Annotated in this window: 51 protein-coding genes, 1 tRNA gene and 1 riboswitch (1 of these 53 running past the window's edge); of the genes, 37 read left to right on the top strand and 15 right to left on the bottom strand. The window is 71.6% G+C overall.

The window, feature by feature from the left end:
• Together rlmB and NCI01_RS07350 are read left to right on the top strand one after the other, a co-directional pair.
• Window positions 1-753: the 3' portion of a 23S rRNA (guanosine(2251)-2'-O)-methyltransferase RlmB gene (rlmB, locus tag NCI01_RS07355; RefSeq protein WP_254180836.1), read on the top strand. The gene continues 204 nt to the left of window position 1, outside the view; 753 of the gene's 957 nt are visible here — the last part of the coding sequence; its start codon lies beyond the left edge, outside the window; the stop codon is at window positions 751-753.
• A gap of 2 nt (window positions 754-755) precedes the next feature.
• Window positions 756-2,309 (top strand): metallophosphoesterase, encoded by a 1,554-nt coding sequence (locus tag NCI01_RS07350; protein ID WP_254180835.1) that lies wholly within the window; start codon window positions 756-758, stop codon window positions 2,307-2,309.
• Here the strand turns inward: NCI01_RS07350 and NCI01_RS07345 are convergent.
• Both NCI01_RS07345 and NCI01_RS07340 read right to left on the bottom strand, forming a co-directional pair.
• Window positions 2,293-3,501, bottom strand: coding sequence for a DUF4032 domain-containing protein (locus NCI01_RS07345; RefSeq protein ID WP_254180834.1), 1,209 nt, complete (start codon window positions 3,499-3,501; stop codon window positions 2,293-2,295). The genes NCI01_RS07350 and NCI01_RS07345 overlap by 17 nt on opposite strands.
• Before the next feature lie 50 nt (window positions 3,502-3,551).
• Complete coding sequence (locus tag NCI01_RS07340) at window positions 3,552-5,378, bottom strand: alpha-amylase family glycosyl hydrolase (RefSeq protein WP_254180833.1); 1,827 nt, start codon at window positions 5,376-5,378, stop codon at window positions 3,552-3,554.
• Window positions 5,379-5,427: 49 nt separating this feature from the next.
• Between NCI01_RS07340 and NCI01_RS07335 the strand changes: the two genes are divergently transcribed.
• A tRNA-Thr gene (locus tag NCI01_RS07335) sits at window positions 5,428-5,499 on the top strand.
• Between the two features lie 409 nt (window positions 5,500-5,908).
• On the opposite strand, the gene pdxY is transcribed toward NCI01_RS07335, so the two are convergent.
• The 6 genes from pdxY to NCI01_RS07305 form a co-directional block, all read right to left on the bottom strand.
• Window positions 5,909-6,772 carry a pyridoxal kinase PdxY gene (gene pdxY / locus NCI01_RS07330; protein WP_254180832.1) on the bottom strand — a complete coding sequence of 288 codons (864 nt, stop codon included), beginning with the start codon at window positions 6,770-6,772 and terminating at the stop codon, window positions 5,909-5,911.
• Between the two features lie 24 nt (window positions 6,773-6,796).
• Window positions 6,797-7,570 (bottom strand): dioxygenase family protein, encoded by a 774-nt coding sequence (locus tag NCI01_RS07325; RefSeq protein WP_254180831.1) that lies wholly within the window; start codon window positions 7,568-7,570, stop codon window positions 6,797-6,799.
• A gap of 64 nt (window positions 7,571-7,634) precedes the next feature.
• Window positions 7,635-8,345: a uracil-DNA glycosylase gene (locus NCI01_RS07320; RefSeq protein WP_254180830.1), complete on the bottom strand. Its 711-nt coding sequence runs from the start codon at window positions 8,343-8,345 to the stop codon at window positions 7,635-7,637.
• Window positions 8,342-9,778, bottom strand: a complete 1,437-nt coding sequence (locus NCI01_RS07315) for a pyridoxal phosphate-dependent decarboxylase family protein (protein WP_254180829.1) — start codon at window positions 9,776-9,778, stop codon at window positions 8,342-8,344. The genes NCI01_RS07320 and NCI01_RS07315 overlap by 4 nt, the downstream gene beginning before the upstream one ends.
• Complete coding sequence (locus NCI01_RS07310) at window positions 9,775-11,124, bottom strand: MFS transporter (protein ID WP_254180828.1); 1,350 nt, start codon at window positions 11,122-11,124, stop codon at window positions 9,775-9,777. The genes NCI01_RS07315 and NCI01_RS07310 overlap by 4 nt, the downstream gene beginning before the upstream one ends.
• Window positions 11,121-12,410 (bottom strand): alpha/beta fold hydrolase, encoded by a 1,290-nt coding sequence (locus tag NCI01_RS07305; protein WP_254180827.1) that lies wholly within the window; start codon window positions 12,408-12,410, stop codon window positions 11,121-11,123. Before NCI01_RS07305 ends, NCI01_RS07310 begins: the two co-directional genes overlap by 4 nt.
• A 112-nt stretch (window positions 12,411-12,522) precedes the next feature.
• Between NCI01_RS07305 and NCI01_RS07300 the strand changes: the two genes are divergently transcribed.
• The 4 genes from NCI01_RS07300 (at window position 12,523) to NCI01_RS07285 (ending at window position 16,169) form a co-directional block, all read left to right on the top strand.
• Window positions 12,523-13,161 (top strand): fasciclin domain-containing protein, encoded by a 639-nt coding sequence (locus tag NCI01_RS07300; protein ID WP_254180826.1) that lies wholly within the window; start codon window positions 12,523-12,525, stop codon window positions 13,159-13,161.
• Window positions 13,162-13,251: 90 nt separating this feature from the next.
• Window positions 13,252-13,842 (top strand): RNA polymerase sigma factor, encoded by a 591-nt coding sequence (locus NCI01_RS07295; RefSeq protein ID WP_254180825.1) that lies wholly within the window; start codon window positions 13,252-13,254, stop codon window positions 13,840-13,842.
• Window positions 13,829-14,545, top strand: coding sequence for an anti-sigma factor (locus tag NCI01_RS07290; protein ID WP_254180824.1), 717 nt, complete (start codon window positions 13,829-13,831; stop codon window positions 14,543-14,545). The genes NCI01_RS07295 and NCI01_RS07290 overlap by 14 nt, the downstream gene beginning before the upstream one ends.
• Window positions 14,546-14,606: 61 nt before the next feature.
• Entirely contained in the window at window positions 14,607-16,169 is a 1,563-nt protein-coding gene (locus NCI01_RS07285) for an FMN-binding glutamate synthase family protein (protein ID WP_254180823.1), read from the top strand.
• A gap of 33 nt (window positions 16,170-16,202) precedes the next feature.
• Here NCI01_RS07285 and NCI01_RS07280 read toward each other — a convergent pair whose 3' ends face one another.
• Window positions 16,203-17,645: an alpha,alpha-trehalose-phosphate synthase (UDP-forming) gene (locus NCI01_RS07280; RefSeq protein ID WP_254180822.1), complete on the bottom strand. Its 1,443-nt coding sequence runs from the start codon at window positions 17,643-17,645 to the stop codon at window positions 16,203-16,205.
• Between the two features lie 209 nt (window positions 17,646-17,854).
• Between NCI01_RS07280 and napA the strand changes: the two genes are divergently transcribed.
• The 5 genes from napA (at window position 17,855) to NCI01_RS07255 (ending at window position 21,449) form a co-directional block, all read left to right on the top strand.
• The gene (gene napA / locus NCI01_RS07275) at window positions 17,855-18,148 is read left to right on the top strand and encodes a nucleoid-associated protein NapA (RefSeq protein WP_254180821.1); all 294 of its coding nucleotides are present in this window, start codon (window positions 17,855-17,857) and stop codon (window positions 18,146-18,148) included.
• A gap of 47 nt (window positions 18,149-18,195) precedes the next feature.
• A complete protein-coding gene (locus NCI01_RS07270; RefSeq protein ID WP_254180820.1) occupies window positions 18,196-18,732 on the top strand; it encodes a LytR C-terminal domain-containing protein in 537 nt (178 codons plus the stop codon).
• Window positions 18,733-18,800: 68 nt separating this feature from the next.
• Window positions 18,801-19,631, top strand: coding sequence for a trehalose-phosphatase (gene otsB / locus NCI01_RS07265; RefSeq protein WP_254180819.1), 831 nt, complete (start codon window positions 18,801-18,803; stop codon window positions 19,629-19,631).
• Between the two features lie 90 nt (window positions 19,632-19,721).
• A riboswitch (SAM riboswitch) is annotated at window positions 19,722-19,860 on the top strand.
• A gap of 10 nt (window positions 19,861-19,870) precedes the next feature.
• On the top strand, window positions 19,871-21,157 hold the full coding sequence (gene thrC / locus NCI01_RS07260) for a threonine synthase (RefSeq protein ID WP_254180818.1): 1,287 nt from the start codon (window positions 19,871-19,873) through the stop codon (window positions 21,155-21,157).
• A gap of 16 nt (window positions 21,158-21,173) precedes the next feature.
• Complete coding sequence (locus NCI01_RS07255) at window positions 21,174-21,449, top strand: MoaD/ThiS family protein (RefSeq protein ID WP_254180817.1); 276 nt, start codon at window positions 21,174-21,176, stop codon at window positions 21,447-21,449.
• A gap of 21 nt (window positions 21,450-21,470) precedes the next feature.
• Here NCI01_RS07255 and NCI01_RS07250 read toward each other — a convergent pair whose 3' ends face one another.
• Together NCI01_RS07250 and NCI01_RS07245 are read right to left on the bottom strand one after the other, a co-directional pair.
• A complete protein-coding gene (locus NCI01_RS07250; RefSeq protein WP_254180816.1) occupies window positions 21,471-21,968 on the bottom strand; it encodes a GDYXXLXY domain-containing protein in 498 nt (165 codons plus the stop codon).
• On the bottom strand, window positions 21,965-23,200 hold the full coding sequence (locus NCI01_RS07245) for a DUF2157 domain-containing protein (RefSeq protein ID WP_254180815.1): 1,236 nt from the start codon (window positions 23,198-23,200) through the stop codon (window positions 21,965-21,967). The genes NCI01_RS07250 and NCI01_RS07245 overlap by 4 nt, the downstream gene beginning before the upstream one ends.
• Before the next feature lie 124 nt (window positions 23,201-23,324).
• Between NCI01_RS07245 and NCI01_RS07240 the strand changes: the two genes are divergently transcribed.
• The 8 genes from NCI01_RS07240 to NCI01_RS07205 all read left to right on the top strand — a co-directional run bounded on the left by NCI01_RS07240 (window position 23,325) and on the right by NCI01_RS07205 (window position 31,395).
• Window positions 23,325-24,164: an SGNH/GDSL hydrolase family protein gene (locus tag NCI01_RS07240; RefSeq protein ID WP_254180814.1), complete on the top strand. Its 840-nt coding sequence runs from the start codon at window positions 23,325-23,327 to the stop codon at window positions 24,162-24,164.
• 9 nt (window positions 24,165-24,173) lie between these two features.
• Window positions 24,174-25,043, top strand: a complete 870-nt coding sequence (locus NCI01_RS07235; RefSeq protein ID WP_254180813.1) for a hypothetical protein — start codon at window positions 24,174-24,176, stop codon at window positions 25,041-25,043.
• Window positions 25,040-25,951, top strand: a complete 912-nt coding sequence (locus NCI01_RS07230) for an ATP-grasp domain-containing protein (RefSeq protein ID WP_254180812.1) — start codon at window positions 25,040-25,042, stop codon at window positions 25,949-25,951. Before NCI01_RS07235 ends, NCI01_RS07230 begins: the two co-directional genes overlap by 4 nt.
• Before the next feature lie 151 nt (window positions 25,952-26,102).
• On the top strand, window positions 26,103-26,522 hold the full coding sequence (locus NCI01_RS07225) for a TadE/TadG family type IV pilus assembly protein (protein WP_254180811.1): 420 nt from the start codon (window positions 26,103-26,105) through the stop codon (window positions 26,520-26,522).
• Window positions 26,519-27,988: a TadE/TadG family type IV pilus assembly protein gene (locus NCI01_RS07220; RefSeq protein WP_254180810.1), complete on the top strand. Its 1,470-nt coding sequence runs from the start codon at window positions 26,519-26,521 to the stop codon at window positions 27,986-27,988. Before NCI01_RS07225 ends, NCI01_RS07220 begins: the two co-directional genes overlap by 4 nt.
• 252 nt (window positions 27,989-28,240) lie before the next feature.
• Entirely contained in the window at window positions 28,241-29,869 is a 1,629-nt protein-coding gene (gene groL, locus NCI01_RS07215; protein ID WP_254180809.1) for a chaperonin GroEL, read from the top strand.
• 178 nt (window positions 29,870-30,047) lie between these two features.
• Complete coding sequence (locus tag NCI01_RS07210; RefSeq protein WP_254180808.1) at window positions 30,048-30,800, top strand: hypothetical protein; 753 nt, start codon at window positions 30,048-30,050, stop codon at window positions 30,798-30,800.
• A gap of 85 nt (window positions 30,801-30,885) precedes the next feature.
• A complete protein-coding gene (locus tag NCI01_RS07205; RefSeq protein ID WP_254180807.1) occupies window positions 30,886-31,395 on the top strand; it encodes a hypothetical protein in 510 nt (169 codons plus the stop codon).
• A 13-nt stretch (window positions 31,396-31,408) separates the two neighbouring features.
• Here the strand turns inward: NCI01_RS07205 and NCI01_RS07200 are convergent, their stop codons facing one another.
• On the bottom strand, window positions 31,409-32,806 hold the full coding sequence (locus NCI01_RS07200) for an MFS transporter (protein WP_254180806.1): 1,398 nt from the start codon (window positions 32,804-32,806) through the stop codon (window positions 31,409-31,411).
• Entirely contained in the window at window positions 32,803-34,161 is a 1,359-nt protein-coding gene (locus tag NCI01_RS07195; protein ID WP_254180805.1) for an MFS transporter, read from the bottom strand. The genes NCI01_RS07200 and NCI01_RS07195 overlap by 4 nt, the downstream gene beginning before the upstream one ends.
• Window positions 34,162-34,374: 213 nt before the next feature.
• On the opposite strand from NCI01_RS07195, the gene NCI01_RS07190 reads away from it, so the two are divergent.
• Genes NCI01_RS07190 through NCI01_RS07170 form a run of 5 tightly spaced genes read left to right on the top strand, consistent with a single transcriptional unit; the run spans window position 34,375 to window position 41,555 of the window.
• Window positions 34,375-38,073 carry a nitrate reductase subunit alpha gene (locus NCI01_RS07190; RefSeq protein ID WP_254180804.1) on the top strand — a complete coding sequence of 1,233 codons (3,699 nt, stop codon included), beginning with the start codon at window positions 34,375-34,377 and terminating at the stop codon, window positions 38,071-38,073.
• A gap of 21 nt (window positions 38,074-38,094) precedes the next feature.
• Window positions 38,095-39,750 (top strand): nitrate reductase subunit beta, encoded by a 1,656-nt coding sequence (gene narH / locus NCI01_RS07185; protein WP_254180803.1) that lies wholly within the window; start codon window positions 38,095-38,097, stop codon window positions 39,748-39,750.
• A complete protein-coding gene (gene narJ / locus NCI01_RS07180) occupies window positions 39,750-40,454 on the top strand; it encodes a nitrate reductase molybdenum cofactor assembly chaperone (RefSeq protein WP_254181228.1) in 705 nt (234 codons plus the stop codon). The genes narH and narJ overlap by 1 nt, the downstream gene beginning before the upstream one ends.
• Entirely contained in the window at window positions 40,451-41,182 is a 732-nt protein-coding gene (gene narI, locus NCI01_RS07175; RefSeq protein WP_254180802.1) for a respiratory nitrate reductase subunit gamma, read from the top strand. Before narJ ends, narI begins: the two co-directional genes overlap by 4 nt.
• Before the next feature lie 28 nt (window positions 41,183-41,210).
• Window positions 41,211-41,555, top strand: coding sequence for a cupin domain-containing protein (locus tag NCI01_RS07170; RefSeq protein WP_254180801.1), 345 nt, complete (start codon window positions 41,211-41,213; stop codon window positions 41,553-41,555).
• A 14-nt stretch (window positions 41,556-41,569) separates the two neighbouring features.
• Here the strand turns inward: NCI01_RS07170 and NCI01_RS07165 are convergent, their stop codons facing one another.
• Window positions 41,570-42,208 (bottom strand): vitamin K epoxide reductase family protein, encoded by a 639-nt coding sequence (locus NCI01_RS07165; protein WP_254180800.1) that lies wholly within the window; start codon window positions 42,206-42,208, stop codon window positions 41,570-41,572.
• 169 nt (window positions 42,209-42,377) lie between these two features.
• On the opposite strand from NCI01_RS07165, the gene NCI01_RS07160 reads away from it, so the two are divergent.
• From NCI01_RS07160 to NCI01_RS07140, 5 genes are all read left to right on the top strand, one after another.
• Window positions 42,378-42,923, top strand: coding sequence for a nucleotidyltransferase family protein (locus NCI01_RS07160; RefSeq protein WP_254180799.1), 546 nt, complete (start codon window positions 42,378-42,380; stop codon window positions 42,921-42,923).
• Between the two features lie 63 nt (window positions 42,924-42,986).
• Window positions 42,987-43,862: an AAA family ATPase gene (locus NCI01_RS07155; protein ID WP_254180798.1), complete on the top strand. Its 876-nt coding sequence runs from the start codon at window positions 42,987-42,989 to the stop codon at window positions 43,860-43,862.
• Window positions 43,859-44,998, top strand: coding sequence for a vWA domain-containing protein (locus NCI01_RS07150; protein WP_254180797.1), 1,140 nt, complete (start codon window positions 43,859-43,861; stop codon window positions 44,996-44,998). The genes NCI01_RS07155 and NCI01_RS07150 overlap by 4 nt, the downstream gene beginning before the upstream one ends.
• Complete coding sequence (locus NCI01_RS07145; protein WP_254180796.1) at window positions 44,991-46,124, top strand: XdhC family protein; 1,134 nt, start codon at window positions 44,991-44,993, stop codon at window positions 46,122-46,124. Before NCI01_RS07150 ends, NCI01_RS07145 begins: the two co-directional genes overlap by 8 nt.
• A gap of 26 nt (window positions 46,125-46,150) precedes the next feature.
• On the top strand, window positions 46,151-46,873 hold the full coding sequence (locus tag NCI01_RS07140) for a PIG-L deacetylase family protein (protein ID WP_254180795.1): 723 nt from the start codon (window positions 46,151-46,153) through the stop codon (window positions 46,871-46,873).
• Between the two features lie 245 nt (window positions 46,874-47,118).
• Here NCI01_RS07140 and NCI01_RS07135 read toward each other — a convergent pair whose 3' ends face one another.
• Window positions 47,119-48,573 carry an HNH endonuclease signature motif containing protein gene (locus tag NCI01_RS07135; protein WP_254180794.1) on the bottom strand — a complete coding sequence of 485 codons (1,455 nt, stop codon included), beginning with the start codon at window positions 48,571-48,573 and terminating at the stop codon, window positions 47,119-47,121.
• Window positions 48,574-49,040: 467 nt separating this feature from the next.
• Between NCI01_RS07135 and NCI01_RS07130 the strand changes: the two genes are divergently transcribed.
• From NCI01_RS07130 to NCI01_RS07100, 7 genes are all read left to right on the top strand, one after another.
• The gene (locus tag NCI01_RS07130; RefSeq protein ID WP_254180793.1) at window positions 49,041-49,952 is read left to right on the top strand and encodes an exonuclease/endonuclease/phosphatase family protein; all 912 of its coding nucleotides are present in this window, start codon (window positions 49,041-49,043) and stop codon (window positions 49,950-49,952) included.
• A gap of 141 nt (window positions 49,953-50,093) precedes the next feature.
• Window positions 50,094-51,311, top strand: a complete 1,218-nt coding sequence (locus NCI01_RS07125; protein ID WP_254180792.1) for a sigma-54-dependent transcriptional regulator family protein — start codon at window positions 50,094-50,096, stop codon at window positions 51,309-51,311.
• A 113-nt stretch (window positions 51,312-51,424) separates the two neighbouring features.
• The gene (locus NCI01_RS07120) at window positions 51,425-52,489 is read left to right on the top strand and encodes a ScyD/ScyE family protein (protein WP_254180791.1); all 1,065 of its coding nucleotides are present in this window, start codon (window positions 51,425-51,427) and stop codon (window positions 52,487-52,489) included.
• Between the two features lie 118 nt (window positions 52,490-52,607).
• A complete protein-coding gene (locus tag NCI01_RS07115; protein ID WP_254180790.1) occupies window positions 52,608-53,093 on the top strand; it encodes a (2Fe-2S)-binding protein in 486 nt (161 codons plus the stop codon).
• Entirely contained in the window at window positions 53,090-55,564 is a 2,475-nt protein-coding gene (locus tag NCI01_RS07110; protein ID WP_254180789.1) for a xanthine dehydrogenase family protein molybdopterin-binding subunit, read from the top strand. Before NCI01_RS07115 ends, NCI01_RS07110 begins: the two co-directional genes overlap by 4 nt.
• Complete coding sequence (locus NCI01_RS07105) at window positions 55,561-56,406, top strand: FAD binding domain-containing protein (RefSeq protein ID WP_254180788.1); 846 nt, start codon at window positions 55,561-55,563, stop codon at window positions 56,404-56,406. Before NCI01_RS07110 ends, NCI01_RS07105 begins: the two co-directional genes overlap by 4 nt.
• A gap of 2 nt (window positions 56,407-56,408) precedes the next feature.
• Window positions 56,409-57,110, top strand: coding sequence for an SRPBCC family protein (locus tag NCI01_RS07100; protein ID WP_254180787.1), 702 nt, complete (start codon window positions 56,409-56,411; stop codon window positions 57,108-57,110).
• The last annotated feature ends 120 nt before the right edge of the window (window positions 57,111-57,230 follow it).

Raw genomic sequence — 57,230 nt, 5'->3', positions numbered from 1 at the left:
TCCGACGCCGAGTGGGCCGCCGGGCGCAACTCGGTCGTCGAGCTGCTGCAGGCCGGCGTGCCGGTCGCGGGCATCTACGTCGCCGAGGGCGCGGAGCGCGACGGCCGGATGCGCGAGGCGTTCAAGCTCGCCGCCGAGCAGGGCCTGACCCTGCTCGAAGTGACCCGCAACGAGATGGACCGGATGACCGGGGGCGCCGTCCACCAGGGCCTCGCGGCGCGGCTGCCGGCCTACGAGTACGCCCACGCCGACGACCTGCTCGAGCGTGCTGCCGAGGCGAAGGAGCCGGCGCTGGTCGTCGCCCTCGACTCGGTCACCGACCCGCGCAACCTGGGTGCGGTCGTGCGCTCGGCGGCCGGCTTCGGGGCGCACGGCGTGCTGATCCCGGAGCGACGGGCGGCCGGCATGACCGCCTCGGCGTGGAAGACCAGCGCAGGCGCTGCCGCGCGCCTCCCCATCGCCCAGACGGTCAACCTCACCCGCCAGCTCAAGGCCTACCAGGACGCGGGCTGCATGGTCGTGGGCCTCGCGGCCGACGGCGACATCTCGCTCCCCGAGCTCGTCGCGCCCGGCGGCCTGGCCGAGGGCCCGCTGGTGGTGGTCGTCGGGTCCGAGGGCAAGGGGCTGAGCCGTCTGGTCGCGGAGACGTGCGACCAGGTCGTGTCGATCCCGATGGCCGGACAGCTCGAGTCGCTCAACGCCGGGGTGGCCGCCTCGGTCGCCCTCTACGCGATCTCGCAGGCACGCCTGTAGCCATGGGCTCCACCCCACGCCGGCTCCTCGTCGGCGCGGTGCTCCTCGCAGGCAGCACCGCGCTCGGGCTGGTCGTCGCGGTGTCGCTGTTCCTCAACAGCAGCCGGACCGTGGTCCTCGTCGGCCACGACACCGTCGTACGTCCCACGCTGGCGCGCGACGCCGTCGTCGAGACCGGGCCGCTGCTGCCCGACCTGCGCTTCCGCGACGTCGGTCCGCTCGGGGTGAGGCTGACGCTGGGCAAGACCGAGGTCGGGTCGATCGAGGAGCTGGTCGAGCGCTACGCGCTGATCGCCGGTGACCCGACCGCGCCGATCGACAAGGTGCAGGGCGTCGTCCTGGACATGGCCGTGTCGGCCGTCCTGCGCGGCCTCGGGGTCGGGCTGCTGCCGGTCGCGGTCTTCCTGCTCCTGGGGCGCCACCGCCGCGGCGAGCTCTTCCGGGGGCTCGGCACGAGGCAGGGACTGCTCGCCCTCGCCCTGCTGCTGACGCTCCCGCTCCTGGTGTGGCAGCCGTGGGAGCGCGACGAGGCGACGCAGAAGGGCCAGGGCAGCTGGCAGACGCTGGAGGAGCTGGTCGGGCCCGGTGTCGCGCTCCCGGAGGAGGCGCGCGACATCGAGGTGCGCACCGGCCTGGTCACGACGCAGAGCAAGCGGCTGGTGCTCAGCGCTGTGGACACCTACGACAAGAGCAAGGAGTTCTACTCCACCGCGGCGGAGGAGGCGGCCGACCTCCCCGAGCGGGGCCTGCGCACGCCCGAGGAGGGCGAGACCGTGGCCCTGCTGGTCAGCGACCGGCACGACAACATCGGCATGGACCGCGTGGCACGGGCCATCGGTGACGCCGCCGGGGCGAGCGTGGTGCTCGACGCGGGCGACGACACCTCGACCGGCCAGCCGTGGGAGGCCTTCAGCCTCGACTCTGTGCACGCGGCCTTCGAGGACTGGGATCGCTTCGGCGTCGCGGGCAACCACGACCACGGCACCTTCGTCAGCACCTACCTCGCCGACCTCGGGTGGACCATGCTCGACGGGGAGGTGGTCGACGCCCCGTGGGGTGGCACCCTCCTCGGGGTCGACGACCCCCGCAGCAGCGGGCTCGGCAACTGGCGCGACGAGACGGGCCTGAGCTTCAACGAGGTGGGGGACCGGCTCGCCGATGCCGCCTGCGAGGCGGCCGACGACGGCGAGCGGGTCAGCACGATGCTGGTCCACGACGCCAACCTCGGCGACGAGGCGCTCGCCCGGGGCTGCGTCGACCTCGTGGTCGGTGGCCACACCCACGTCCAGAGCGGCCCGGACCCCGTCGAGGGGGAGGACGGCACGGGAGCCGCGGACGGCTCGCTCGGCTACTCGTGGACCACCGGCACGACGGGCGGGGCGGCGTACGCCATCGCGCTCGGCAGCAAGCCGCGCCGCGACGCGGAGGTCAGCCTGATCACCTACGCCGACGGACGGCCGGTCGGTCTCCAGTGGGTGCGGCTGCGCACCAACGGCTCGTGGCAGGTCGGCGAGTGGGAGCCGGTCACCCCTGCCCCGGTCACACCTGACCAGTGATGGCCTCGTCGGGCTTGGCCGTGAGGAAGCGGTCGATGTAGTCGCTGGCGGTCGCGTGGATGTCGACCTCGTGACCGGCCTGCTCGGAGAGGTACCAGCGGTGCTCGAGGATCTCGTGGAAGACCTCGGCCGGCTCGAGCTTGCCGGTGGCGTCGGGCGGGATCATCGCCATGATCGGCTCGAAGATCTCGTGCATCCAGCGGCTGGCGACGACGTGGCGGTCCTCGCGGCCGAGGTCGTAGTGGGCGGTGAAGGACGCGATGTCGTTGAGGATCCTGCGCGCCTGGTTGTCCTCGACCGTCATGCCGGTCAGGTCGCGCAGCTCGCGGGTGTGGTGCCCGAGGTCCACCACCTTGGGCTGGATGCGGATGGTGTCGCCGCCGAGGTCGGTGACGATGTCGAGCTCGTCGACGTCGAAGCCGAGGTCGTTGAGCCGCTCGACGCGACGCTCGATGCGCCACATCTCGTCGGCGCCGAACTCCTCGAGGTCGGTCAGCTCGCGCCACAGCGCCTCGTAGCGCGAGCGGAGGTGGTCGATGATCTCGAAGCCGTCGATGGGGCGCTGCACCGCGCCGCTCGCGCTGAGGTCCATCAGCTCGGCGAAGATGTTCTCGCAGCCCACGGTGATGTCGTAGTCGCGCAGCCGGTCGCCGACCGCCTCGTGCAGCTCGCCGGTCTCGGCGTCCACGAGGTAGGCGGCGAGCGCGCCGGCGTCGCGGCGGAAGAGCACGTTGGACAGCGACACGTCGCCCCAGTAGAAGCCTCCGAGGTGCAGCCGGACCAGCAGCACGACGATGGCGTCGATGAGCGTCGGCACGTGCTCGGCGTCCATCCCGCGGCTGAAGAGGCTGCGGTAGGGCAGCGAGAACTTCAGGTGGTGGGTGATCAGGGCCGCGGGCAGGTCCTCACCGTCGCGGTCCTCTCGGCCGGTGACGACGCCCTGCGGCACGACCGACGGCATGCCCATGCGCTGCAGGTCGCGCAGCATCCGGTACTCCCGGAAGGCGATGTCGTCGTTGGTCTCCTTGACGGCGTAGACGCTGCTGCCGAGCCGCACGATCCGGACGACGTGGCGCGAGAGGCCGCGGGGCAGCGGGATGACGACGTCGTCCGGCCACTCCTCCAGCGGCAGGTGCCAGGGCAGGCGCAGGATCGCCGGGTCGGGCCGGCTGGCGACGATCCGCATGGCCATGCGATGACACTAGCGGCCCACGAGGCCGTGACGGGCGCGTCGAGACCCGCTCAGTCCGGAAGACTCCACACGTCGATGCGGGGACCGGTCGCGGACGGTACCTCGATGCCATCGGGTCCCGCGGCCAGGTCGGCCCCGCCGGGCTCCGAGCCGAAGACGTGTCGACCCGGCTCCAGCGGTAGCGAGAAGCCCGGGGCCGCCGCTCTGCGCGCCACCACGAGGACGGTCTGCTCGGGGTGCTCGCGCAGGTAGGCGATCGTGTCCGCGTCGACGTGGGCCCAGCGCAGCCCGCCCCGGCGGAGCGCCGGGTGCTCGCGTCGCAGCCGGGCCAGGTCGGCGTACGTCGTCAGCGTCTGCTCGTCCCACTCCTCGCGGCGGTGCCAGGGCATGGGGCGGCGGGCGTCCTCGCCGTTGACGCCCTCGAGCCCGATCTCGTCGCCGGCGAAGACCATCGGGACGCCCGGCATCGTGAACTGCAGGCCGGCCGCGACCCGGTGGACCGAGGCGTCGCCGCCGACGACGGTGCGGATGCGGGCGGAGTCGTGGGAGCCGAGGATGTTCCAGCTCGACGCGGTGGCCCGCCAGCCGAGCGCGCCCTGCCAGGCCCGGAACGTGTCGACCACGGCCGCGCCCTCGCGCCGGGGGACCGGCACCGGGCGGCCGAAGGGGCGCGCGGGCGATGCCGGGTCGCGCAGCCACGACCACACCGGCCACGAGAAGCCCGAGTAGTTCATCGTGCCGTGCCACCCGTCGCCGTCGACGTCGCCGCTGGCGTCGTGGTTGTGCTCGCCGATCACCCACGGGTCCTCGTGGAGGGCGGCCGCGGTGGCGCGCACCGTGCGGGCGACCTCGTGGGCGACGTCGATCGCGCCGAGGCGACCGGTCATGTTGGCCACGTCGATGCGCCAGCCGTCGACGTCGTACGGAGGTTGGAGCCAGCGGCCGACGACGGAGTCGGGCCCGTCGACCATCGCGTGGCGCACGTCGAGGTTGGCGTGGTTGATCTTGGGCAGCGTGCCGTGGCCCATCCAGTTGGCGTAGGTGCCGTCGTCGTCGAAGTAGTAGAAGGAGCGGTGCGGGTCACGGGGGTCGTCGACCGCCGAGAGGAACCACTCGTGGGTGTCGCCGGTGTGGTTGGTCGTGAGGTCGCCCAGGATCCGCCAGCCGCGCTCGTGGACCGCGGCGCTCAGCCGGGCGTAGGCCTCGCTGCCGCCGAGCAGCGGGTCGACCTCGGTGAAGGTCGTCGCGTTGTAGCGGTGGTTGCTCTCGCCGGGGAAGACGGGCGTCGTGTAGAGGATGTCGGCGCCGACCGCGGCGACGTGGTCGAGGCGCTCGACGACGCCGTCGAGGTCACCGCCGTAGAGCTGCATCGGCGTGCGCGGGTCGCTGCCCTCGAAGACCACCTCGTCGTCCCACTCGGCCGGCAGCGCCCAGTCGGGCACCTCGCGCCCGTCGGCGGCCGCGGAGCGTGCGAAGCGGTCGGGGAAGACCTGGTAGACGACGCCGTCCCGTCCCCAGTCGGGCGCGGGCGGGTGGGCGGCGATCCGGAAGTCGGTGGAGTCGGGGAGGTCGTGCCCGACCGGCCCGGCGCCGGTGAGCCACTCCTGCTCCACGCCTCGCACGAGGAGGAAGCGGTAGTGCGTCACCGGGTTGTGCACCGGCAGCTCGCCCTCCCACCAGACGACGTCGCCGGCGGTGGTGGCGCTCATCGGGTGGAAGACCGGCTCGGCGTCGTACGTCGTGCGCAGCCAGACGGCCTCGACCGGGTCGGCGGCGCTCGTGCGCACCCGGACCGTCACGCTGGTGCCGAGCTCGGGCGCCTCGTCGGAGACGTAGAACGGGGACCCGTCGTGGTGGGGGTCGTGGAGGAGGCTCACGGGCCACATCCTTCCTCACCTAGGATGGCCGCCGCGCCCTCGGGCGTACGCCGCGTTAGCTCAGGGGTAGAGCACCAATCTTGTAAATTGGGTTGCGAGAGTTCGAATCTCTCACGCGGCTCCGATGCATCCAACGGCGGCGCCGGCCTGATGAGTGGCGGCAGATCGCACTCGGGGTGGCCGTTCGCTTGCGATGTGCCGCCACCGAGGGACGGCGCCGGTCGGTGGTGGCGGCAGATCACGCGCGCGTAGGTCTGGCATCTGCGATGTGCCGCCACCGAGGGACGGCGCCGGTCGGTGGTGGCGGCAGATCACGCGCGCGTAGGTCTGGCATCTGCGATGTGCCGCCACCGAGGGACGGCGCCGGCCGATGAGTGGCGGCAGAGCGCACTCGGGGTGGCCGTTCGCCTGCGATGTGCCGCCACCGAAGGACGTCACCGGTCGGTGGTGGCGGCAGATCACGCGCACGCAGGTCTGGCATCTGCCATGTGCCGCCACGCTCGCGCCCCCGCGAGGGCGGCTGTCCGGGGTCAGCGGACCTGGGTCACCTCGAACTCGCAGGCGGGCGAGGCGATGGCGTCCTGGGCGGCGACCAGGCGCAGCTCGCGCTCGCCGGAGTCGAGGGTCTCCTTGAGCACGGCGAAGACCGAGGACGCGGTGCGGGCGAGGGCGTCGGCGGGGGAGCCGGTCGTCCGGAGGTGGGCGGTGAACAGCGCGGCGGTGATGTCGCCGGACCCGTTGGCCTTCATCGGCAGGCGGGGCGTCGTCACCAGCCAGGCGCCGTCGGCGGTGACGGCGAGCATCTCGATGACGCCGTCGTCGGCGCCCTCGCGGTCGACCGACGTGACGAGCACGGTCGACGGGCCGAGCCCGCGCACCTCCTCGACGGCGGACAGGATGTCGTCGAGCGAGGACGGGCCGCTGAGGACGTCGCGGTCGGTGATGAAGCCGAGCTCGAACTGGTTGGGGGTCAGCACGTCGGCGACCGGGATCACCGTCGAGCGGTACTTCGGGGGGATCGCCGGGTTGACGAAGCAGCCCGAGGTGGCGTTGCCCATCACCGGGTCGCAGGTGTAGGTCGCGTCGGGGTTGGCGGCCTTGACCTGCGCGACCGCGTCGACGATGACGTCCGCGATCTCGGGGGAGCCCTGGTAGCCGGACAGCACCGCGTCGCAGGTCTCGAAGGCCCCGCGCTCGCCGATGCCGGTGATCACCTCGGCGACGTCCTGGGCCGCGATCAGCGGCCCGCGCCACGCGCCGTAGCCGGTGTGGTTGGAGAAGTTCACCGTCAGCACCGGCCACACCTCGTGGCCGAGGCGTTGGAGCGGGAAGACGGCCGCGGAGTTGCCGACGTGGCCGTAGGCGACGTGGGACTGGATCGAGAGGACGCGCACGGCTTCGAGACTAGCCGTGGACGCTCAGGCGACCTGGAGGGACCTCTTCGAGAGCCCCATCCAGTAGCCGTCGATGACCTGGGTGCCGGGCTCGTCGGCGGCCGTCGCCGCGCCCAGCGTCACGAACAGCGGCGTGTAGTGCTCGACGGTCGGGTGGGCGTAGGGCATGCCGGGCGCCTCGGACCGGTAGGCCGACAAGGCGTCCACGTCGCCGCGGGCGAGGGCGTCGGCCGCCCAGAGGTCGAAGTCGACCGACCAGCCGGGAGCAGTGGCCTCGATGCGGAACTCCTCGAGGAACGGCAGGCCGTGGGTGAGGAAGCCGGAGCCGATGATCAGCACGCCCTCCTCGCGCAGCGGACGCAGCCGCTCGCCGAGCTTCATCAGGCGGTGCGGGTCGTCGGTCGGGAGCGACATCTGGAGCACCGGGACGTCGGCCTCGGGATACATGATCTTCAGCGGCACCCAGGCCCCGTGGTCGAGGCCGCGCGAGGTGTGCTGGTGCACCGGCTCGGTGCTCGGCATCATCTGCGCGACGCGCTGCGCCAGCGCGGTGGCGTCCGGCGTCTCGTAGGTCATCCGGTAGTACTTCGGCGCGAACCCGCCGAAGTCGTAGACCAGCGGGGCGCCGCTGGCCGACAGGCTCACCGGCGCCGACTCCCAGTGCGCCGACACGATCAGGATCGCCTTCGGTCGCGGCAGGTCATTCGCCCAGGCGGCGAGCTGGCCGGACCAGATCGGGTCGTCGAGCAGCGGCGGCGCGCCGTGGCCGATGTACAGGGCGGGCATGGGACTGGTCATGACATCCTCAATAGTTTGGAATTCAACTATATTCCAGCGGTTCCCGGCCGACAAGCACGCGCGCCTACCCGGGCCGGCCGGTGTCGTACGCCGGCAGGGACCAGTCGACGGGCCGGGCGCCCTGGTCCTCGAGCAGCCGGTTGACCGTGCTGAAGGGCCGGGAGCCGAAGAACCCGCGCCGGGCGCTCAGCGGCGAGGGGTGCGCCGACTCCACGCACGGCACCTGGCCGAGCAGCGGCTTGAGCTTCTGGGCGTGCCGGCCCCACAGGATCGCGGCAGCCGGACCGCCGCGCTCGGCGAGCGCCACGATCGCCCGCTCGGTGACCGCCTCCCAGCCCTTGCCCTGGTGGCTGTTGGAGTCGCCGGGTCGCACCGTCAGGGTCCGGTTGAGCAGCATCACGCCCTGGTCCGCCCACGCCGACAGGTCGCCGTGCCGGGGCGGGACGATGCCCAGGTCGTCACGCAGCTCGACGTAGATGTTGACCAGGCTCGGCGGGAGCGGCCACACGTGCCGCTCGACGGCGAAGCTCAGCCCGATCGGGTGCGCGGGGTTGGGGTAGGGGTCCTGCCCGACGACCAGGACGCGTACGTCGGCGAGCGGGCGCTGGAACGCGCGCATCACGAGGTCGCCCGCCGGCTGGTAGCCGCGCCCGGCGGCCACCTCCTCCCGCAGGAACCGGCCCATCTCCGCGATCCGGTCGTCGACCGGTGCGAGGGCCTCGGCCCAGTCGGGGGCGACGAGCCCCTTGTCGACCAACCCGGCGAGGGCGCTCATCGGGCGTCCCGGCGGACCGGCCGCTGGAGCCGGTCGAGGAAGGCGACGAGCAGCGCCTCCCGCATCGGTGGTGAGGCGACGTCGAGCATGGCGTTGACCTCCGCCATCCGGCTCGGCAGCTCGAGCTCGCCGTCGGTTGACTCCCCGACGAGCCCCGACGCGGCGAGGAGGCCGTCGAAGTCGTCGTCGCCGAGGGTCGCCGGGTCGAGCGCCTCGATGAACGCCACCACGCCGGGGTCGACGGCCACCGGCCCGGCGGCCCGGGCGGCCGCGACCGACTCGGTCAGTGCCGAGGCGAACTCCGCGACGTGCGCGTGGGTCCCGGCGCTCACCGATAGGTGGATGCTGGGCGGGTCGTCGCCGAAGGAGAGCTGCGGCTGGACGTACCACCCGCGTGCCACGAGCTCGTCGGTCAGCGTGAAGGGGTCGCAGGAGGCGTCGGTCGCCAGGGCCACGAGGGTGGAGTCGGGCGGGACCACGAGCCGGAGCGCCGGCTCGCGCTCGATGCAGGCCACGATGGCGTCGACGGCGGCGAGGGCGCGCTCCGCCAGCACGAGGTAGCCCTCGTCGCCGATGTGCTCGACGACGGCCCAGGTGCCGGCCACGGGCCCGCCCGAGCGGGTGGACTGCGTCGTGGCGTTGAGCATCGTGTAGCCCGGCCAGGCAGCGGACGCGAAGAACTGCGGCTTGCGCAGCGCCGCGTCGCGGTGCAGCAGCAGCGACGTGCCCTTCGGCGCGTAGGCGTACTTGTGGGTGTCGACCGAGATCGACGTGACGCCCTCGACGGCGAACGTCCACGGGGGCACCGCCCGCCCCAGCCTGGCGGCGTACGGCAGCACCCATCCGCCGATGCACGCGTCCACGTGGCAGCGGACCCCGCGGGCGGCAGCGGCGGCGGCCACCTCGGTCACCGGGTCCACGACCCCGTGCGCGTAGGACGGCGCGCTCGCCACGACCAGGACGGTGTCGTCGTCGATCGCCTCCGCCATCGCCCGGGCGTCGGCGCGGAAGTCCGGGCCGACAGGCACGAGGACCGCCTCGACGCCGAAGTAGTGGGCCGCCTTGTGGAAGGCGGCGTGGGCGGTCGCCGGCAGCACCATCCGGGGTCGTACGACGTCGGGCCGGCTGTCGCGCGCGCCCTGGACCGCCAGCAGTATCGACTCGGTGCCGCCGGACGTCACCGTGCCGACCGCGGACGCCGGCGCGTCGAGCAGGCCGCACGCGAAGCCGACCAGCTCGTTCTCCATCTGCAGCAGCGAGGGGAACGCCGTCGGGTCGAGGGCGTTGGAGGCGGCGTAGGCGGCGACCGCCTCGCGGGCGACGCGGTCCACCTCGGGGTCGCCGGAGTCGTAGACGTAGGCCAGGGTGCGGCCGCCGTGCACCGGCAAGTCCCGTCCCTGGAGGGCGGCCAACCTCTGCATCGCGTCGGTCACCGGACGGCTCCTTCCGCGGCCGTCACGTCGGCCGGGTCGAGGGTGTACTGGCGCAGCCACCACAGGCTGGCCACGATCAGGAGCGCCGGCACGACCGAGAAGCCCAGGGCGATCGCGGTCAGCGCCGAGCCGGGCTGGGTGATGTCGCGGCCCTCGCTCGAGAGGTAGCCGCCCAGCGCGAGCACGAGGGCGAAGAGCGCGGGACCCACCGCCAGGCCGAGCGTCTCGCCGGCCGTCCACACCCCGGTGTAGACGCCCGCGCGGTTCTCCCCGGTCCGGGTGGCGTCGACGGCGGCGACGTCGGGCAGCATCGCCATGGGGAAGACCTGGCACCCGGCGTAGCCGACCCCCACGAGACCGGTCGCGACGAAGGTCCAGACGTCGTTGCCCCCGCGCGCCACCACGGCGAGGGCGGCACCTGCGGCGAGCAACAGCGACGCGGCGACGTAGCCCTGCTTCTTGCCCACGCGCTCGCCCCAGTGCGCCCAGACCGGCGTCAGCACCAGGGCCGGGCCGACGAAGCAGACGAACAGGATCGTGGCCGCGGCCGTGCGGCCGAGCAGGTCGTCGGCGACGTAGGCCACGCCGGCCAGCATGCACCCGGTCGCGAGCGCCTGCAGGACGAAGGTGGTCAGCAGCACCCGGAAGTCCCGCGCCCGCGCGACGACGCGCAGCTGCTCCCGAAGCGAACCCGCCCCGGCCTCCACCGCTCCGATCGGCGCCCGCCGCGTGCCCCACCACGCGCTCAGGACACCCACGAGGATGACGGTCGCCATCACGACGCCCATCACGCGATAGCCGTCGCGCCCGCCCACCGCGTCACGGATCACCGGCGCGGTCGCGCCAGCCGCCATGATGGTGAGGGCCAGGATCGCGACCCGCCACGTCATCAGCCGGGTGCGCTCGTCGTAGGACGACGTGATCTCGGCGGGCATCGCGACGTAGGGCACCTGGAAGAACGCGTAGGCCGACGCCGCGAGCACGAAGAACACCAGCACCCAGCCGGCCTCGAGCCAGCGGCCGTCGAGGTCGGGCGCGGCGAAGATGAGCGCGAAGGCGCCGGCCAGCATCAGCCCGGCCCGCACGAGCCACGGTCGCCGCGGGCCGGCGGGGTCGACCGTGCGGTCGCTGATCCGCCCGGCGACGGGGTTCAGCAGCACGTCCCAGGCCTTCGGCAGGAAGACGATCACGCCGGCCCACAGCGCGGCGATGCCCAGCTCGTCGGTCAGGTAGGGCAGCAGCATCAGCCCGGGCACCGTGCCGAAGGCGCCGGTCGCGACCGAGCCGCTCCCGTAGCCGATGCGTACGCCGAGCGGGAGCCGCGCAGCGTCGACCGCTGTCCTCACGGTCCACCCAGCGCGCGCGAGCTCGCCGACCCGTAGCGCCGCGACGGGTTCGAGCCGATCGAGCCGGCGGGGGGTGCGGCGGGTGCGCCGCCGCCCGCCGGCTTCTTCCCGGCGGCGGCCTTCTTGGCGGAGGCCTTCTTCGCCGGGGTCTTCTTGGCGGGGGTCCTCTTGGCGGTGCTCCTCCGGGTCGCCTTCCGTGCCGGCGGCGCCGTCGGCACGGACCCCGACCACTCGTCCACCCACTCGTCGATGGCGGTCCAGGTCGTCGCGCGGGCGGCGCGGCCGGTGAGCATCCCGAGGTGGCCCCCGGGCACGACCTCGAAGCGCACCTGCGGTGAGCCGGTCAGCAGCGGCACCACCGCGCGTACGGCCGGCAGCGGCGCGATGCCGTCGGTGTTGCCGGCGAACACCAGCGTGGGCACCGAGATCGCGGCGAGGTCGACGGTCCGGTCGCCGATCTCCATGTGCCCCGTCGCGAGGGTGTTGCCCTTGACGAAGCGGTGGTAGAGCTGGCCGAACGTGCGGCCCGGGTAGGCCGTCATGTTGGACATGAAACGGGTGACGGCCTCCATCTGGGCGAGGTAGTCGGTGTCGTCGAGGTGGGTCAGGACCGCGAGCGGCTTGGTGACGACCTTCTGTGCCGAGGCGGCCGTGAAGGCCCAGTTGACGAGCGGGGTCGGTACGCCGCCCAGCGCGCGGTAGGCGCGGGTGATCATCCCCTTGCCCTGGGTGAGGTTGAGCAGCGGCCGCACGGGTGCGACGAGGGGCACCTTCGTCACGTCGACCGGCGAGCCGACCACCGTGATGGAGGCGATCGGCAGGTCCTGGCGGTCGGCGGCGACGAGGAGGGTGAAGATCCCGCCGAGGCTCCAGCCGACGAGGTGCACGCCGCGACCGCCGGCGTGCTCGTGCACGGTCCGGACCGCCTCGGGCAGCACCTCGTCGACCCAGTGCTCCATGCCCAGCGCGCGGTTCTTGAACGAGACCTGGCCGTACTCCAGCAGGTAGGTGGGACGCCCCTGCTCGACCAGGTGCTCGACGAGGGAGCAGCCGCGGCGCAGGTCGTAGCAGAGCGCCGGCGCGGCCAGGGGGGTCACCAGGAGGACCGGGTCACCGTTGTCGGCGACGCCGGCGGCCGGTCGGTAGTGGTAGACCTCGCGCAGCTCTCCGTCGTCGATCAGGGTCCGGGGCATCGGCCGGAGGTCGGCCAACCCGCCGTAGAGCAGCGTGTGCGCGACGTTGCCGGCCGCGGCGACCACCTGGTCGGGCTTGGGGATGAGGTCCATGGATGAAATCTACGGGCAAGAAAATCTCGGGCCGGTGCATCCAGTGGAGGGGTTGGTCCGGAGAAGAGGGTGACGGGCGCCAACGGGCGCCCCTGACGGAAGGACTTCCCTGATGAAGCGACGCGTTCCCGCCATCCTCGCCGCCTCGGCCCTCGCCCTGGGTGCGGTGCAGGCCACGGCCCCCGCCGCCAACGCCAAGGCCGCCGGTGAGGACAGCCTCGCCGCTCTCCTCACCTCCGACGGCAACACCTTCGACAAGAACAAGAACGACTTCGACATCGTCACCGAGGCGGCGCTCGCCATCGTCGGCGCGAAGCCCGAGTCGCCCGTGGCGCTCCTCGCCGACGGCAGCACCCGCCTGACGGTCTTCGCGCCGACCGACCAGGCCTTCCGCCTGCTGGCCGAGGACCTGACCGGCAAGACCATCAAGAGCGAGAAGAAGATCTTCGAGGCCCTCGTCGAGCTCGCCGGTGTCGACACCATCGAGACCGTCCTGCTCTACCACGTCGTGCCCGGGAAGACGCTGACGAGCAACAAGGTGCTCAAGGCCGACGGCGCCCGGCTCACGACCGCCCAGGGCGGCAAGGTCAAGGTCGACGTCAAGATGAAGCCGAGCGTGAGCATCACGCTCAAGGACCGCGACAAGAACGACCGTGACCCGAAGGTCGTGCTGAAGGCCCTCGACCTCAACAAGGGCAACAAGCAGGTCGCCCACGGCATCGACCGGGTGCTCCGCCCGATCGACCTCTGACGGACCGCACGACGGACGCCTGACGGGCGGGGAGCGACGATGACCATCATCCCGTTCCCCGCCCGCGCGGGCCGCCGGTACGGTGGCCCGGTGGTCACTGAGGCAATGGCGTTCGAGGACGAGCAGGACGACAACGTCCAAGCGCTCGCCGCTCGTCTCGTCGAGGGCGACGAGACGGCCCTCGAGGAGGTCTACGACCGCTGGTCCGCGCTGGTGCACACCTACGCGCTGCGCGCGCTCCACGACCCGCACGACGCCGAGGACGTCACCCAGCAGGTGTTCGTCGCCGCCTGGCGCAGCCGGCACACGCTGACGCCGAGCCCGGCGGCCCTGCCGGCCTGGCTCGTGGGGATCGCCCGCCACAAGGTCGCCGACGTCCGGGCCGCCCGCGCCCGCGACGCTGACAGGCTCGCCGCCGTGGTCTCCCTGCCGGGTGCTCGTGACGACACCCTCCAGGCGGCCGACGACGAGACCGCCGAGCGGCTCGTGGTCCGCCAGGCCGTCGAGGACCTGCCCGACCCGCGCCGCACCATCTTGTTCCTCGCGTTCTGGGAGGAGCACAGCCATGCCGAGATCGCCGAGAAGGTCGGCCTGCCGCTCGGCACCGTGAAGAGCCACGTCCGACGTGGCCTGATGAAGCTCCACCAACAGCTCGAGGGGGTGCGCCATGAGTCACGTTGATCCCGAGCAGCTCGCGGGGCTCGCCCTCGACCCCTCGGACGGTCCCGACGAGGTGCGCGAGCACGCCGAGACCTGCCCGGAGTGCGCCGGCCTGGTCGCCGCGTTCACCGGCGTACGTCGCCGAGCGGGCGCCGACGCCCTGGTGCCACCTCCCGCCGGGCTCCGCGCGCAGGTGCTCGCCGAGGTGCGCGCGGGCGACGCGCGCCCACAGTCCCCGTCGGCGCCCGTCGAGCCGGCGCCCGGCCGCGGCGTGCCGCTCTGGCTCGCCGGCGTGGCGGCCGCCCTCGCCCTGCTCGCCGGTCTCGGCCTCGGCCGCATCGGCACCGGGTCGACCGAGACCCCGGAGGCCGTCGAGCCGCCGGGCGACACCGGGACGGTCGTGGCCGCGACCGCCCTCAGGGCCCTCGACAGCGACGCCGAGCGCGGTGAGGCGAGGGCCGTGCAGACCGACGACACCTTCACCATCCGGGTCAGCGCGAGCGAGCTCGGCGACGAGCCGGGCGTGCACGAGGTGTGGCTGATCAACGTCGACGGTGAGCGCATGATCTCGATCGGCCTGCTCGCCTCGGGCGACGAGGGTGAGTTCGCCGTGCCCATGGAGCTCATCGAGCAGGGCTACCGCATCGTCGACATCTCGGTCGAGCCCGAGGACGGCGACCCCACCCACTCCGGGGTGAGCATCGCCCGCGGCGAGCTCGCCTGACCCCCTCCCTCGGGACGGGGCCTCCTCGACAACGCGTCGCGGGAGGGCTAGGAACGGGGTCATGAGGTGGAGGTACGCCGTCCTCGGCGGCACGGCAGCGGCGGCAGCCGCCACGACGGTGCACGACCTGGTCCAGACGAAGCACGCGATCATCCGCAACTACCCGATCATCGGGCACGCGCGGTTCTTCCTGGAGCGCTTCGGGCCCGAGCTGCGCCAGTACATCGTCACCAGCAACGACGAGGAGCGCCCGTTCAGCCGTGACCAGCGCCGCTGGGTCTACGCCAGCTCCAAGCTCGAGAACAACTACTTCGGCTTCGGCACCGACAACGACGTCGAGCGCGTCGAGGGCTACCCGATCGTCAAGCACCGCACCTTCACCGGGCCCGGGGCGGCGACGATGCCGCACGCCCAGGAGGAGATCGTGCTCCCGTGCGCGAAGGTGATGGGCGCGGCGCGTGGTCGCGCGCAGGCCTTCCGCCCCTCGTCGGTCGTCAACATCTCCGGCATGAGCTTCGGCTCCCTGTCGGGCAAGGCCGTCGAGGCCCTCAACAGGGGAGCGGCGATGGCCGGCTGCTTCCAGAACACCGGTGAGGGCGCGCTGTCGCCCCACCACCGGCACGGCGGCGACATCGTGTTCCAGATCGGCACGTCCTACTTCGGCTGCCGCGACGAGCAGGGTCGCTTCGACATGGCGAGGCTGGTCGACGTCGTCCAGTCGGCGCCGGTGCGCGCGATCGAGGTCAAGCTCAGCCAGGGCGCCAAGCCGGGGCTCGGCGGCATGCTCCCCGGCGGGAAGGTCAGCAGGGAGATCGCCGAGATCCGCGGCATCGAGGAGGGCAAGGACTGCGCCTCGCCGAGCCGGCACACCGTCTTCCACGACGTCGACTCGATGCTCGACTTCGTGGAGTCGGTGGCGCAGGCCACCGGCCTGCCGGTCGGGATCAAGTCGGCGGTCGGCAACGTCACCATGTGGGACGAGCTGGTCGCAGCCATGGGCTCGCGGACGCGTGGTGTCGACTTCGTCAACATCGACGGCGGTGAGGGCGGCACGGGCGCGGCGCCGATGATCTTCGCCGACTCCGTGGCCTACCCCTTCCGCATCGGCTTCAGCGAGGTGTGGCGACGCTTCGCGGCCGCGGGCCTCAGCGACGACGTCGTGTTCGTCGGGGCCGGCAAGCTCGGCGTCCCGGAGAACGCCGTGGTCGCCTTCGCGCTCGGCGCCGACATGGTCAGCGTCGGCCGCGAGGCGATGCTGTCGATCGGCTGCATCCAGGCGCAGAAGTGCCACACCGACCACTGCCCGGTGGGGATCGCGACGCAGAACCCCCGCTACACCCGCGGCCTCGACGTCGGGCTCAAGAGCGTCCGGGCGGCCAACTACATCCGCTCCCTGCGCCGCGACCTGCTCAAGGTCTCCGAGGCCATCGGCGTGGTCCACCCCGGCCTGATCGGTCCGCGCGACATCGACATCCTCGACGGCACGCGGTCCGCGGCGGGCCTCGGCGACGTCTACGGCTACGACCCGGAGTGGCCGCGCCTGGGCGCGGACCTGACGCGCGAGATCGAGGCGATCATGGTCGCCCAGGACGAGACCGCGCCCTCGCGTCGTGCACCTGCGTGAGTCCCGCGCGGCTCCGCGGCCGGGGGCGCGGCGTCAGCGCGCGCGCGACTGGCGCACCGTCTTGTCGTGCTGCTCGGGCAGCTCCTCGAGCTTACGGAGGAAGTCGGCGGCCCACTTGGCCACGTCGTTCTGCACGACGGTCCTGCGCATCGCCCGCATCCGGCGGGAGGTCTCCTTCCGGTCGGCGGCGAAGGCGTCGAGCAGTGCCGACTTCATGCCGTCGATGTCATAGGGGTTGACCAGCCAGGCCTGGCGCAGCTCCTGGGCCGCGCCTGCGAACTCGGAGAGCACCAGGGCACCGTCGTCGTCGAAGCGGCAGGCGACGTACTCCTTGGCGACGAGGTTCATCCCGTCGCGGAACGGCGTCACCACCATGACGTCGGCGGCGCGGTAGAACGCGGCCATCTCCTCACGGGGATAGGAGTTGTGCAGGTAGTGGATCGCGGGGTTGCCGATCTTGCCGTAGTCGCCGTTGATCCGACCGACCAGCATCTCGATGTCGTCGCGCAGGATGCGGTACTGCTCGACGCGCTCACGCGAGGGGGTGGCGACCTGCACGAAGACGGCGTCCTCGACGTCGAGGTGACCGTCGCGCACCAGCTCGCCGAACGCCCGCAAGCGGGAGTAGATGCCCTTGGTGTAGTCGAGCCGGTCGACGCCCAGGAAGATGCGCCGGGGGTTGCCGAGCGCCTCACGGATCTCCGCCGCGCGCTTCGCGACCTCGTCGGAGCGGGCGAGCTCCTCGAACCCGGCGGTGTCGATCGAGATCGGGAACGCGGTCGCCTTCACCGGCCGGCCGTCGGGGAGGTAGATGGTGTCGCGGTGGGTCTTGTGCCCCACCCGGCTGCGCACGAGGCGTACGAAGTTGGCGGCCGCGCCCGGCAGCTGGAAGCCGATGAGGTCCGCACCGAGCAGGCCCTCGAGGATCTGCCGCCGCCAGGGCAGCTGGGAGAAGAGCTCGGCCGGCGGGAACGGGATGTGGAGGTAGAAGCCGATGCGCAGGTCGGGGCGCTGCGCGCGCAGCATCTGCGGAACGAGCTGGAGCTGGTAGTCCTGCACCCACACGGTCGCCCCCTCGGCCGCGACCTGGGCGGCCCGGTCGGCGAAGCGCTGGTTGACCGCGACGTAGGAGTCCCACCACTCGCGGTGGAACTCCGGCTTCGCGATCACGTCGTGGTACAGCGGCCAGAGGGTGCCGTTGGAGAAGCCCTCGTAGAACTCCTCGACCTCCTGCGCGCTCAGAGCGACCGGGATGAGGGAGAGGCCGTTCTCGACGAACGGCTCGAACTCGTCGTCGTCCGCCGAGCCCGGCCAGCCGATCCAGGCGCCGTCGTTGGCTCGGAGGACGGGCTCCAGCGCGGTGACGAGCCCGCCGGGGGAGGGGCGCCACGCCACCGAGCCGTCCGGCTGGGTCACCCGGTCCACGGGCAGGCGGTTGGCCACGATCACGAGGTCTGCCTGCGGAGCTCCAGTCACGTCCGCAACCCTAGCGACGCGCGACAGGCCGCAGACCACCCCGCGGTGTCCCGCCTCCGGGGCGGGGCAGCCCGACGCCCGCGCGAGTCCGGGCGCGGTTTTGTCCAGACGACTCGCCGGAGGCGAATGACATCGTTGTCGTTCGTCGCCTAGACTCGTCCTCGTCCACCCGGTCACGGGTGGGTGTGGGGTCGAGGAGGAGATGTCCGATGGACGCAGCCGAGCACATCGCAGCCGGGCAGGAGACTGCCCCCGGACTGAGCCAGCGCGACCGCGACATCCTCGAGTTCGAGCGCCACTGGTGGAAGTACGCCGGCGCCAAGGAGCAGGCGGTCCGCGAGAAGTTCGACATGTCCTCCACCCGCTACTACCAGGTCCTCAACGCGCTGATCGACCGTCCCGAGGCGCTCGAGGCCGACCCGTTGCTCGTACGCCGCCTCCGTCGGCTGCGGGCCTCCCGTCAGCGGCAGCGCTCGGCGCGCCGCCTCGGGTTCGAGATCTGACACCACCTTCGTCACGGCCCGCCCACTCACGATTGGTCACCTTCCCCATGGCCTCCTTCCCCAGCTCCGGCCGCACCGCGCCGCGTCGTCGTGACGACCGCGGCGTGGCCTTCCCGTCCCCGCTCGTGATGCTCTCGGTGCTCGCCGTGGCGATGGCCTCCATCACCTTCGTCGCCACCCGCGACCAGGCGCCGACCGAGCGCCGCGTCGACACCGCGACGATCGCGAGCGCCGACCAGACCCCGACCCCCACTGCCGAGCCGGCCCCGACGCCGACGAAGAAGCCCAAGCCCAAGCCGCAGCTCAAGCGGGGCGAGGTCTACGTCGAGGTCTACAACAACTCCGGCATCCGGGGCCTCGCCGCCGAGACGGCCGCCAAGGCGACCGGCGTCGGGTGGGCCGTGGTCGGTGAGGACAACTGGCAGGGCCTGATCCCCACCAGCACCGTCTACTTCCCGCCCCGGCTCGAGGCCGCCGGCAAGCAGCTCGCCCTCGACCTGGGGATCGGGCGCACGGCCCCGGCCGTGGGCGTGATGAAGCGCGACCGGCTCACGGTGATCCTCACCGCCGACGCCCCGCGCTGAGCCCGGCCGGCCGCCGCGACGACGGACAGGCTCACGGTCCGCGGGCCGCACGTGGTTGGGTTGGGCCCATGGAGTTCACCTCCGATGACGCGCGCGCCCACTACGACGCCGTACGCGACGTCCTCGACGGCGTGGTCGTGGGCCTCGACTTCGACGGCACGCTGTCGCCGGTCGTCGACGACCCCGAGGCCGCACGGCTGCACCCGGCCGCCCCCGGGGCGCTGCTCGAGCTCGCCGAGGTGGTGCGTGCGGTCGCCGTGATCACCGGCCGTCCGGCACGCCAGGCCATCGCCATGGGCGACCTCGACGCCCTCGGCAACGCGATGCTCGACCGCGGCGCCGAGCTGTTCGTCTTCGGCCAGTACGGCAACGAGCGGTGGTCTGCGACCGAGCAGCGGATCCGGTCGCCGCGTCCCCCGGCAGGGCTGGCGACCTTCGAGCGGGAGCTGCCCGCGGTGCTGCGCCGGGCCGGTGCCGCCGAGGCCTACGTGGAGGAGAAGGGCCTCGCCGTCGCGGTGCACACGCGCCGCATGGACGACCCCACGGGCGCCTTCGAGCGGCTCGTGAAGCCCATCTCGGCGCTGGCCGAGCGCCACCACCTCACCATCGAGCCCGGCCGCAACGTGATCGAGATCCGCTCGGGCGACATGCACAAGGGCCACTCGCTGCGGGCCTTCGTCGCCGAGCAGGAGGCGACCGGGGTGATCTTCGGTGGCGACGACCTCGGTGACGTCGAGGCCTTCGAGGCGGTCCGCTCGCTGCGTGGCGAGGGTCTCCCCGGCCTGGTCGTGTGCTCGGCCTCGACCGAGCAGCCGGACCTGGTCCGGCTCGCCGATGTCGTCGTCGACGGACCGGCGGGCGTCGTGGAGCTGCTGTCGGGGCTCGCTCCACGTCGCTGACGCGCCTCGCTGACAGTGTCGGTGGGACGCGGCGCGACCACATCGTGGACTTGATGTGCGCATCGTGAGACAGCCTGCCTAGGCTGAGCCTGCTCATCACGAGGGACTGAGGGAACGGCCCGACGAAGTCCCGGCAACCACCCATGAGCCTCCTGCGCGGATCCGTCCGGCAGTCATGGGAGCAGGTGCCAAATCCGACCCCAGCGAGAGTCGCGGGGACAGATGAGAAGGAGGACTTCATGAGCACCCTGCTGGACGACACGACCACCGCCACGCCGAAGAGGGACCAGCCGCGCGAGGGTGCCTTCGGCAACGCCCGGGCGCTGGCCTGCCGCGAGTGCGCGCACGAGGTCGAGCTCGGACCGTCGTACGCGTGTCCGGAGTGCTTCGGGCCGCTCGAGGTGGCCTACGACTTCCCGACGGTGACCCGCGAGGAGATCGCCGCCGGACCCCGCAACATCTGGCGCTACAAGGCGCTGCTGCCGGTGCCGACCGACATCGAGCAGAGCCCCAACACCGAGCCCGGCTTCACGCGGCTGCTCGAGGCGAAGAACCTCGCCCGCGAGCTCGGCCTCGACAAGCTGTGGGTCAAGGACGACTCGACCAACCCGACCAACTCCTTCAAGGACCGCGTGGTCGCCTGCGCCCTCAGCGCCGCTCGCGAGCTCGACGCGAAGGTGTTCGCGTGCCCCTCGACCGGCAACCTGGCCAACGCGGTCGCCGCCGCCGGCGCCCGCGCCGGGATCCCGACCGTGGTGTTCATCCCGAGCAACCTCGAGACGCCGAAGAAGGTCAACTCGGCCGTCTTCACCGAGAAGCTCGTCGCGGTCGACGGCAACTACGACGACGTCAACAAGCTCGCCTCGGAGATCGCCGGCGAGGAGGAGGGCTGGGCGTTCGTCAACGTCAACGTGCGTCCCTTCTACGCCGAGGGCTCCAAGACGCTCGGCTACGAGATCGCCGAGCAGCTCGGCTGGCGGCTGCCCGACCAGATCGTCATCCCGGTCGCGTCCGGCTCCCAGCTGACGAAGGTCGACAAGGCCTTCCAGGAGCTGATCACGCTCGGCCTCGTCGAGGACAAGCCCTACAAGGTCTTCGGCGCCCAGGCCGCCGGCTGCTCGCCGGTCTCGGTCGCCTACAAGTCCGGCACCGACGCGATCCGCCCGGTCAAGCCCGACACCATCGCCAAGAGCCTGGCGATCGGCAACCCGGCCGACGGCATCTACGTCCTCGACATCTGCCGTCGCACCGGCGGTGCGGTCGAGGACATCACCGACGACGAGGTGCGCGAGGCGATCGTGCTGCTCGCCCGCACCGAGGGCATCTTCACCGAGACCGCCGGCGGCACCACGGTCGGCGTGCTGAAGAAGCTCGTCGAGTCCGGCCAGCTCGACACCTCGCTCGAGACCGTGGTCATCAACACCGGCCACGGCCTGAAGACCCTCGACGCGGTGTCCGACCGCGTCGGTCCCGCCGCCACCATCGCGCCCACCTACGACGCCTTCGTGGCGTCCGGCGTCCTCTGAGAGAGAAGATCAGCAGATGAGCGTCTCGGTCCGCATCCCGACCATCCTGCGCACCTACACCGGCGGCGAGTCCGAGGTGAGCGCCGAGGGCGACACCCTCTCGGCCGTCCTCGACGACCTCGACGCCAACTACTCCGGCATCAAGGGCCGCATCCTCGACGAGGCCGGGGCGCTGCGCCGCTTCGTCAACGTCTACGTGGGCAACGACGACGTCCGGTTCCTCGACGAGCTCGAGACCGCCACGCCCGACGGCGTCCAGATCTCGGTGATCCCGGCGGTCGCCGGAGGCTGAGCCCCCGGCAGGACGCCGCGGTCAGGGCGCGCGTACGTCGACGACCGCGGCGTTGCCCCGCCCGTCGACCCGCAGCTCGGCGACCGCTCCGTCACGCAGCAGGTCCTCGGTCTGCTGCGCGTCGTCCTGGGGCAGGAACCAGCTCTCGATGCCGCACCGGATCTGCCACGACCGGTCGTCGCAGGCGAGGTAGGGGCCGTCGTCGGGCCGCGTGCGGGACCACGCGGCACCGACCCACACGCCGTCCTCCTCGACGAGGCTGATGAAGACGTCGCCGGACTCGCCGTCGTCGAGGGCGCCCAGGCCCGGCTCGACGAAGGACTGCGACCCGTCGTGGCGGAGGTCGGGGTAGTCGAGTGCGACGTAGGCACCACGGAACGGGTCGATCGGGTCGACCAGGGCCACGCGCACGCGGTAGGCGTCGCCCGCCACCCGGGCGGAGAGCTGCGGTGCGACGCCCACCCCGACCAGCGCCAGCTGGCTCGCGGCGACGATGCCGGTGACCACGATGCGGTTCATCGGTCCGCTCCTTCGGCCCCGGTGCCGGCGGGGGAGCCGTCGTCGAGCGCGTGGGCCAGCTGACGGCGGGCCCGGTCGAACAGGAAGCCGGTCGCCAGGAAGACGGTGCCGAGCACCACGAACAGCCAGGCGCCGGTCACGATCGGCGCGAACACCGCGAAGCTCTGGAAGGTGGTGAAGACGACCAGGCCCGCCATCGCCATCCAGGTCAGCGCGGGGTTGTCGCGGACCGTGCCGAGGGCGACCAGTCCGACGGCGAGGACGACGTAGGCGACGACCGAGACCGCCGCGTGGGCCCAGTCGGCGGCGTCGACCTGCGACGTGTCGGTCCCCGTGGTCCAGAGCGCGATCAGGGTGGCCACGACGAGCACGGCGACGGCGCCGAGGGGCTCCAGCGCCCGCACCCCGGGGCGGGTGAGCAGCGACGCCAGCAGGGCGAGGCCGGCGAGGACCAGCGCGACCACCAGCCAGGTCGTCCACACGATCCCGTCCGCGCCGATGTCGGGGATCGCGGCGGCGAAGAGCGCGAGCAGCGCCATGCCGGCGCCCACGGTGCGCCAGGCCCAGGCGAAGGAGTCGATCCGCCCGTCGTGAAGCACCGCCAGGCTCGCGGCCAGGACGGCGCCGGCGCCGAGGAGCAGGACCACGGTGAGGCCGTCGGCTCCGTCCCACACGGGCTGCCAGAACCACCACACGACGCCGGTCACCAGGCCGACGAAGAACGGCATGTGGGACCGGGTCAGGTAGCCGTGGAGCAGGGTCCCGGCCGACCAGAGGCCGACGAGCCGTGGCTCGTAGGCGGGGACCTGCAGCGACTGCGCCGCCTGGAAGAGGACGGCCCCGGCGCCGAGGGCGGCGAGGAGTCGTGCGGCGCCCACGAGAGGCGGTGAGGCGTGCCGCGCGGCCAACGCCTCGCCGCCCACGAGGAACGCCAGCCAGAGGACCGCCACGGTCGCGAAGCGGGTCAGTGGGGAGAGCTGGTCGAGGTTGGCGGCCACCAGCCAGATGAGTCCGACGCCGACGAAGCCGGCGCCCAGGTAGAGCAGGACGCGGCCCACGCCTGTGCGTGCGTGGTGCTCGGAGCGGTAGCGGGACGCGATGCGAGCGGCCTGCTCCTCGCTGATGATCCCCTCCGAGGTCCAGCCGGCCAGCTCGGCGCGCAACCAGGCGAGCTGCTGTGGCGCGACCGGGCGGGCGGAGACGGCGGGTGGCGATGACGAGGTGTCGGTCATGGCCCCACCGTGGCGCGCCGCGAGCTCGTTGTCCTGAGTACATGGACCCATCTGTCGGGTGTCGTTGGGTCACGGGACGCCTGTGGTTGCGCCCGTGTTCGACCGGATCTGGTTCACAGGTGGGGTGGCGAGCAGACACCTGACCCGGGCCGGCGTGGCGCTGGCCGTCCTCGGCGGCGTCGCGGGAGGGACGGCGTACGGCGCCCGCGAGCTGCTGCAGCGCCAGGCGGCGCAGGCCCGGCGCGCGATCGGCAAGCCGCTGGGTGAGCAGGCCCCGGACGCCGACCGGCACTACAAGCGGAAGTACGGCGAGCCCGTCGACCTGCTGCTGCTGGGCGACTCGATCGCGGCGGGGCTCGGCGCGGAGAAGGCGAAGCACACGCTGGGTGGCCGCCTGGCGCGCGGCATCGCCTCCAGGGCCGGGCGGTCGGTGCGGCTGCGGACGGCCGCCGTGGTCGGCTCGGAGAGCAGCATGCTCGCCGCGCAGCTGGCGTTGCTGCCTGCGGGCTACCGCCCGGACGTGGCCGTCATCGTCGTCGGCGGCAACGACGTCACCCACCGCGTGCCGGTCGCGTCGTCCGTACGCCACCTGGCGGAGGCGGTCGACGACCTGAGGGCCCGCGGTACCGAGGTCGTCGTCGGCACCTGCCCGGACCTCGGCGCCCTCCGGCCGGTGCCGCAGCCGCTGCGGGCCCTCGGCTCGCGCGCCTCCCGGCAGCTCGCGGACGCCCAGCGGGCGGCGGCGCTCGACCGCGGCGCCCGGGTGGTCTCGCTGGCCCACGTGGTGGGGCCCTTCTTCATCACGAACCCGGAGGAGATGTTCAGCCTCGACCGCTTCCACCCGAGCGCCCACGGCTACAAGCGCACCGCGAAGGCGATGCTCCCGTCGGTGCTCGCAGCCCTCGGTGTCGTGGCCGACGTGCCGTTCGGGCACCACGCACCCGAGGTGGATGGGTCAGGCTAGGGTTCCCGGGTGCGCACCACTGCTCGACGAGCCGGCCAGGCCGTCAAGAAGGCGGCCAAGAAGGCCGGCCGGATGCAGGCATCGCCCGTGCCGGCCGAGCCCCAGCCGATCGACGCGAAGGCCGAGCGGCGCCGCCGGCTGCTGGCCAGCAACCTGACCGAGCTGGCCATCGAGTTCCGCACCGACAAGTGGGGCGTCCACAAGTACACGCCCCACTACGAGCGCCACCTGCAGCACCTGCGCGGTGAGTCCTTCACGCTGCTCGAGCTCGGGATCGGCGGCTACAAGAAGCGCCGCAAGAGCGGGGCCTCGATGAAGATGTGGCGCTGGTTCTTCCCCAAGGCCCGCATCGTCGGCCTCGACATCGAGGACAAGTCCTGGCTCACGCGCGGCCACATCCACACCTACCTCGGCGACCAGACCGACCCCGAGGTGCTGCACCGGATCATCGACGAGCAGGGCGCGCCCCTGGTCGTCATCGACGACGGCAGCCACATCCCCGCCCACGTGCGCGAGTCCTTCCGGATCCTGTTCCCGCTGCTGCCCGACGGCGCCATCTACTGCATCGAGGACACCCAGACCTCCTACTGGCCGGCGTGGGGCGGCCAGCTCGACCCGCGCGCGCCGGGCACGTCGATGGACCTGGTGAAGGACCTCGTCGACGGCCTCAACCACGAGGAGTTCCTCGTCGAGGGCTACGAGCCCACCTACACCGACCAGTGGGTCCGGGCCGTGCACTGCTACCACAACCTCGTGATCATCGAGAAGGGCGACAACCGGGAGGGCACCAACCGCGACAAGGTCGCGCACGAGCTCTACGGCGCGTCCGAGCTTCCGGACGACCCGGACGACCCGAGCGACGACCCCGACGACGCATGAGCGTCCTGCTCGCCACCAGCGGCGACCTGCCGCAGGGGGAGCCGGGTGCCGGCGCCCTCGACACCGCCCTGCGCGCCCGTGGCATCGACGCCGCGTGGGCCCGCTGGGACGATCCGGCCGTCGACTGGGCGGGCGCCGACCTCGTCGCGGTGCGCTCCACGTGGGACTACGTCACCCGTCACGCCGAGTTCCTCTCCTGGGCGGCGTCGCTCGACCAGCCGCGCCTGCTCAACGGTGCCGACGTCTTCACCTGGAACCACGACAAGCGCTACCTGACCGACCTCGGCGACCTGCCGGCAGTGCCGACGCTGCTCGCCGACGACCGCGACAGCCTCGCCGAGGGCGTACGCCGCTTCGGAACGGCGGTCGTCAAGCCGCGCGTGGGCGCCGGGGGAGCAGGCCTGCTCGTGGTCACCGACCCCGACGACCCGCGCCTGGGCCGGCCGGTCCGCAGCCACCCCGACTACCCCGAGGTCGGTGGCCCCTGGGTCGTCCAGCCGCTCGTGGAGTCGATCCGCACGCACGGCGAGTCGTCGGTCTACGTCCTCGGCGGACGGCTCGGGCAGCGCTTCGACAAGGTCCCCGGCGAGGGTGACGTACGGGTCAACGAGGAGTTCGGCGGCCGGGTGCGCGCCGCCGAGACGGGCGACGTCGGTGAGCTGGTGATGAGGGCCTACGACGCCATGGCCGCTCGGTTCGGCCGGCCGATGGACTACCTCCGCGTCGACCTGCTGCGCTGGGACGGGGACTGGGTCGTGAGCGAGCTCGAGCTGATCGAGCCGGGGCTCTACCTCGACGTGTCGCCGGCGAACGCCGAGCCCTTCGTCGACCTCGTCGCCGCACGGGCCGCCCGCGGGCTGAGGCCCTGTCTAGACAGGACGGCAAAGAGATCCTTCTCCGGGGGGTGATGCCTTCCCCCCGCAACTAGGTTGCCCGTGTTCTGCCTGCGCTGGGGGGTGCGGGCGGGACCGGTGGTCCGTCATCCGTGCCGGATCACCGTCACAACCTTCGCGACGTCGGGAGCGTTCTCGCGCGTCGCACCTGCGGGAGGAAATAGTCATGCCCAGAACACGCCCACGCGAGGATCGCGGTGCGGCGGCGGTGGAGTTCGCCCTCGTCGTGCCAGTGCTGCTAGCGGTCCTCTTCTCCATCGTCGACCTCGGGTTCGCGATCAACCGCTACACCGTCCTCAACAACGCCACGCGTGAAGGTGTCCGAGCGGCCAGCCTCAGCGCCAGCAGCAGCCAGGTCAGGCAGGTCGTCAACGACTCGCTGTCCGACCTGGAGGGCGACGTCACCGTCGTCGTCTCCTGCAAGACGCCCCTGGGGGGCACGTGCGGGTCGTGGGACGCCAACCACACGTCGGGCGGGGTCGCCGTCGTCACGACGACCTACCAGCACGTGTGGCTGACCCCGATGGGCAAGGCGCTGTCCTCGAGCCTGAAGCTGTCGAAGACCAGCCAGATGAGGATCGAGTGAGGCGCGCGCCCACGGCGCGCGGAAGGCAGGAGAAGGACGAGACGGGGGCGGTGGCGATCCTCGTCGGGTTGCTGGCGATCGTCATCTTCGCCTGCGCCGCGCTGGCCGTGGACATCTCCTCCCTTGCCATGGAGCGGCAGAAGCTGCACGACCACGTCGACTCGGCAGCCCACGCCGGCGCCTTCGAGCTGCCCGCGAGCGGGACCGACGCGAAGACGTGGGCGGTCACGATGGCCAAGAGGCAGGACCCGGACATGACGCCCGACACCGAGCTGTTCTGCGTGGTCGCCTCGACCGGTGCCAGCCGGCAGGTGGCCTCCGGGCAGATCCCCGCGACGTGCGACCCCGGGACGTACTCCAGCGCCCAGGTGCGGTGCAACACCAGGATCTGCTCCGTCCCGTGCCCGGTGACCGCGCGCTGCAACACCATCCGGGTCAGCGACTCCAAGGACGTCGACTTCGACTTCGCGCCCGTGATCGGTCACGACCGGGGCTCGACCGGATCGGTGTCGTCCTCGGCCTGCAGAGGTTCGTGCGGGGAGACGCTTCCCAACCCGATGGACGTCGTCTTCATGGCCGATCGCACCACCAGCATGTCCGAGGACGACCGGGAGGACATGCAGACGGCCATCGTCGACAGCCTGGGGGTGATGGACCCGACGCTGCACTACGTCGCGTTCGGTGCGATGCACAAGAGCAAGCCCACCTCGACCTGCGCCACGGCCGCCACCACGGCCTCGGACGGGGCCAGGGGTGGCACGTGGATCGCGATCGACTTCACCAACGACTACCGGGCCAACCGCGACGCGCCGATCAGCTCGAGCAGCAAGCTGGTGCGCGGCGTGAAGTGCATGCCGAACGGCGCGGTGCCCGGGCTGTCGACCGGGAGCTACGGCACCCACCTCGCGTCAGCCTTCAAGGGCGCTGCCCGCTACCTGCTCGGCCTGGACCCCAACAACCTGGCGTCACTCCCCAAGCGTCCCGGCACGCCGAAGAAGGTGCTGATCTTCGAGACCGACGGTCAGCCCGACGAGCTGCTCGAGGAGGGCAGCACGTCGATGACCAGCGCGGGCGACGTCGGCGCCGGTCGCAACACCTACGGCAACGGCAAGGGCAAGAAGGGGTGCGAGAACCTCACCGACGTCGCCGAGCAGGCCAAGGACCGCGGCGTCACCGTCCTGGTCATCGGCTTCGGAGCCGCGCGGTCCGCGTCGTGCGAGAAGCCGGGCGGGCGCACGCCGCGATCCCCCTGGGTGCGGGACCACCTGGCCGAGTCGGCCTCCCCCGGCCCGGGCGGAGCGCCGAGCAAGGCCGACAGCGACTGCTCGACCTCCGCGGAACGCATCGCCGAGAACGAGGACGGCGACTACTACTACTGCGCCGCCAGCGGTTCGGAGCTGGGCCCGATCTTCGCCACCGCCGTCAACGCGGTGACGGAGAGCATCAGGCTCATCGAGATGCCCTGACCCGCCGACGACGGAGCGGCTCGCGCCACCGGTTGCGGGCCGCCTCCGGTCGTCCGCCTGGCGTTTGCACTCTCCGGGTGCGAGTGCTAAACATGACGTTGGCACTCTCGTCACGAGAGTGACAACGACTCAGGTGACGCTGAGGTCCGTGGAAGCCGGCGTGAATGGATCGCCGGTGGACCGGATCGTCCGTCGCGGGCAGCCCTCCTGATGTCGACACACAGACTCACGTCGATAGGAATCGCACGCGATATGGCCAAGCTGATTGCTTTCAACGAGGAGGCCCGCCGCGGCCTCGAGCGGGGTATGAACACCCTCGCTGACGCGGTCAAGGTCACCCTGGGCCCCAAGGGCCGCAACGTCGTCCTGGAGAAGAAGTGGGGCGCCCCCACGATCACCAACGACGGTGTCTCGATCGCCAAGGAGATCGAGCTGGAGGACCCCTACGAGAAGATCGGCGCCGAGCTGGTCAAGGAGGTCGCCAAGAAGACCGACGACGTCGCCGGTGACGGCACGACCACCGCCACCGTCCTGGCCCAGGCCATGGTGCGCGAGGGCCTGCGCAACGTCGCGGCCGGCGCCAACCCGATGGGTCTCAAGCGCGGCATCGAGGCCGCCGTCGCCGCCGTGTCCGAGCAGCTGCTCAGCATGGCGAAGGACGTCGAGACCAAGGAGCAGATCGCCTCCACCGCGTCGATCTCCGCCGCTGACACCACCGTCGGCGAGATCATCGCCGAGGCGATGGACAAGGTCGGCAAGGAAGGCGTCATCACCGTCGAGGAGTCCAACACCTTCGGGCTGGACCTCGAGCTGACCGAGGGCATGCGGTTCGACAAGGGCTACATCTCGGCCTACTTCGCCACCGACCTCGAGCGCATGGAGGCCGTGCTGGAGGACCCCTACGTCCTCATCGCCAACTCCAAGGTGTCGACGGTCAAGGACCTGCTCCCGCTGCTGGAGAAGGTCATGCAGTCCGGCAAGCCGCTGCTGATCATCGCCGAGGACGTCGACGGCGAGGCGCTGTCGACCCTGGTCGTCAACAAGATCAAGGGCACCTTCCGCTCCGTCGCCGTCAAGGCGCCGGGCTTCGGTGACCGCCGCAAGGCCATGCTGCAGGACATCGCGATCCTCACCGGCGGCCAGGTCATCTCCGAGGAGGTCGGCCTCAAGCTCGAGTCGGCCGGTCTCGAGCTGCTCGGCCAGGCGCGCAAGGTCGTCATCACCAAGGACGAGACCACCATCGTCGAGGGTGCGGGCGACCAGGGCCAGATCGAGGGCCGGGTCAACCAGATCCGCGCCGAGATCGAGAAGTCGGACTCCGACTACGACCGCGAGAAGCTCCAGGAGCGCCTCGCCAAGCTGGCCGGCGGCGTGGCCGTCATCAAGGTCGGCGCGGCCACCGAGGTCGAGCTCAAGGAGCGCAAGCACCGCATCGAGGACGCCGTCCGCAACGCCAAGGCTGCGGTCGAGGAGGGCATCGTCGCCGGAGGTGGCGTGGCGCTCGTGCAGGCCGCCGCCACCGCGTTCGACAAGCTCGACCTGAGCGGTGACGAGGCCACCGGCGCCAACATCGTGCGCGTCGCGACCTCCGCCCCGCTCAAGCAGATCGCCGTCAACGCCGGCCTCGAGGGCGGCGTCGTGGCGGAGAAGGTCGCGAACCTGGAGGCCGGTCACGGCCTCAACGCCGCGACCGGTGACTACGTCGACATGATCGCCGAGGGCATCATCGACCCGGCGAAGGTCACCCGCTCGGCCCTGCAGAACGCCGCGTCGATCGCCGCGCTGTTCCTCACCACCGAGGCCGTCGTGGCCGACAAGCCCGAGAAGGCGCCGGCCATGCCCGGCGGCGACATGGGCGGCATGGGCGGCATGGACTTCTGAGCGAAGCGAAGAAGCTTCAGCGCAGCTGATCCGTCCGCTCCACCAGCACCACAGCAGGGCCCCCGCTCCGGCGGGGGCCCTGCTGCATCTCCGCGGCGGTCCTGGGGCGTCGTACCGACCTGCCCCCACATTGGTCGGGCTCGGACCGACGTGGGGGAGCCGCTGGTAGGAATGGCGCATGCGCCTGCCCGTGCCCGGACCCCGTGACGTGATGTCGGCCCTCGAACGGGGGAGCGAGCAGGTCGAGGCGCTCCTCGGCGCCGTGCCGCGCATGCTGGCCCTGCTCGACCAGGCAGAGGTCCTGGTCGCCCGGGCGAGCGTCATCGTCGATCGCGTCGAAGGGGTCGCCGACGCGGCGGCCACCGAGGTGGGGCGCGTCGGCACCGTCCTGGATGCAGCGACCACCCAGGTGCGGCGCGTCGGCACTGTGCTGGACGCTGCCACCGCCGAGGTCGCCCGCGTCGGCACGGTCGTGGACGCAGCGACCACCGAGGTGGCCCAGGTCGGCACGGTCGTGGAGGCCGCGACCACCGAGGTCGCCCGCGTCGGCACCGTCGTCGGCGCCGCCGCGACCGAGATCGAGCGGGTCGAGACCGTGGTCGACGGCGCCGCCGTCCAGGCGGGCCGGGCGGCGGCCCTCCTCGACATGCTCGAACCCCCGCTCACGACCCTGCAGCCGACGCTGCAGACGCTGGCCGACACCACCCACCCCGAGGAGGTGGCCGCGCTGGTGACCCTCGTCGACCACCTGCCCGCGGTGACCGAGCAGTTCGAGCGCGACATCGTCCCCGTCCTGGCCACCCTCGGGTCGGTGGCACCCGACCTGCACGACCTGCTCGTCGTGTCGCGCGAGCTCAACGAGATCCTCGGGAACATCCCCGGCCTGGGACGCATCAAGCGCCGGGTCGAGGAGGAGGAGGACGACCGGTGACGGGCAGGAACCCGACGGGCCCTCGTACCGTCCCACCTGCACAGGAGCGAGGCCGCTCCTCACGCCTGACGAAGGGATGCCCGCCATGAGCCGACACGTCCACCGATCCAGCACCGCCCGCCTGCTCCCCGCACTCGCAGCGACCCTCGTCCTGGTCCTCTCCGGCTGCGGCTCGGCGGACGACACCACGGCCACCGACGACACGAGCCCCACCGAGAGCACGAGCGACAGTCCCAGCGAGCAGGACGCAGGAACGCTCGCGCTGACCGCCGACGGCTCGACGGCCGGCAAGTGCGCGATGCCGTCCGCAGAGGTGTTATCAACGTTCGACACCGCCTTCGAGGGCACCGTCACCTCGGTCGAGGACGGGACCGCCACCCTCGAGGTCGAGCAGTGGTACGCCGGCGGCGAGGCGTCGACGGTCACCGTCGAGGCCCCCGGCGGGAGCCTCGACGACCTGCTGATGGCCGTCGACTTCCAGGAGGGGCAGACCTACCTGGTCAGCGCCGACGGCGACCGGGTGACGCTGTGCGGGTTCACCGCGGAGGTCGACCCGGAGCTCGAGGCGATGTACACGGAGGCGTTCCCGGGCTGACGGCCCGAGCGCATCACCCGGGCTTCGGGGCACCCTTCCGTGCGTAGCGGACCCAGGTGATGCCCACGCACATCACGGCCCACGCGATCCCGATGGCGTAGAACGTCGTCGGTCCGAGCGTCGTGACACCGATCCCGAAGAAGAAGGGCCCGAAGGCGGCGATCGCCGCCGTCCAGCCGATGACGCCACCGGCCTGCCGCTTCTCGAAGATCATCGGCATCTGCTTGAACGTCGAGGCGTTGCCGATCCCCGCGAAGAGGAAGATCGCCAGCATGCCCCAGAGGAACTGGTCGAACCCGGCGTCGAGGGTCGCGGCCGACGTCGTGTCGGGAGTCAGTGCGGGGATCGTGAAGGCGATGGAGACGATCAGGCCGACCCCCGACACGAGGGTCCAGATCGCGCCACCGGTCCGGTCGGTGAGCGGTGCGAACAGGACGCGTGCTCCGGCCCCGACCAGCGGGCCGAGGAACACGAACTTCACCACGTCCGGAACCTCGTAGCCATCGATGAGCACGGTCGCGGCCGCCCCGGTGCCCTGCACGATGTCGGGGTTGCTGATGCCGTAGAGGTCTGCCATCAGCAGTCCGAACTGGGCCGCTAGGCCCGAGAACGTGCCGAAGGTCATGATGTAGAGCAGCGTCATGAGCCAGGTGTCGACGTTGCCGAAGATGTCGAACTGCTGGCGGATGTTGGCCTTGATCGGCACGGACTTGAGCATCGTCCAGGCGAGGATCGCGGCGAGGACCATGAGCGGGATCCAGATGAAGGCGGCGTTCTGGTACCAGACGTCCTGCGGCTCCTTGCCCGGCATCGAGATGGTCTGCTCCGAACCGAAGAACGCCAGCCACGAGAAGCCGATGAGGTAGGGCGTGAGCAGCTGGACGGCGGAGACGCCGAAGTTGCCGATCCCGGCCTGGAGCCCGAGTGCCGTTCCCTGCTTCCGCTTGGGGAAGAAGTAGGACGTGCTCGGCATGAAGCCGGAGAACGCACCTCCGCCGATCCCCGCCAGGAAGGCGAGCACCATCAGCTCCCAGTAGGGCGCGGTGGGCTCCTGGACGCGTACGCCCCACCCGAGGGTCGAGAAGACCAGCAGCAGGGACGTCAGGGACACCATCTTCCGGGTGCCCATGATCGGGGGCAGGACCATCCACAGGAGCCGGAAGAGCCCCGCCGAGAGGCCCGGCATCGCGGCCATCCAGTAGAGCTGGGTGGTGCTGAAGCTGTAGCCCAGCGGGTTGAGCTTGGGGATGAGGGCGCTGGGCAGGAACCATGCGACGAAGGCGAGGAACAGGGCGAACGTGGTGAGCCACAGGGTCCGCCACGCCAGGCGCTCGTCCCACGTCTCCTCGTTCTCGGGGTCCCAGGACTCCAGCCACTCGCCGCTCCTGCGCGACTGTGCGTCGGTGGTCATGCGCGTGCCTCCTCAGGCAGTCGGTCGTGCGCCACGCCCAACCCGGGCCGGCGGTCGTCGTCGGGGTTCTCGAGCCGTCCGGCCAGCTCGGGGGACTGGGTGTGCAGCATGTGGACCACGGTCCAGTGCATCCAGACCGCACAGGTCAGGGTGAGCACGAACAGGACGAAGAACGTGCTCGAGGGGAAGCCCGACCAGGCCTTCGTGTAGGCGAAGAGCGGGGGCAGGAAGAACCCACCGAGGCCGCCGAGCATCCCCACCAGTCCGCCTACGGCCCCCACGTTGTGGGGGAAGTACTCGGGGATGTGCTTGAAGACCGCGGCCTTGCCGACCCCCATCGCGCACCCAAGCGCGAACACGAGGACGGCGAACGGCACGAGGCCGATGCTGTAGGCGAGGTGCTCGCTCTGGGACCCGTCCGGGTGAACGATCACGATGTGTCCGTTGGGCATCATCAGGATCCCGGTCACCACGAGCATCGCGCCGAACGTCCAGTACATGACGCGGCGGGCGCCGAAGCGGTCGGACAGGTGTCCGCCGTAGGGTCGCAGGAGGCTGGCGGGGAAGATGTACGTCGCCGTCAGCAGGGCCGCGGTCTGGAGCGAGACGTCGAAGTTGTCCATGTAATAGGTCGGCAGCCAGGCGGCGAGCGCGACGTAGGCGCCGAACACCGCGACGTAGTAGAGGCTGAAGCGCCACACCCGCATGCTCCCGAGCGGACGCACCTGCTCGCGCAGCGTCTGACCGGTGCCGGGTGCCCGGTCGTGGCTCGGGGTACCGAACCAGACCAGTGCCGCCATCACCACCAGCAGGACGGCGTACACGACCGGGACGAGGCGCCAACCGCCGTCGATGAAGCCGAAGTAGGTCGCGCCGGCGGTGCCCGCGATCAACGGTGGGCCGATGAACTTCGTGACCGAGGCGCCGACGTTGCCCGCCCCGAAGAGACCGAGCGCGAAGCCCTGGTGCTCGCGAGGTTGCCACGCGGAGTTCCATGCGATGCCCGCCGAGAAGGCGTTGCCCGCGAACCCGACCAGGAAGGCCAGTACGAGGAGCATGCCGTAGGAGTCCACTCGCGAGACGAGGTACGCCGGGACAGCGGTCGCGAGCAGCAGGAAGGTCATGACCTTGCGGCCGCCGATGCGGTCGGTGACCATCCCGGCGGGCAGCCGCCAGAGCGAGCCGTTGAGGGCGGCAGCGGCCACGATCCATGACAGCTGCACCTCGGAGAGGCCGAACTCCTCCTGGATGGGCTTGCCCAGGATGCCGAACATCAACCAGACGGCGAACATCAGCGTGAACGCGATGGTGGACAGCCAGAGCACACGGTTCCGACCAGGCTGGGGCTCGCTCATCTCGACTCCTCCGGAACCGTCGTGCGCGGTTCCACCAAAGCGACTGTGATGGATTTCTGGAGCGTTGTGCAGGTCGGAGGGACCAAGTCGGGACCAAAGTCCTTTCATTGGTGACGTTGTGCTGCTGGGTTCGTCAGATGGTGGCGGTGGGACGTGTGTGATGTCTAGGGTCGACAGGGCCGACCCCGCCTCGAACCCGCCCGGAGGACCTCCATGCCCCTCGAAAGCTCGTTGACGTCGGCACTGATCGGCAGCCGCCGGTTCTTCACCAAGGCGGAGGTGAGCGAGGACCAGCGGACCCTGCACAAGCGGGGCGGCCGCGAGGGCGACGTGTTCTACCGCGACCGCTGGAGCCACGACAAGGTGGTGCGCTCCACCCACGGCGTCAACTGCACCGGCTCCTGCTCCTGGAAGGTCTACGTCAAGGACGGGATCATCACCTGGGAGGCGCAGCAGACCGACTACCCCAGCGCCGGGCCGGACCGCCCGGAGTACGAGCCGCGCGGCTGCCCACGCGGTGCGGCGTTCAGCTGGTACACCTACAGCCCCACCCGGGTGCGCTACCCCTACGTCCGCGGCGTGCTGCTGGAGATGTTCCGCGCCGCCAAGCAGCAGCACGGCGACCCGGTGGTCGCGTGGGGCTCGATCGTGCAGGACGAGGAGAAGACCAGGATCTACAAGAAGGCGCGCGGCAAGGGCGGCCTGGTGCGGGCGTCGTGGGACGAGGTCGCGGAGATCGTCGCCGCCGCGCACGTCTACACCGTCAAGCGGTGGGGACCCGACCGGATCGCCGGCTTCTCGCCGATCCCGGCCATGTCGCCGGTGTCGTACGCCTCAGGCGCGCGCTTCCTCGAGCTGATCGGCGCGCCGATGCTGTCGTTCTACGACTGGTACGCCGACCTGCCCAACGCATCGCCGCAGATGTTCGGCGACCAGACCGACGTGCCCGAGTCGGGCGACTGGTGGGACGCCGGCTACCTGATGATGTGGGGCTCCAACGTCCCGACGACCCGCACCCCCGATGCGCACTGGATGACCGAGGCGCGCTACCGCGGGCAGAAGGTCGTGGCCGTCGCGCCCGACTACGCCGAGAGCGTGAAGTTCGCGGACGAGTGGGTGAGTCCCGCCCCGGGCACCGACGGCGCCCTCGCGATGGCCATGGGCCACGTCGTGCTCAAGGAGTTCTTCGCCGACGCCACCACGCCGTTCTTCGAGTCCTACAACAAGCAGTTCACCGACCTGCCGCACCTGGTCTGCCTCGAACCGACCGCGGACGGTGGCCACCGCCCCGGCAAGTTCCTCGTCGAGGGCGACCTCGGCGGGACGAGCGAGAACGCCATGTGGAAGCCGGCCGTGATCGACGCCGCCACGGGCGAGGTCCGCATCCCGCAGGGCTCGATCGGGGACCGGTTCGGCGAGGAGGGTGCGGGCCGCTGGAACCTCGAGCTCGGTGACATCGACCCGGCGCTCAGCATGTACCGCGACCACCAGGGCGGCACCCGCGAGGCCGTCGAGGTCGAGCTGCCGCGCTTCGACGCCGCCGACGGCAAGGTCGTCCACGAGCGTCGCGGCGTGCCGGTCGCGCGCGTCGGCGACCGGGTGGTCACCACGGTCCTCGACCTGCTGCTCGCGCAGTACGGCGTCGCCCGGGACGGGCTGCCGGGCACGTGGCCCCGCGCGAGCGAGTCCGACCCGCACGGCTACGACGACCCGGCCGTGCCGGCCACCCCGGCGTGGCAGGAGCAGCACACCGGCGTCCCCGCGGCCCAGGTCGTCAGGCTCGCCCGGGAGTGGGCGCACAACGCGATCGACACCGAGGGCCGCGGCATGATCCTGCTGGGCGCCGGCGTCAACCACTGGTTCCACTCCGACCAGATCTACCGCGCGATCCTGCTGCTCACGACCATCACCGGTACGCAGGGCCGCAACGGCGGCGGCTGGGCGCACTACGTCGGGCAGGAGAAGATCCGCCCGATCATGGGCTTCCAGCACATGGCGTTCGCCCTCGACTGGCACCGGCCGCCGCGCCACATGAACCAGACCGCCTACTGGTACGTGAACACCTCCCAGTACCGCTACGACGGCTTCAGCGCCGACGACCTCGACTCCGGCACGGGCGTCTTCGCCGGGAGGACGATGATGGACCTGCTGGCCCAGTCGGTCCGGCTCGGGTGGTCGCCGTCGTACCCCACGTTCGACCGCAGCAGCCTGCAGCTGGCCGACGACGCCGAGACAGCGGGCATGGAGGCGCCGGCGTACGTCGCCCAGCAGCTCAAGGAGGGCAGCCTCCGGTTCGCGGTCGAGGACCCCGAGCACGAGGACAACCACCCGCGCGTGCTGTCACTGTGGCGCTCCAACCTGCTCGGCTCCTCGGCCAAGGGCAACGAGTACTTTCTGCGCCACCTGCTGGGCACCGACTCGGCCGCCACTGCGGTGGAGGCGCCTGCGGACCAGCGTCCGAAGGACGTCGTGTGGGCGGAGAAGGCGGCCGAGGGTCGGCTCGACCTGCTGATGACGATCGACTTCCGGATGACGTCGTCGACGATCTTCAGCGACGTCGTGCTGCCCGCCGCGACGTGGTACGAGAAGCACGACCTCTCCACGACCGACATGCACCCCTTCGTCCACTCGTTCAACCCGGCGATCGCCCCGCCGTGGCAGACGAAGTCGGACTGGGACACCTGGAAGGTGATCGCGAAGAAGTTCTCCGAGCTCGCCGCCGACCACCTCGGCACCCGCAAGGACGTCATCGCCAAGCCGCTGTGGCACGACACCCCGGAGGCGATGGCCACCGAGCACGGCGTCGTGAAGGACTGGAAGACCGGAGAGGTCGAGCCGGTGCCCGGCAAGACGATGCCGGTGATCGCGGTCGCCGAGCGCGACTACGCCGCCGTGTACGAGAAGATGACGTCGATCGGCCCGTTGCTGGAGAAGGTCGGCATGCTCACCAAGGGCGTGGCCTACGACGTCAAGCGCGAGGTCGACATCCTCCGCCACCGCAACGGCGTGGTGCACGGGGGTGCCGGCGACGGCCAGCCCAAGGTCGAGACCGACATCCAGATGGCCGACGCGATGCTCCACCTGGCCGGGGTCTCCAACGGCCACCTCGCGACCCAGGGCTTCCGCTTCCTGGAGAAGCGCACCGGCACACGGCTCGCCGACCTGGCCGCCGAGCACGAGGGCAAGCAGATCACCTTCGCCGACACCCAGGTCCAGCCGGTGCCGGTGATCACCTCGCCGGAGTGGTCGGGATCGGAGTCCGGAGGCCGGCGCTACAGCCCGTTCACCATCAACATCGAGCGCAAGAAGCCGTTCCACACCCTGACCGGTCGGCAGCAGTTCTACGTGGACCACGACTGGTTCCTGGGCATGGGCGAGATGCTCCCGGTCTACCGGCCGCCGCTCAACATGACCGAGCTCTTCGGGGAGGCGCCGATCGGTGAGCAGAACGAGCTCGGCGTCTCGGTCCGCTACCTGACGCCGCACAACAAGTGGTCCATCCACTCGGAGTACCAGGACAACCTCTTCATGCTCTCGTTGTCGCGGGGCGGCCAGTCGGTGTGGGTCTCCGACCGTGACGCCGCCAAGGTCGGGATCAGGGACAACGACTGGATCGAGATGGTCAATAGGAACGGCGTCGTCGCGGCCCGGGCCATCGTCAGTCACCGGATGCCGGAGGGCACCGTCTACATGCACCACGCCCAGGACCGGCTGATCGACGTGCCGCTGACCGAGCGCGACGGCAAGCGGGGTGGCATCCACAACAGCCTCACCCGGGTGCTGCTCAAGCCCAACCACATCGTCGGCGGCTACGCCCAGCTGGCCTACTTCTTCAACTACATCGGCCCGATCGGCAACAACCGTGACGAAGTGACCATGATCCGCAAGCGGACCGCGCCGGTCGAGTACTGAGCCGGAAGAGGAGACGACAACATGCGCGTGATGGCTCAGATGGCCATGGTGATGAACCTCGACAAGTGCATCGGGTGCCACACCTGCTCGGTGACCTGCAAGCAGGCCTGGACCAACCGGGCCGGCACGGAGTACGTCTGGTTCAACAACGTCGAGACCCGGCCGGGCCTCGGCTACCCCCGGACCTACGAGGACCAGGACGAGTGGCAGGGCGGGTGGATCCGCAAGCCCAACGGGCGGTTGGCGCTCAAGGCCGGCGGGCGGGTGAAGAAGCTGCTCAGCATCTTCTCCAACCCCAAGCTGCCCTCGATCGACGACTACTACGAGCCGTGGACCTACGACTACGAGACGCTGACGGGGTCCCCGCAGACCGACACCTTCCCGGTGGCCCGGCCCAAGAGCCTCATCTCCGGCAAGAACATGAACGTCGAGTGGTCGGCCAACTGGGACGACGACCTCGGCGGCTCGCAGGAGCACGCGGCGCGCGACGTGATGCTCAAGGGCATCGAGGACAAGGTGAAGCTCGAGTTCGAGCAGACCTTCATGTTCTACCTGCCGCGCATCTGCGAGCACTGCCTCAACCCCTCGTGCGCGGCGTCCTGCCCGAGCGGCGCGATCTACAAGCGCGAGGAGGACGGCATCGTCCTCGTCGACCAGGACCGGTGCCGCGGCTGGAGGATGTGCGTCTCGGGCTGCCCCTACAAGAAGGTCTACTTCAACCACAAGACCGGCAAGGCCGAGAAGTGCACCTTCTGCTATCCGCGCGTGGAGGTCGGCATCCCGACCGTCTGCTCGGAGACGTGCGTCGGCCGGCTGCGCTACATCGGACTCGTGCTCTACGACGCCGACAAGGTGCTGGAGGCGGCGAGCATCGAGGACGAGCACGCGCTGTACGACGCCCAGCGCGCCTGCTTCCTCGACCCGCACGACCCCGCCGTGCAGCGGGCAGCCGAGCAGGCCGGGATCCCGGGCGACTGGATCGAGGCCGCGAAGAAGTCGCCGGTGTGGGCGCTGATCAACACCTACGAGGTCGCCCTGCCGCTCCACCCGGAGTACCGCACGATGCCGATGGTCTGGTACATCCCGCCGCTGTCGCCGGTCGTCGACGTCGTACGCGACACGGGTGAGGACGCCGAGGACCGGGGCAACCTGTTCGCCGCCATCGACACCCTGCGCATCCCGGTGGAGTACCTCGCGAACCTCTTCACCGCCGGCGACCCCGTCCCCGTCGACCGCGTGCTCAAGAAGCTCGCCGCGATGCGGTCCTACATGCGCGACATCAACCTCGGCCGCGACCCCGACGAGTCGATCCCGGCGGCCGTCGGGATGACGGGGGAGCAGATGTACGAGATGTTCCGCCTGCTCGCGATCGCGAAGTACGCCGAGCGCTACGTCATCCCCGCGGCGCACGCCGAGCAGGCCCACGCCCTGGAGGAGCTCGCCACGGACTGCCCTGTCAGCGACTACGGCGGCGGGCAGCAGGACCTCTTCGGCGAGGGCTCCGGCTACCCGACCCCGGTAGCGGTCGAGAACTTCCGGATGCTGCAGGACCGCCAGACGTCCGACTCGATCGCCGCGCCGGACGACAAGGGGTCGCGGGTCAACCTCCTCAACTGGGACGGCAAGGGGACGCCGGACGGGTTGTTCCCGCCGCGCGAGGGCGGGGGACGTGCGTGATGTTCCCCCGCCGCCGTCGGCAGGCCCGACCCGACCAGGACGCCGTACGCACGTGGGCGGTCTGCTCGGCCCTCCTCGACTACCCCACCGAGGGGCTGCTCGCCTCGCTCGACGACCTGGCCGCGCTGGTCCCCGGGCACCCGCACCTGGGGCCGCTGCTCGATCACGTGCGGCGCACGCCGCTGGCCGGGCTGCAGCAGGACTACGTCGCGACCTTCGACCACACCAGGAAGTGCGCGCTCTACCTGACCTACTTCGCCTTCGGGGACACCCGCCGGCGGGGAGCAGCGCTCGTGCAGTTCAAGGAGGCCTACCGCCGCGGCGGCGTCGAGTGGGACGACGGCCTCGGTGAGCTGCCCGACCACCTGTGCGCGGTGCTGCAGTTCGGCGCGACCGTCGATCCCGACATCGCCCGGTCGCTCCTCCTCGAGCACCGCGCCGGCGTGGAGATGCTGCGGCTCGCGCTCACCGGCTGGCGCAACGACGACGGCTCCACCGGGTCGCCGTGGGCGGGCGCGCTGCTGGCCCTGTGCGACACCCTCCCCGAGTTGGCCGGGGCCGACGCCGACGCCGTACGCCGACTCGTCGAGCAGGGGCCACCCGCCGAGGAGGTCGGCCTCGCGGGCTACGCCGCCGACCCCGCCCTGGCGTCCGGGCCCGCCCTCATCTCGTCCGCCACCATCCCCGTAGGAGCGCCGCGGTGAACGTCCTGCTCTGGGTCATCGTCCCCTACCTGTGCCTCGCCGTATTTGTCGTCGGGCACGTGTGGCGCTACCGCTACGACAAGTTCGGCTGGACCACGCGGTCCTCCCAGCTCTACGAGGACCGGCTCCTCCGGCTCGGGTCGCCGCTGTTCCACTTCGGCATGCTCGGCGTGGTCGGCGGCCACGTCATCGGACTGCTCGTGCCGCGGTCGTGGACCGAGGCGGTCGGCATCGGCGACCACCTCTACCACTACGTCGCCGTGGTCGGCGGTCTCGTCGCAGGGGCGATGGCGCTGGTGGGCATGGCGATCCTGATCTACCGACGGCGCACCGTCGGACCCGTGTTCTCCGCGACCACGCGGATGGACAAGGTGATGTACGCCTTCCTGGCCGCGGCCATCGTGCTGGGCATGTGGAACACCATCGCCGGGTCGATCTTCAGCCTCGGCGGTGAGTACAACTACCGCGAGGGCGTCTCGGTCTGGTACCGCTCGTTCCTCGCCTTCCAGCCCGACGCCGACCTGATGGCGGACGCTCCGGTCGGGTTCCAGCTGCACGCCCTGGTGGCCTTCGGCCTCTTCGCCCTCTGGCCGTTCACCCGGTTGGTCCACGTGTTCTCCGCGCCGGTCGGCTACCTCACCCGTCCCTACATCGTCTACCGCTCCCGCGATGAGCGTGCGCTCGGCAGCGCCGCTCCCCGTCGCGGCTGGGACGAGGTGCCACGATGACCGCAACGACAGATCCCGGAGGACCACGATGAACAGCACCCCGCTGGAAGCGCTGGTGGACGAGCACCTCGCGGCGGCGCGCCGCACCAGCGCCGGGCGCAGCGCCCACACCGTCTACGGCGGGCAGGGCCACGTCCTGCGGCAGACGCTGATCGCCCTCGTTGCGCACCGCCGGCTCGGCGAGCACGACGGCCCCGGGGAGGCGACGCTGCAGGTGCTGCGCGGCCGGGTGAGGCTGCACGCAGGCGACGAGACCTGGGATGGCGAGGCCGGCGACCACGTCGTGATCCCGCTGGTCCGACACGACCTCGAGGCTCTCGAGGACGCCGCCGTCCTGCTGACCGTCGGCCTGCACGGCGTGCCGGGGGCCTGACCGGAACCGACCGGTCAGGTGAACAACGCGTCGCCGTAGCGCACCACGAGGAGCAGGAAGATCCCGTAGAGCCACACCACCGCTGCCAGCAGGTCGAGCCGGTGCCGGACCACCTTCTCGAGGAGGGGGCGGGCGGCACGGGGCAGGGGCAGGTTGCCCATGAGCACGTTGATGCGGGTCATCTCGACGAAGACGAACGTGGTGGCCACGGTGACCAGCAGGCACCACGGGCACACCGCACCGATGTGGAAGACCGCCTGGTGGAGGAGCCAGTACGCCAGGGCCAGCCCGAGGGTGTAGCCCACCTGGGCGGCCAGCATCAGCCAGCGCGGGAAGCGGACGCCGGCGAGCCCGGCGACGGCGAGCGTGATCACGACCGGCTCGCTGACCAGGCCGAGGAACGCGTTGGGGAAGCCGAAGACCGACGCCTGCCACGAGCTGCCCACCGTTCCGCAGCTGACCACCGCGTTGATGTCACAGGTGAAGGCCGCGTCCTGGTCGCCGGCCAGGGTGACGGCCTCCGTCGCGAGCACGAAGGAGGCGACGAGGCTGGCCGCCGACCACACGAGCATGCCCACCCACGAGCCCCTCGTCGTCGCCGGCGGACCGGTGGGCCCGGCCGACGGTGGCAGCGGCTGCGTTCGTGTGGTCATCCGGGTCCTTCGTGGGTCCTTGCGTGCGTCCGACGTGGTGTGACCACCCTCCCGGTCCGGCACGAGGGGCGCCGTGGTCCAACGGCCCCGAGGTCGCGGGCCCAAGGTCCCGAGTCGTCACGGCCAGGAGCCGGTTGAGAACACCGGTGCGGTCGGGGATGCTGCCCGGGTGACCGTCGGACTGCTGCTCGCCGCAGGAGGGGGGAGGCGCTTCGGCGGCCCCAAGGCGCTGGCTCGCGACGACGACGGCACCTCGTGGCTGCTGCGCGCGGTGCAGGCGCTGCTCCCGTGCGAGGAGATCGTGGTGGTGCTGGGGGCAGAGGCAGGGCGTGCAGCGGCGCTGCTGCCGATGTCGGTCTCGCGCATCCGCTGCGACGACTGGGCCGAGGGGATGGGCGCCTCCCTGCGCACGGGGCTCGAGGCGCTCTCCTACACCGACCACGACTCCGTGATCGTCTCCCTGGTCGACCTCCCCGACGTCGACGCGGCCGTGGTGCTCCGCGTGCTCGACGCCGCGCAGGGACGCACGAGTCTCGCGCGGGCGTCGTACGACGGGGTGCCGGGACACCCGGTGCTCCTCGGCCGCGACCACTGGGCCGGCGTGATGGCGTCGGCGACCGGAGACCGCGGGGCGCGCGACTACCTCGCGGCGCACCAGGTGGAGCTGGTCGAGTGCGGCGACCTCGCGACCGGCGCCGACGTCGACTCGCGGTGACCCGGCTGTCGAGGACGTCCCGGCCAACGTCCGGCCAACGTGGTGGGTCGTAGCCTGAGCCACATGCAGGGGATCGACTCCGCCGCCGACGTCGCGGCCCGGCTGGGCGCGACCGGCTACCTCTCCGACGACGAGCTGGCGACCGTCGTCTTCCTCGCCGCGCGGATGCAGCGCCCGCTGCTCCTGGAGGGCGAGCCCGGCACCGGCAAGACGGCGCTCGCCGAGGCGCTCGCGCAGAGCCTGGAGCTGCCCCTGGTGCGGCTGCAGTGCTACGAGGGCATCGACGCCAGCCAGGCCCTCTACGACTGGGACTTCCCCCGCCAGATCCTGCACCTGCGGGCGCTCGAGGCGGGCGGCGACGTCGACCCCGACGAGGCGGAGAAGAGCCTCTACGACGAGCGCTTCCTGCTCGCGCGACCCGTCCTCGCCGCGCTCCGGCAGGCGCCGGCGGTGCTGCTGGTCGACGAGGTCGACCGCGCCGACGACGAGTTCGAGGCGTTCCTGCTGGAGGTCCTGTCGACCTGGCAGGTGACCATCCCCGAGTTCGGCACGGTCACCGCCCCCGAGCCGCCCCTGGTCGTGCTGACCTCCAACCGCACCCGCGAGCTGCACGACGCCCTCAAGCGCCGCTGCCTCTACCACTGGATCGACCACCCGGGTCTCGAGCGCGAGGTCGAGATCGTCCGCTCCCGCGCCCCCGAGGTCAGCCAGGCGCTGGCGCGCCAGGTTGTCGAGGTCGTGCAGCAGCTCCGGCAGCGCGACGACCTGCTCAAGCCGCCGGGCGTGGCCGAGACGCTCGACTGGGCGCGCGCTCTCACCTACCTCGGCACCACCGACCTCGACCTGGCGTCGGCGGCCGCGACCCTCGGTGCCCTGCTGAAGTACCGCGAGGACGCCGACCGGGTGCGGGCCGCGCTGGACCGGATGCTCTCGCGATGAGCCTCCCCGACGCGAGCACCGTGCGCCACGGCGCCGACGAGGTGCTGCTCGGGTTCACCCGGGCGCTGCGGGCCTCCGGGGTGCCGGTGACGCAGGACCGAGCCCACGGGTTCCTGGCGGCGGTGTCCGTCGTCGGTGCCGACGACCGCCAGGCGACCTACTGGGCCGGGAGGGCCACGCTCTGCGGGTCGCCCGACGACCTCGCGCGCTACGACCAGGTGTTCGCGGCGTGGTTCGACCCGCGCGACGGGCTGCCGCAGGCCCGCCAGCGCGAGACCTCGCGTCCGTCGACCGCCCACCTGCTGCCCGAGGCCGAGGGCGGTGGCGCCGGCGGGACCGAGGAGGAGGACGTGGTCCGCGCGATGGCGTCGGAGGCCGAGGTCCTCCAGCACCGCGACGTCGCCTCGCTCGACGCGGCCGAGAAGCGGCGCCTCGCGGGGATGTTCGTCCGGCTCTCGCTGCACCCGCCGGAGCGTCGTACGGCCCGGCACCGCCGCTGGCACCGCGGCGAGCTCGACGCCTCGCGCACCCTGCGCAACTCGCTGCGCCACCTCGGCGAGCCCGGGCAGATCGCCTGGCGCCGGCGCGGCACCCGTCCGCGCCGGGTGGTGCTGCTGGTCGACGTCAGCGGGTCCATGACTCCGTACGCCGACGCGCTCCTGCGCCTGGCCCACCGGCTCACCCGCTCGGCGCGCCACTCGGGCGGCACGGTCGAGACCTTCACCGTCGGCACCCGGCTGACCCACGTCACCCGCGCGTTCGGGACTCCCGACGCCGACCGCGCCATCATCGCGGCCGGCGAGGTCGTGCCGGACTGGTCCGGCGGCACCCGGCTGGGGGAGACGCTGCGGGTCTTCCTCGACCGGTGGGGGCAGCGCGGGATGGCGCGCGGCGCCGTGGTCGTCGTCTTCAGCGACGGGTGGGAGCGCGGTGACGCGGGGCTCCTCGGTGAGCAGATGGAGCGGCTCCAGCGGGTCGCCCACCGGGTGGTGTGGGTCAACCCGCACCGCGGCAAGGCGGGCTACGAGCCGCTCCAGGGCGGCGTCGTGGCCGCGCTGCCGCACTGCGACGACTTCCTCGCCGGGCACTCGCTGGCGACCTTCGCCGAGCTGACGGAGGTGATCGCACGTGCGTGACGTGCTGCCCGAGCTGATGCAGTGGTGGGAGGCCGGCGAGACGGTCGGGGTCGGCACCGTGGTGGCGACCTTCCGCTCCGCCCCGCGGCCCGCCGGCGCGTCCATGCTGGTCGGCCCCGACGACACGGCCGTCGGCTCGGTGTCGGGAGGCTGCGTCGAGGGCGCGGTCTACGAGCTGGCGCAGTCGGTGGTCGCCACCGGAGAGCCGGTGCTGGAGCGCTACGGCGTCTCCGACGACGACGCGTTCGCGGTCGGGCTCACCTGCGGCGGCATCCTCGACGTCTTCGTCGAGCGGGTGTCGCGGGAGAGCTTCCCCCAGCTGGGCGAGGTCGCCGCCGACATCGAGGCCGGCCGACCGGTGGCCCTGGCGACCGTGATCGAGCACCCCGACCCGACCTGGGTGGGGCGCCGCCTGGTGGTGCGGCCGGAGGGCCCGGCCGACGGCAGCCTCGGCTCGCCGCGCGCCGACGCCGCGGTCCACGACGACGCCCTCGGACTGCTGGCGGCGGGCACCAACGCCACGCTGACCTACGGCCCCGACGGCGAGCGGCGCGGCGAGGGCATGCGGGTCTTCGTCTGGGGCTTCGCCCCCAAGCCGCGGATGCTGGTCTTCGGTGCCATCGACTTCGCGGCCGCCGTCGCCAAGGTCGGCTCCTTCCTCGGCTACCACGTCACGGTGTGCGACGCCCGTCCCGTCTTCGCGACGACGTCGCGGTTCCCGGGAGCCGACGAGGTCGTCGTCGACTGGCCGCACCGCTACCTGCAGGCCGAGGTCGACGCCGGACGCATCGACCGGCGCACCGTCTTGGCGGTCCTCACCCACGACCCGAAGTTCGACGTGCCGCTGCTCGAGGTCGCGCTGCGCCTCGACGACGACCTGCGCCCCGGCTACATCGGTGCGATGGGCTCGCGCCGCACGCACGACGAGCGGATGGCACGACTTGTCGAGGCCGGCCTGGACGAGGCCGAGCTGTCGCTGCTGTCCTCGCCGATCGGCCTCGACCTCGGTGCCCGCACCCCCGAGGAGACCGCGGTGTCGATCGCGGCCGAGATCGTGGCGCGCCAGTGGGGTGGCTCGGGGGAGCGGCTGGCCGCGACCCAGGGGCGCATCCACCACGACGACTGACTGCGTCCCTCGGGGAGGTCGCTGTCGTGGAGCTGTCGAGCCTGGTGGCCGTGTTCGGGCATCCGGACGACGAGTCGCTGGCCGCGGGCGGCATCCTGGCCCGACATGCCGCGGCGGGGGCGCGGACGGCCGTCGTCACCGCCACGTGGGCGCCGAGCACGCAGCGAGCGGCCGAGCTGGCTGAGGCGCTGCGGATCCTCGGCGCCGGCGAGCCGAGGCTGCTCGGGTACGCCGATGCGAAGGCCCCGGAGTCTGCGCCGGGCCGGCCTCGCTGGTGCGACGTGCCGCTGGACGAGGCCGTGCACCGGCTCGTGGTGCAGATCCGCGAGTTCCGTCCGGAGGCGCTGGTGACGTTCGACGCCCTCGGCGGCCTGACCGGACACCCAGACCATGTGCAGACCCATCGCGTGACCGTGCTGGCCGCCGAGGCAGCCGGCCTGGACATCCATCCCGACGCTGGCCGTCCTTGGGCGCCCAGCGCTGTGTACCTGGCGACCCACCCGCTCACGTCGGTGGAGACGATCGAGCAGATCGTCGGCGCCCGCAGAGCCGTGAACGCGACTCCCGACGAGGACGTCACCGACCGGGTGGACGTCTCGCCGTGGCTGGAGCAGAAGGTGGCCGCCATCCTGGCCCACCGCTCGGAGGTCGACCGCGGCGCTCTTCCCGGGCTCGTCGCCCGCCTGTCGCCGATCGACCGTCAGGCACTTCTGTCGACGGAGTGGTTCATCCGTCGTCCGGCGCGGTGAAGCTGGGTCGGTTGGTCGGGGGCGCGGTGAGGCGGCGCGGTGAGGCGGCGCGGTGAGGCGGCGCGGTGAGGCGGCGCGGTGAGGCGGCGCGGTGAGGCGGCGCGGTGAGGCGGCGCGGTGAGGCGGCGCGGTGAGGCGGCGCGGGGCACCCGGCGGTACGTCCGCGGTCTGCTGACTGGCCTGCGTATTGATCCGGACGTGCCTGTGACCCCGTCAGTGGTGGCTGGCGGGGTGGTGGGGCGGGGTCATGGTCGGCGGGGGCGTGGGATGCCGGGCGGATCAGCTTGGTCGATCGAGCTCGTGCCGGTGCGGTCGCGGCGGTAGCGGTAGCCGTGCGGGCTGGTCCACTCGTAGATCCCGGGTGCGACCATCGCGTAGCGCCAGGCCGAGTGCGTCTTCAACCGGTGGTGGAACCGGCACAGGCAGGCCAGGTTCCACGTGGCGGTGGGTCCGGGTTGGGGCCGACCTTCGGCTTGCGCGTCGGGGTCGTGCGGGATGACGTGGTCGATGTCGGCTCGCCGCGCGGGGCGGGTGCACCACGGGAAGACGCAGGTGCGGTCTCGGAGGATGACCTGCTCGCGGAGCTTGTCGGGGACCTTGTAGGCGTCGGCGTGCAGCTGGGTGTTGAGGTCGATGACGGGCTTGATGGTGACCTTCGTCCGGGAGTCGGCACACCACGACCTGATCTGGTCCAGCAGCACCAGCCGCTGGCCCTCCTCGAGCCGTCCGGTCGGTCCGAAGACGGTGGTGTCGCCGGACCAGGTGGCGTCGACGTGGACGTGGAGCACGACCTCCCGCGCGGCCGGCAAGCGCTGCGGGTCGGCGCCCGTGTCGCTGTCGGTGCTGGTGTCGGTGTCGGTGGCCGCGGTGCCGGTGCCTTGGGTGTGGAGGTCGAGGGCGGTCTGGGTGCGGGCCAGGTCCCCGAGGGCCTTGGCCCGGCGGACGTTCAGCGACTCGGTGGAACCGAGTGCCTTCAACGTGGCCGCACCGTGGGCCAGGGCGCGGTCGACGTCGAGAGCGTCGGCGATGCCGAGCTCGGCCTCCATCCGCATCGTCCCGGCGTAGTGGACGTCCTGGGTGTCGATGCTGGCGTGGCGGGGGTCGACGTGGAGCCAACCGTCCTCCGGATCCGCTGTCGGGTCAGGCTCGGCGAGGTCGTAGCGCTTGATCGCCTCCGCGACGAGCCGGTCGAGCTGGGCGGGGCCGACCTTCCCGGCCACGGCGGCGACCTGGGCGTCGACGAACGCCGCCGCCTCACGGGTCAGCGACGGGCACGAGTGGATGGTGGTCTCGGCCACCGCGCGGGCCCGCCAGGCTGGGACCCGGCCGGCGTAGACCTGTGCCCACAGGCGTGGGAGGCGGTGGCGCAGCTCGAGGGAGTGGCCGATGAGCTTCTTCGCCGCCGTCGTGGACACCCCGAGGACGCCGCCGAGCTCGGCGACGCAGAACTCGGCCACCAGCGGGCATCCCTCACCCGCGATGGGCTCCTCGTGCTCCCGGCCGCCGGCGGGGATCGAGAACACGGCCGCGTCGTGGATCGACTCCGGCGGGTGCAGGTCGGCCCACTGCGCGGCGAGGAGGAGCTGGCGGGCGGCCTCGGCCTGCTCGGCGTCGCGGGAGGCCTTGATCGTCGCGAGCAGACCAGCGGCGGTGAGGTCTTCGACCTCACCTGCTCCGGGCCCCGCCAGCGTTTCGATCATGTGTTCGATTGTACGGTGGACCACCGACAGCGGCCGCTGCCGAAACGGCCCGGGTGTGGACGGTCGCTGAGCGACTTTCGGACGCGTTTCGGGACGGGACTTCGTCCCTCCTGAACCAGCGAGGGTGGCGGGTGCTGGGTCTCGATACGCCCGCTCGTTCCTCGCGGGCTACTCGACCAACGAGGGCGGCGGGCGAGGGGTCTCGATACGCCCGCGCGTTCCTCGCGGGCTACTCGACCAACGACTAACGCGGGCGCCACCAGCGGGCGGTGAGGGGACTTCGTCCCTCCTCAACCAGCGGGGTGCGGGGTCTCGATACGCCCGCTCGTTCCTCGCGGGCTACTCGACCAGCGAGGGCGGCGGGGGTGGGGGATCTCGATACGCCCGCTCGTTCCTCGCGGGCCACTCGACCGGCGAGGTGGGCGCCGAGTTGGTGCTGGCGCAGCACCTCGCCTACCTTCTTCGGGATGTTTTCCACCCCCGTGCTGCCCCGTGCCCTCGTCCGCCCGACCGTCCTCGCCGTCCTGGCCGCCCTGCTGCTGGCCGGCCTGGCGCTGGGCGGCGCTCCCGCACAGGCGGGCGACAAGGGCGACAAGGGTGACAAGGAGCGGAAGCGGGCGTACGCCTCGGGTGAGCGCTTCGCCGTCGCGACGCTCAACCTCAAGAAGGGCATGCGGGTCGCGGGCATGCGCCACGACATCGGCCAGGTGCTCGACGGCGAGGCCTCGGTCATCGGTTTCCAGGAGCGGCTCTTCAGCCGCCCGGCGCTGCGCGCGGCCCTGCCGAAGTCGTGGACCCTGCTGATGCCGAAGGGCCCGACCGGCACCGACGACAACCCGATCGCCTTCGACAAGGACGTCTGGGAGCTCAGGAAGACCTGGGCCGCGCTGTTGACCGGCACGACCTGGCGCAGGCAGACCGGGCAGATCGCCCACGACCAGTACGGCGTGGTGGCCGTGCTCCGGCACCGGCAGACCGGCCACACGATCCGCGCCGTGAGCTTCCACCTGCCCAACCACCTCCACAACCGTCGCACCGGCGGACCCAACTACGCCAACCGCGGCGGGGTCCAGGCGATGTGGCGGATGGCCAGCCGGGTCCGCTTCCTCAAGGAGGACGCCCCGAAGCCCCAGCAGTTCGTCGCGATGTGCGACTGCAACGTCACGGAGAACCGGGACACGGGCGACCACCTCGTCAAGGGGCGGATCACCAGGCCCTTGCGCCTGGAGACCAACTACACCGGCCGCAAGGGTGGATCCGGCATCGACTACGTGATGGGCGAGCGCGACTCGGCCTTCCGCATCCACTCGTTCCTCTCCTACCGCAACCTGGTCACCGACCACCCGGGCATCGTCGCCACCTTCGCGCGCGCCCGCTGAGCCGGGCCGGGCTGCCCCGGTCCGGGCTGCCCAGGCCGGGCGGCACCCGCTCCACGAGCGACCTCCGGGCGACCTCCTGACGCAATCCCTGTTGTGCTCGTCACACTCGGGCTAGGTTGGCCGCGACCACCGGGAGCCGCCATGACCAGCGATGACCTGCACGCCCGACGCGTGGACGCCGTCCGCGCCTGGACGCGCTTCGTCGAGGCCGGCGACGCCGACGCGGTGCGGCCCGAGATCCTCCGCAGCTGGGAGCTCTCGGGCGTCGTCTCGCCGGGGGTGGCGCAGGCGCCGCTCGACGACGAGGGCGACACGGCCGACTTCTGGGCCGCCTCGCCGCTGCAGACCGCGGTGTCCCGGGTCCAGGACGAGCTGCGGCGCACCGCCGAGGACGGCGACCTGGTCATTGCCGTGACCGACGACCAGACCCGGATCCTCTGGACCTACGGGGGACGCGTCATGCGGCGCAAGGCCGAGTCGGTGAACTTCGTCCCGGGCGGCCGGTGGGACGAGCGGAGCGTCGGCACCAACGCGCTGGCCATCGCGGGCCGCACGGGCGCTCCGTCGATGGTCTTCAGCGCCGAGCACTACGCCGAGGTGGTGCACAACTGGGTCTGCTGGGCGGCCCCGGTGTTCGACCCGGTGACCGGCCGCTCGCTCGGGGTGATCGACCTGTCGACGACCTGGGACCGCACCCACCCCATCGGGCTCGCGACCGCACGCGTGATGGCGCGACTCATCGAGGGCGCGCTCCCCGCTGATCGTCGTACGACGCTGGGCGGGGACGTCGCGCCGGCCGAGCCCGGCCTCACCCTGACCCTGCTCGGCACCGCCCAGGTCTGGCTCGACGGGCAACGGCTCCTGCTCAACCGGCGGCAGACCGAGATCCTCGCCCTGCTCGCCCTCCACCCCGCCGGCCTCTCGGTCGAGCACCTGCACGCCCTGCTCTACGGCGACGCGTCGGTCACCACCTCGACGCTGAAGGCAGAGGTCTCGCACCTGCGCGCGGCCCTCGCGGGGCAGCTCTCCTCGCGTCCCTACCGGCTCACCATGCCCGTGACGACCGACGTCGAGGAGGTGCAGCGGCTGCTCCGCCGGGGCGACGTACGTGCCGCCGTGCGGGCCTACGGTGGCGACCTGCTCCCCGGCACCGACTCGCCCGCCCTCGTGCAGATGGGCGACTACCTCGCCGTCAGCGTGCGGGAGGCCCTGCTGGCGCACCCGGACGCCGACGCGGTGCTGCGCTACAGCGAGCTCGCGCCCTACGACACCGCAGTGGTCGAGGCGTGCCTGGCGGCCCTGCCGGTGCACCACCCGGTCGCCCCCCTCCTGAAAGGGAAGCTCGCCAGCCTGCGCTGAGCCCTCCCATTCTGGGTAGATCGAGTAAATGCAGTGGACCGCTCGGGTAGCGGTGCACGATCCTGCGTCGAGGCGCCGCACCGGGGGGTGCGGCCACGTACGAGGGAGCAAGAATGACCGCAACACGACGAGCGATGGCGGCAGGAGCCGTCGTCCTGCTCACGGGGAGCCTCCTGGGCAGCCCCACCGCGGGTGCCGCCACGGCGCCCGAGCCGACGACGGTGGCGAAGAAGCTGGTCTCGCCGCTCAGCATGGTCGTCGCCGGCGACGGCACCGCCTACGTCGCCCAGAACTTCGCCGGGCTGCTCACTGCGGTCGCGCCCGGGGCCAAGCCGGAGGTGGTGTTCGCTGCGAAGAAGGGCACCGAGGTCGGCGCCGTCTCCGAGGCCGGCGGCACCGTCCGGTTCGCCACGACCAAGGGAGCGAAGACCGCCCTGTGGTCGATGCGCCCGGGCTCGAAGCCCACGAAGGTGGCCGACCTCTCGGCCTTCGAGGCCGACCGCAACCCCGACGCCGACGTCGCCTACGGCTTCGAGGGTGGTCTCGACCCCGCCTGTGCCGCGCAGATGCCGCCGGAGGTGCCCGCGTCCTACACGGGCGTCGTGGAGTCGCACCCCTACGGCTCGACCGTGCACAAGGGCACGACCTACGTCGCCGACGCGGCCGGCAACACGATCCTGTCGGTCAAGCCCAACGGCAAGGTCAAGACCCTGGCGGTCCTGCCGCCCGTGCCGGTGGTCGTCACCGCGGAGGCGGCCGCGGCCACCAAGCTCCCGGCCTGCACGGTGGGCAAGACGTTCAACTTCGAGCCGGTGCCGACCGACGTCGAGGTGGGCAAGGGCGGCTGGCTCTACGTCACGCTGCTCCCCGGAGGTCCTGAGGACGGCAGCACCGGCGCGCAGGGTCGCCTGGTCAAGGTGAAGGCCAAGACCGGCAAGGTCCGTGAGGTCGCCTCCGGCTTCGCCGGCGCGACCGGTGTCGCGGTGGCGGACAACGGCGACGTCTACGTCGCCCAGCTCTTCGGCGGCCAGGTCTCGCGCATCAAGGCCGGTGCCACGAAGGCCAAGCCCTACGCCGAGGTGATGATGCCGGCTGCGGTCGAGTGGGCCGACGGCGACCTCTTCGTCAGCGCGCAGGTCCTGTCGCAGAAGCCGAAGGGCGTCGTGCTGCGCTACTGAGCAGTGACCTCCGTGCGTGTGGGGTGGCGGACCCGGTCTGCACCGACCAACCGGGTGCCAACCGACCCGGCCTAGCGTCGGCGTCGAGTGATCCACCTCACACGCACGGAGGAGACGCATGACCAAGATCGAACTCACCGTCGACGGGGCCGCGGTCTCCGACGACGTCGAGCCCCGGATGCTGCTGGTGCAGTACCTGCGGGAGAAGCTCGGCAAGACCGGAACCGTGATCGGGTGCGACACCTCGAACTGCGGAGCGTGCACCGTCCACCTCGACGGCACGAGCGTCAAGTCGTGCAACGTGCTCGCGGTGCAGGCCAACGGCCGCACCGTGACCACCATCGAGGGCCTCGCCGACGCGGCGGAGGGCGAGCTGCACCCGGTCCAGGAGTCCTTCCGCGAGTGCCACGGCCTCCAGTGCGGCTTCTGCACGCCGGGGATGATCATGCAGGCGGTCGACCTGCTCGCGGAGAACCCGCACCCGAGCGAGGAGGAGGTGCGGCTCGGCATGGAGGGCAACCTCTGCCGCTGCACCGGGTATCACAACATCGTCAAGAGCGTGCTCCACGCCGCCGACAAGACGGCGGGAGGTGTGTCGGCATGACCGCGACCCAGGACCGGCCGGCCGCCGAGATCGGCAAGGACCGTCGCCGCAAGGAGGACCAGCGGCTGATCACCGGACGCACCCGCTGGACCGACAACATCACCCTCCCGGGCATGCTGCACCTCGCGATGGTGCGCAGCCCCTTCGCCCACGCCACCATCACGTCCATCGACGTCGACGCCGCCAAGGCCTCGCCCAACGTGGTGACCGTGCTGACGGGCAAGGACTTCGGCGAGGAGCTCGGCGTCAACATCAACGCCTGGCCCATCACCCCGGACCAGAAGGCGCCGGTGCACTCGCCGATGCCGGCCGACCGGGTCGCCTTCGCCGGTGAGGTCGTCGCCGTCGTCGTGGCCCGCAGCGCGGCCGAGGCCCGTGACGCGGCCGAGCTCGTCGACGTCGAGTACGACGAGCAGCCGGCCGTGCTGGGCATCAAGAACGCCCTCAAGGACGAGGTGCTCGCCCACCCCGACCTCGGCACCAACAAGTCGGCGCTGTGGATCTTCGACTCCAACGACGCCGGCACGGGCAGCGACGTCGAGGCGGCCATCGAGGAGGCGCGCAGCAACGGCATCCTCATCGAGCGCGAGTACCGCCAGCAGCGCCTCATCCCCGCCTTCATGGAGCCGCGCAGCGTCGTGGTGGACCCGACGGGCGAGCAGCTCACCATGTGGTCGGCGACCCAGATCCCGCACATCCTGCGGTTCGCGCTGGCTGCCACCACCGGCGTACCGGAGTCGAAGATCCGCGTGATCGCCCCCGACGTCGGTGGTGGTTTCGGCGGCAAGCTCCAGACCACGCCGGAGGAGTGGATCGCATGGGCGGTGGCGCGCCGGCTGTCGAAGCCGGTGAAGTACACCGAGACCCGCAGCGAGAGCCTCATGTCGGCCCACCACGGCCGCGACCAGGTGCAGACGCTGACACTCGCCGCCGACAAGGACGGCAAGGTCACCGGGCTCAAGGTGCACCTCGACGCCGACATGGGCGCCTACATCTCCATCGTGGGCGGGGGCGTGCCGGTGCTCGGCGCCTTCATGTTCAACGCCATCTACAAGTTCCCCGCCTACCGCTTCGAGTGCCAGACGGTGCTCACCAACAGCACCTGGACCGACGCCTACCGCGGCGCCGGCCGGCCGGAGGCGACGTACGCCATCGAGCGGCTCATGGACGAGCTCGCCGCGGAGGTCGGGGTCGACCCGCTGGAGATCCGCGAGCGCAACTGGATCACCCACGAGGAGTTCCCGTTCACCACGGTGGCGGGCCTGGAGTACGACACCGGCAACTACGAGGCGGCGACCGCCAAGGCCAAGGAGTCCTTCGGCTACGACGCGCTCCGTGCGGAGCAGCGGGAGCGGCGCGAGCGCGGCGACCGGGTCCAGCTCGGCATCGGCGTCTCGACCTTCACCGAGATGTGCGGCCTCGCGCCCAGCCGGGTGCTCGGCAGCCTCGACTACGGCGCGGGCGGCTGGGAGCACGCCAGCGTGCGGATGCTGGCCACCGGCAAGGTCGAGATCGTCACCGGCGCCAGCGCCCACGGGCAGGGCCACGAGACCGCCTTCAGCCAGATCGTCGCCGACCGGCTCGGTGTCCCGTTCGAGGACGTCGAGGTGCTGCACGGCGACACGCAGATCTCGCACAAAGGCCTCGACACCTACGGGTCGCGGTCGCTGGTGGTCGGCGGTGAGGCGCTGGTCAAGGCGGTCGACAAGGTCGTCGACAAGGCGCGGCACCTCGCGGCGCACCTGCTCGAGGCCAACGCCGACGACCTCGACTACTCCGGCGGGCGCTTCACCGTCCGCGGCACGGACCAGGGAGTGGCGATCCAGGAGCTCGCCACGGCGGCGTTCGCGGCGCACAACTATCCCGAGGACATGGAGCCGAGCATCGACGCCGAGGCGACCTACGACCCGGTGAACTTCAACTACCCCCACGGCACGCACCTGTGCGCGATGGAGGTGGACACCGAGACCGGTGCGGTGAAGATGCGCAAGTACACCTGCTGCGACGACATCGGCACGATCATCAACCCGCTGATCGTCGCCGGCCAGGTCCACGGCGGACTGGTGCAGGGCATCGCCCAGGCACTCTGGGAGGAAGCGGTCCACGACGAGTCCGGCACGCTCGTGAGCGGATCGTTCGTCGACTACCTGCTGCCGACCGCGGCCGACACCATCTCCTTCGACGTCGTGCACACCGACGACCCGAGCGTGTGCACCACCAACACCCTCGGCACGAAGGGCGTCGGCGAGGCGGGCACCATCGCCTCCACCCCGGCCGTCGTCAACGCGGTGGTCGACGCCGTACGACACCTCGGCATCAACGACATCCAGATGCCGTGCACGCCCGAGCGCGTGTGGCGCGCCATCGAGGGCAGCCGGGCCGGGGGAGCGACCGACACGCCCTCGGACGCGATGCCCCACTTCCAGGAGGGCGCCCTCAACCAGGACAGCACGGAAGGAGCAGGCCAGTGATCCCGGTCAAGTTCGACTACCTCGCCCCGACGTCGGTCGAGGAGGCGCTGGCCGCCCTCGGCGAGCACGGCGACGACGCCAAGATCCTCGCCGGCGGGCAGAGCCTGCTCCCGGTGCTGCGGATGCGGCTGAACGCCCCCGAGGTGGTCATCGACCTGGGCGGCATCTCGTCCCTGCGGGGCATCCGCGACGACGGCGACGCCATCGTGATCGGTGCCATGACCACCCACCACGACGTGCGCGACGACCACCTGGTCAAGCAGCACGCCCTGCTGCTGTCCAAGGCCGCCGCGGAGGTCGCGGACTCGCAGATCCGCCACCGTGGCACCTTCGGCGGCGCGCTGGCGCACGCCGACCCCGCGGGCGACCTCGGGGCGCCGGCGCTGGCGCTCGGCGCGCAGTTCGTGGTCGCCGGTCCCGGCGGCACCCGCACGGTGGAGGCCTCCGACTTCTTCGTCGACCTGTTCGAGACCGCCATCGGGGACGACGAGATCCTCACCGAGGTGCGGATCCCCAAGCACACCGGCTGGGGCGCCCACTACGAGAAGTTCGTCCGCGTGGCCCACCAGTGGCCGATCGTCGCGGTCGCCGCGACGGTGCGCGGCTCGATCGACGAGGCGCGGGTCGGGCTGACCAACATGGGGTCGACCCCGCTCCGGGCGACCGCCACCGAGCAGGCCCTCGCCGGGGTGTCGGCGACCGAGGACGGCGTACGCGAGGCGGCGCAGCTCGCGGCCGACGGGACCCACCCGCCGTCGGACCTCAACGGCGCGGCCGACTACCGCCAGCACCTGGCCCGCGTCCTCACCGGGCGGGCCGTGCTCAGGGCAGCGGGGGTCTGAGGGTGGAGCTGAGCCACCGCTTCACCGTCCCCACCGGGGTCGAGGAGACCTGGGCGCACTTCCAGGACATCTCCTCGGTCGCCGAGTGCTTCCCGGGCGCCCAGGTGACCGAGGCCGACGAGAACTCCTTCTCCGGGTCGGTGAAGGTGAAGCTCGGTCCGATCGCGCTGCAGTACAACGGCAGCGGCACGTTCGTGGAGAAGGACGCCGCCGCCCACCGCTTCGTGGTCGATGCCAAGGGCAAGGACAAGCGCGGCAACGGCACGGCGGGGGCGAAGGTCACCGTCTCGATGACCGACGCCGGCGGCTCCACCGACGTCTCGGTGGACACCGACCTCGCCATCACCGGCAAGCCCGCGCAGTTCGGGCGCGGGGTGATGCAGGACGTCTCCGACAAGCTGCTCGGGCAGTTCGTGAGCTGCCTTGAGCAGCGGCTGGGTGCGCCGGAGGCGGCAGAGGCGGAGGAGGCGGCGGCCCCAGCGGCTCCCGCGGCCCCAGCGGCCCCAGCGGCCCCGGGGCCGGTGCAGCCCGCGCGGCCGACCGCTGTGCCGCCCCCGCCGCCCCCAGCGGCTCCGCCGAGGGAGGCCGAGGCGCTCGACCTCGGCAGCGCGGTGCTCCCGGTCCTGGTGAGGACCTACTGGAGGCAGGCGCTGGCCGGGATCGTCGTCCTGCTCGTGCTGCGCCGACTGCTGCGGAGGTCCTGAGTAACGGTCTGCTTGTGTCAAGGGGGCGGGCGGGCAGGCGCGGCTGACCGCTCGTCGTCGGGCGGTTTGGGGCGGGTCGTTGCTGTCGGCGCTGGTGGCGTTCCGGCGGTGCTCACTGAT

The organism is Nocardioides pinisoli (assembly GCF_024199985.1).
Taxonomy (GTDB): Bacteria; Actinomycetota; Actinomycetes; order Propionibacteriales; family Nocardioidaceae; genus Nocardioides; species Nocardioides pinisoli.
The sequence above is the reverse complement of the archived record's forward strand: the minus strand, read 5'-3'. Positions and strand labels throughout refer to the sequence as shown.

Bases quoted from the DNA above. Each gene is read 5' to 3' on its own strand.
- NCI01_RS07125 (WP_254180792.1), top strand. From the start codon at position 50,094: ATGACCAGCGATGACCTGCACGCCCGACGCGTGGACGCCGTCCGCGCC.
- NCI01_RS07345 (WP_254180834.1), bottom strand. From the start codon at position 3,501: ATGGCCATGCGGATCGTCGCCAGCCGGCCCGACCCGGCGATCCTGCGC.
- NCI01_RS07210 (WP_254180808.1), top strand. From the start codon at position 30,048: ATGCGCCTGCCCGTGCCCGGACCCCGTGACGTGATGTCGGCCCTCGAA.
- NCI01_RS07115 (WP_254180790.1), top strand. From the start codon at position 52,608: ATGACCAAGATCGAACTCACCGTCGACGGGGCCGCGGTCTCCGACGAC.
- NCI01_RS07230 (WP_254180812.1), top strand. From the start codon at position 25,040: ATGAGCGTCCTGCTCGCCACCAGCGGCGACCTGCCGCAGGGGGAGCCG.
- NCI01_RS07170 (WP_254180801.1), top strand. From the start codon at position 41,211: ATGAACAGCACCCCGCTGGAAGCGCTGGTGGACGAGCACCTCGCGGCG.
- NCI01_RS07245 (WP_254180815.1), bottom strand. From the start codon at position 23,200: ATGACCGACACCTCGTCATCGCCACCCGCCGTCTCCGCCCGCCCGGTC.
- thrC (WP_254180818.1), top strand. From the start codon at position 19,871: ATGAGCACCCTGCTGGACGACACGACCACCGCCACGCCGAAGAGGGAC.
- NCI01_RS07155 (WP_254180798.1), top strand. From the start codon at position 42,987: ATGCAGGGGATCGACTCCGCCGCCGACGTCGCGGCCCGGCTGGGCGCG.
- NCI01_RS07165 (WP_254180800.1), bottom strand. From the start codon at position 42,208: ATGACCACACGAACGCAGCCGCTGCCACCGTCGGCCGGGCCCACCGGT.
- NCI01_RS07150 (WP_254180797.1), top strand. From the start codon at position 43,859: ATGAGCCTCCCCGACGCGAGCACCGTGCGCCACGGCGCCGACGAGGTG.
- narH (WP_254180803.1), top strand. From the start codon at position 38,095: ATGCGCGTGATGGCTCAGATGGCCATGGTGATGAACCTCGACAAGTGC.
- NCI01_RS07300 (WP_254180826.1), top strand. From the start codon at position 12,523: ATGAAGCGACGCGTTCCCGCCATCCTCGCCGCCTCGGCCCTCGCCCTG.
- NCI01_RS07190 (WP_254180804.1), top strand. From the start codon at position 34,375: ATGCCCCTCGAAAGCTCGTTGACGTCGGCACTGATCGGCAGCCGCCGG.
- NCI01_RS07200 (WP_254180806.1), bottom strand. From the start codon at position 32,806: ATGACCACCGACGCACAGTCGCGCAGGAGCGGCGAGTGGCTGGAGTCC.
- NCI01_RS07305 (WP_254180827.1), bottom strand. From the start codon at position 12,410: ATGGACCTCATCCCCAAGCCCGACCAGGTGGTCGCCGCGGCCGGCAAC.
- NCI01_RS07195 (WP_254180805.1), bottom strand. From the start codon at position 34,161: ATGAGCGAGCCCCAGCCTGGTCGGAACCGTGTGCTCTGGCTGTCCACC.
- groL (WP_254180809.1), top strand. From the start codon at position 28,241: ATGGCCAAGCTGATTGCTTTCAACGAGGAGGCCCGCCGCGGCCTCGAG.
- NCI01_RS07320 (WP_254180830.1), bottom strand. From the start codon at position 8,345: ATGAGCGCCCTCGCCGGGTTGGTCGACAAGGGGCTCGTCGCCCCCGAC.
- NCI01_RS07285 (WP_254180823.1), top strand. From the start codon at position 14,607: ATGAGGTGGAGGTACGCCGTCCTCGGCGGCACGGCAGCGGCGGCAGCC.
- napA (WP_254180821.1), top strand. From the start codon at position 17,855: ATGGACGCAGCCGAGCACATCGCAGCCGGGCAGGAGACTGCCCCCGGA.
- NCI01_RS07250 (WP_254180816.1), bottom strand. From the start codon at position 21,968: ATGAACCGCATCGTGGTCACCGGCATCGTCGCCGCGAGCCAGCTGGCG.
- NCI01_RS07225 (WP_254180811.1), top strand. From the start codon at position 26,103: ATGCCCAGAACACGCCCACGCGAGGATCGCGGTGCGGCGGCGGTGGAG.
- NCI01_RS07205 (WP_254180807.1), top strand. From the start codon at position 30,886: ATGAGCCGACACGTCCACCGATCCAGCACCGCCCGCCTGCTCCCCGCA.
- NCI01_RS07270 (WP_254180820.1), top strand. From the start codon at position 18,196: ATGGCCTCCTTCCCCAGCTCCGGCCGCACCGCGCCGCGTCGTCGTGAC.
- NCI01_RS07290 (WP_254180824.1), top strand. From the start codon at position 13,829: ATGAGTCACGTTGATCCCGAGCAGCTCGCGGGGCTCGCCCTCGACCCC.
- NCI01_RS07350 (WP_254180835.1), top strand. From the start codon at position 756: ATGGGCTCCACCCCACGCCGGCTCCTCGTCGGCGCGGTGCTCCTCGCA.
- NCI01_RS07120 (WP_254180791.1), top strand. From the start codon at position 51,425: ATGACCGCAACACGACGAGCGATGGCGGCAGGAGCCGTCGTCCTGCTC.
- narJ (WP_254181228.1), top strand. From the start codon at position 39,750: ATGTTCCCCCGCCGCCGTCGGCAGGCCCGACCCGACCAGGACGCCGTA.
- NCI01_RS07135 (WP_254180794.1), bottom strand. From the start codon at position 48,573: ATGATCGAAACGCTGGCGGGGCCCGGAGCAGGTGAGGTCGAAGACCTC.
- NCI01_RS07255 (WP_254180817.1), top strand. From the start codon at position 21,174: ATGAGCGTCTCGGTCCGCATCCCGACCATCCTGCGCACCTACACCGGC.
- NCI01_RS07110 (WP_254180789.1), top strand. From the start codon at position 53,090: ATGACCGCGACCCAGGACCGGCCGGCCGCCGAGATCGGCAAGGACCGT.
- otsB (WP_254180819.1), top strand. From the start codon at position 18,801: ATGGAGTTCACCTCCGATGACGCGCGCGCCCACTACGACGCCGTACGC.
- NCI01_RS07325 (WP_254180831.1), bottom strand. From the start codon at position 7,570: ATGACCAGTCCCATGCCCGCCCTGTACATCGGCCACGGCGCGCCGCCG.
- NCI01_RS07130 (WP_254180793.1), top strand. From the start codon at position 49,041: ATGTTTTCCACCCCCGTGCTGCCCCGTGCCCTCGTCCGCCCGACCGTC.